This window comes from Halobacillus sp. ACCC02827, from assembly GCF_030291935.1.
Taxonomy (GTDB): domain Bacteria; phylum Bacillota; class Bacilli; order Bacillales; family Halobacillaceae; genus Halobacillus.
The window spans coordinates 2472594-2530264 of record NZ_CP128168.1 but is presented as its reverse complement, the minus strand read 5'-3'; the positions used below and the strand labels follow the sequence as shown (position 1 = coordinate 2530264).

Here is a 57671-nt window from a genome sequence, read left to right as displayed (position 1 = left end):
TATGATTTTTACCAGAACCCTGTTCGACTATCATTTGAGGATCATCCGTTCTCTGCAACTCCGAAGCATGTTTGGGTCATTTGCCGTTATAAGGACCAATGGCTTTTGACGAGACATAAGGATCGAGGGTTCGAATTTCCCGGAGGAAAAGTCGAAGAGGGCGAAACAGCAGATCAGGCAGCTGTGCGGGAAGTTCAGGAAGAGACAGGTGCGAGAATTAAAGAGTTGACGTATATCGGTCAATACCATGTGGATGGTAAAGGTGGCACGGTCATAAAGAACGTATATTATGCCGTCATATCTGAACTGGCCGATCAGGAACACTATTTTGAAACACACGGCCCTGTCTTATTCCGACATCTCCCAAAGAACATGAGAGTGAATGAGCGCTTCAGCTTTATGATGAAGGATGAAGTCCTTCCGGAATGCATGAAACGTATTCAGCGTCATATCTGAAGAATAAATATCCCCCACGTGACCACGTGGGGGATATTTTATGATGTTCAGCTATGATAGGAAGGTCCTGCTTTCCTAATTGCTTCGCTCGCATAAGTGAATTTCTCAAAGTTCTTATGGAACTTTTCGGCAAGCGCTTTAGCGCTCAGGTCGTAGGCCTCTTTATCTGTCCATGTCTTACGAGGTGACAATACCTCATCAGGGACACCAGGGCAGTGGGTGGGAACGTGTAAACCGAAGAAAGGATCTTTATACGTCTCCGCTGAGCTTAATTCTCCTTCCAACGCAGCGTGGATCATAGCTCTTGTGTAGCTTAACTTGATCCGCTGTCCTTCCCCGTAAGACCCTCCGGACCATCCTGTATTCACTAGATAGACGTCGGTCTGGAATTGATCAATTTTCTCGCCAAGCATTTCTGCATACTTAGATGGAGCCAAGGGAAGGAATGGAGAGCCGAAGCAGGCGGAGAATGTCGCCTGCGGTTCTGTAATTCCCCTTTCTGTACCTGCGAGTTTGCTGGTATATCCGCTCAGGAAGTGGTACATTGCCTGTTCCTTCGTCAACTTACTGATCGGAGGGAGAACGCCTGTAGCATCAGCGGTCAAGAAAATGATCGCATTTGGATGACCAGCTACACTGGGCTGTACAGTGTTGGATATATGTTCAAGCGGATAAGCCGCACGAGTGTTTTCTGTCAAACTTGTGTCGTCATAATCCGGTTCATGTGAGTCTGCGCTTAGTATGACATTCTCCAGAACCGATCCAAAATGAATCGCATCGTAAATTTGTGGTTCCTTTTCTTTAGAAAGGTTGATACACTTGGCGTAGCAACCGCCTTCAATATTGAAGACGCCGTAGTTCGACCACGCATGCTCGTCATCCCCGATCAAACGGCGGGAAGGATCTGCAGAAAGGGTAGTCTTGCCCGTTCCGGATAACCCGAAGAAAAGAGCGACATCGCCTTCTTTACCAACGTTCGCTGAACAGTGCATCGGCAGGATGTTTTTCTCCGGAAGAATATAGTTCATGACGGAGAAAATCGATTTTTTGATTTCCCCGGCATACTCGGTTCCGCCAATTAAGACGATACGGTGTTTGAAGGAAATCATGATGAACGCTTCTGAATTTGTCCCGTCCACTTCAGGATCAGCCTTGAAGGTCGGAGCGGATATAACCGTGAATTCCGCTTCATGATCTGCCACCTCTTCCGTATTTGGACGAATGAACATCTGTTTAGCGAAAAGATTGTGCCACGCAAACTCTGTCACGACTTGGATGGGAAGACGATACCGTGTTTCTGCGCCGGCAAACCCTTTGAAAACAAAGAGTTCTTCCCGCTTCTTTAAATACGTAAGAACTTTGTGGTAAAGCTGAACGAAAGTACTCTCGTCAATCGGCGTATTGATCGTACCCCAATCCACTTTTTGTTCGGACGTGTCGTCTTTGACGATGAATTTGTCTTTTGGTGATCTGCCGGTGTAAGTACCAGTAGTCGCTTGAATTGCACCTTTTTCTGTTAATGTGCCTTCGTTGCGAGAGAGGATCTTCTCCACCAAGTGCGGAACGGAAAGTTGGTGATGGACATTTTCTTGAGCTAGTAATAGGTTAAGTTCAGACATTTGGTTAATGGTACTCATATAAGTCGACCCGCCTTTGTCAAATAATTTAATCATCCTTAAGATGGAATTAGTATAACACATTCATTTTTATAGTCCATACTATTTGGTGAAATTGTTTCCAATATTTTGTGAACAAATATTGGCTTCTTGTTAAAATCCGGATGGTTTATTTCTATCTTATGTTTTTTCCGGTGTGAACGTTTATAAATGGAAAGAAAAGGTGGCGGGTCCTTGGTTTTGTAAGGATCCGTAAAAACCGTACCTGGTCGGGGATACGGGTGGAATCTGATTGACATGTTACATGGTTTTCGATACGATAACGAAGAACGGAAACTCTCTTATCCAGAGTTGGTGGAGGGACAGGCCCTTTGAAACCCAGCAACCGTCATGAGAATGGCATGGTGCTAACCTGAAGCAGGAAGGAACGAATTCCTTCTTGGACGATAAGAGCGAAAGGAAGCAGCCCCTTTCCTCGACATTAGGAAGGGTTTTTTCTTTTTATGGAGAAATATCCGAGCCGGAGGTCATCCGGTATAGATTCCTATATAAAGCTCTAATGGTTGTGGATGAAGCATGAACGAAGGAAACGTTTTTTCGTTTCTGCACATACTGGTAAAGAGTTCCGTCTAATACTTTGTACTTACAGAAGGAGGAGTTTTTCAGAATGCCTGCCAATCGCCGGTTATTCACATCAGAGTCAGTTACAGAAGGTCACCCCGATAAAATATGTGACCAGATTTCTGATGCCATTTTAGACGAAATTTTAAAAAATGACCCGAATGCTCGGGTTGCATGTGAGACAACAGTGACCACGGGACTTGTGCTCGTCTCAGGAGAGATCAGTACAAATACTTATGTAGACATCCCATCCATCGTTCGTCAAACAATTAAAGATATTGGATATACTCGAGCCAAATACGGCTTCGATGCGGATACGTGTGCCGTTCTGACTGCCATCGATGAGCAGTCCCCTGATATTGCAGGCGGAGTGGATGAAGCATTGGAATCCCGCGAGGGCAAGATGAGCGACGATGAGATTGAAGCGATCGGAGCTGGAGATCAGGGCTTAATGTTCGGTTTTGCTAATAATGAAACGAAAGAACTAATGCCTCTTCCTATTTCACTGGCACATAAACTGTCCAAGCGTCTTTCGGATGTCCGTAAAGACGGCACGCTGGATTACCTGCGCCCGGACGGGAAGACACAAGTGACCATCGAGTACGATGAGCTGGATAAACCTGTCCGCGTAGATACCATTGTCATTTCTACACAGCACGCGGAAGAAATTACATTGGAGCAGATTAAGAAAGATCTGCGCGACCATGTGATCGGTCCTGTTGTACCGGCGGAGCTCATTGATGAGCAGACGAAATACTTCATCAATCCGACAGGTCGTTTCGTTATCGGCGGTCCTCAAGGGGATGCCGGCTTGACGGGAAGAAAAATCATTGTGGATACGTATGGCGGATATGCCCGTCACGGCGGAGGTGCTTTCAGCGGGAAAGACGCGACGAAAGTGGACCGCTCTGCTGCTTATGCAGCCCGCTATGTTGCGAAGAACATCGTAGCTGCCGGACTTGCAGACGCTGTGGAAGTGCAGCTTGCGTATGCAATAGGTGTAGCGCAGCCGGTTTCTATTGCCATCAACTCGAATGGTACTGGCAAAGTATCGGAAGAGAAGCTGGTAGAAGCTGTGCGTGATCTGTTCGATCTGCGCCCTGCCGGTATTATCAAGATGCTGGATCTGCGTCGACCTATCTACCGTGATACGGCTGCTTATGGTCATTTCGGCCGCACGGATATTGAGTTCCCTTGGGAGCGGACGGACAAAGCAGAACAATTAAAATCTCGTTTCAATTAAGGACAAAAAAAGTACCCGCAAGGGTACTTTTTTGTTTTTAATCTTTTTCTTGCTGCTGTTTATAATAGTTTCCTTTCTCTATGTAAGTGGTTCTTATCCTTTCCAACTCTTGATAGTCATGCTCGTTCAGTTCCCGAACTACTTTCGCGGGCCGGCCGAAAGCGAGCGTCCTTGGAGGGATAACTTTTCCCGGCGGGACGAGGCTCCCAGCGCCGATGAAAGCTTCTTCTCCAATTATCGCTCCATCGAGTATGAGGGACCCCATACCGATCAGCGCGTTTTTCTTAATGTGTGCGGAATGCAGGGTCACTTGATGACCGACCGTCACGCCATCTTCAAGGATCAGTGGTTGACCCGGGCTTTGATGAAGCATACTGAGATCCTGTACATTTGTATTCCTGCCGATATGTACCGGAGCTACATCCCCGCGGATGACGGTTTTAAACCAGATGCTTGCTCCTTCATCGATAAAAACATCTCCTGTAATAACGGCATCATCAGCGATGTAAGCCGTCGGGTGTATAGACGGGCGCTTTCCTTTATATTCGCAAATCATAGTAAACCCCCTTATAATATTAGTTAAGGATAGTATAGCAGATGGAACGGGGGATAGACTGTGAATAAAAAGCAATCTCCAGCATCAGACGGCACTATCATTATCGTCCACGGAGCATTTGAACATGGTGGAAGATATGAGCGGTTGGCGGATCGGCTTCATAAAGATGGTTTCGATGTTATATACGGCGATCTGCCTGGCCAGGGAAATTCACCCGGAAGGAAAGGTCATATCCATTCCTTTGAGGAGTACATAAAGACAGTAGAGGGCTGGATCGGGGAAGCGGATCCCGATAAAAAAATATTTCTGCTCGGTCATAGTATGGGTGGTCTTGTAACGGTGCGGGTAATGGAACAGCTGCAACAGAAAATGGATGGTATCATCCTCTCGTCTCCTGCATTGGCTATTAAAGGCAGTGTAAGTGCGCCTGTGGAATGGTTGTCCTACCTATTGAATATCATAGCGCCCTCTTTACGTATGGATGCCAACCAAGACCCTTCATTGATTACAAGGGATACCGTGAAAGTCGAACAGTTTCGTAAAGATCCACTTGTCCTTAAGAAAGTCTCTGTGCGTTGGTACCGGGAGTTTCAACGTGCTTCCCGTCTGGCTTTCCGGGACGTCAACCAGTTTCCGGATGTACCTCTTCTTGTCTTGCAGGCGGGACGTGACGAACTGGTAGTGGCGGAAAAAACGGCAGAATGGTTTCATATAGTGGATGCTAAAGAAAAAACATACAAAGAATGGCCGGAATTATACCATGAACTATTCAATGAGCCGGAGTGGGAAGATGTGTACCTTTATACACTTGGGTTTTTACAACAGCAACTCAAGAAATAGACAGGGAGGGAAACATATGAAAGCAAATGTACCGAGTAACGCCCTGCATCTCATGTACCACGTGTACAAAAATATCTTTCCTTCCGTTCATAGAGAATTGAACGTTTGGATTGATCGGGCGCGTCAAATACCAGATCCGGAATTAAGGATTCAGGCACTTGCCAGCATTGAAAGCAAAACGTTCCATTGTGAAGGCGGGGCGATTTATGCGGTGCTTGCAGGGGAGAGAAGGGACGAAGCGGTTCGTTTTATCGTAGCCTATCAAACCATTAGTGATTATCTTGATAACTTATGTGACAGAAGTACATCGATGGATCCGAAAGATTTCCGCATGCTCCATCAGGCGATGGCGGATGCGCTGACGCCAGGGAATGAAAGACAAGACTACTATAAATATCGTGAGGAATCAGACGACGCCGGTTACCTCCATCTCCTTGTGAAAACTTGTCAGGACGTACTTCGGAATGCGGAAGGCTATGACATAGTCCTGGAGCATACTCGGAATCTTGGTTCCCTTTACAGCGATCTTCAAGTACATAAACATGTGGTGGAAGAGGAACGTATTCCAAGGTTACAGCAATGGTTTGAAGATCACCAGAAGGACTGGCCGCAACTGAAATGGTATGAATTTTCGGCATGTACGGGCTCTACCCTTGGTATTTTCTGCCTTGTCTCTTATACTCTTGGTGGAAGAATTGACCCTTCTTTAGCAGAGCAGGTGACAAGAAGCTATTTCCCATTCATGCAGGGGCTTCACATTCTCCTTGATTACTATATTGATCAGGAGGAGGATGAAGAGGAAGGGGATTTGAATTTTTGTTCCTATTATGAGCACGAAGAGGAGATGCGGGCGAGGTTCAAGTATTTCGTCGAGAGAACGAACGAAGAGATTCAACGGTTACCAAACGCTGCTTTCCATGAGATGGTTCATGAAGGGCTTGTTGGAATGTATTTGGCCGATCGAAAAGTCGGGCGTATTGCCAATGCGAAGAGCTTTGTTAAAGAACTCTTGAAGGCGAGTGGAAAGAAAGCGACGTTCTTTTACCTGAATACCAAAATGTATCACAAATTAAAGCCTGGACGTGAGTTGTAATCGTCCAGGCCGTTTTTTGTATTAATGCTTTTCTACAGCTAATATAAAAGGTGGTTTACGTTTCTGATTGATGAAGCCGTAATGGAGCACGTGGTATTCTTTGGAATCGAGAGCGGTGAGGTATTCTAAGAGAGCGTCTTTCTCTTCTTCTCCGCCTTCATGCCCGTGGTATACCACCAGTACTAATAATCCACCGGGTTTTAATATAGACAAGGTCTCTTGAACGGAAGCTAATGTTTCCTCCGGTTTTGTAATGACTGTTTTGTCACTTCCCGGTAAGTAGCCAAGGTTATAAATGGCTGCCTGCACACGTTTTTTGTGCTCTCTGCTGATGGAAGTTTTCACTTGGGAGTGGGATTCGTGAAGGATTGTCGCTCTGTTCTCATTTCCTGCCTCTTTGAGGCGTTCTGTCGTGTTCTCCACAGCCACTTTCTGGATATCAAACCCATATACATGCCCTGTATCTCCGACTAAGTTAGTGAGGAATAAGGTATCATGACCATTCCCGCAAGTCCCGTCTATGACCACATCCCCTTCTTCTATAAATAGCTTCATAAGCATGTGTGAATAAGGGATGATTCTTTCTAAGTTCATTGCTAGTCCTCCGTCCGTTAATAATGTCCGCTGTATATTGTAGCATGAAGCCGGCCGTGTGCAAGAGAAACCCCGCCAATACTAGCGGGGGCGTTCTGTTCTGCTTTTAGATTTCTTCTTTTGAATCGTGTCGTAGGCCTTCTTTGCATAGTGCTTTGTTTTTTCGGGATTATTCTTTGCATAGTCGACTGCTTTTTTGATGAGTTTCTTCATGTTAATCCCTCCTTTATTTTCACTTATCCTAACACCCTTATGTGATGCGGGTCCAGTCGAAAGGGGAGGCCTGCTTGACAAAGAACCTGCCATTCATTAAGATACGAATATACGTATAAAGACTGGGAAGAGGAGTAGTAGTGATTTTACCAAGTTTTAGAGAGGCGGCGGGTGCTGGAAGTCGTCCTTGGTCATCACGAACTCGCCTTGGATGTTGCAGGAGTGAACCTGAGTAGTTTCTGCCGGTGGAAGCACCGTTATCAGCGATCGAGATGAACACGTGTCTGCGTGTTAATTTGGGTGGTACCGCGGGAATCAAACCTCTCGTCCCATATTGGGATGAGAGGTTTTTTGTATTTATACAGGCCTTTAAGGCCGCTTTACTCTGACAGAGATCATGGAGGGAATGGAAAATGGCTTTTAATCATAAGACAATCGAGAAGAAATGGCAGCAATACTGGCTTGATAACAAGACGTTCAAGACAGACAGTAACTCACAGAAAGAAAAATTCTACGCTTTGGATATGTTCCCATATCCATCAGGTGCTGGCCTGCACGTTGGGCACCCGGAGGGATACACGGCAACGGATATTCTTTCCCGGATGAAGCGAATGCAGGGGTATGAAGTGCTGCATCCAATCGGCTGGGATGCTTTCGGGCTTCCGGCAGAGCAGTATGCTCTGGATACAGGGAATGATCCAGAAGAGTTTACAAAGCAGAATATCGATAACTTCCGTCGACAGATTCAGGAACTTGGCTTTTCCTATGATTGGGACCGTGAAGTAAACACGACCGATCCTGACTATTATAAATGGACACAATGGATTTTTCTGAAACTTTATGAGAAGGGCCTCGCTTATATCGACGAAGTGGCTGTCAACTGGTGTCCGGCACTTGGAACGGTCCTTGCGAATGAAGAAGTCATTGATGGAAAGAGTGAGCGGGGAGGACACCCTGTCGAGCGACGTCCGATGAAACAGTGGATGTTGAAGATTACTGCCTATGCCGATCGTCTGTTGGAAGACTTGGAAGAACTGGATTGGCCGGAAAGTATCAAAGATATGCAGAGGAACTGGATCGGAAAGTCAGAAGGAGCAGAAGTCACTTTTGAAGTGGATGGAACGGATGAGTCCTTCAACGTATTCACGACAAGACCCGATACGCTCTTCGGTGCAACGTATACAGTGCTTGCTCCAGAACACCCGTTGGTACAGAAAGTTGTGACTGTTGAGCAACAGGATGCAGTGAATCAATATGTAGAAACTTCCAAGAACAAAAGCGACCTGGAGCGTACGGATTTAGCTAAGGACAAGTCCGGCGTGTTTACCGGAGGGTATGCCGTAAATCCGATTAACGGAGAAAAGCTTCCGATATGGGTGGCGGACTACGTATTGATGAGCTATGGCAGCGGCGCTATTATGGCCGTTCCGGCACATGACGAGAGAGACTATGAATTCGCCAAGAAGTTCGACTTATCCATCATCCCTGTATTGGAAGGTGGAGACGTTGAGGAAGAAGCTTATACAGGTGATGGAGCACATATTAACTCCGGTTTCTTGGACGGACTTGATAAAGAAGCAGCAATGACCAAAGCCATCCAATGGCTGGAAGAGAACGGAAAAGGAAAGAAACAGACGACTTATCGTCTGCGTGACTGGTTGTTCAGCCGCCAGCGCTACTGGGGAGAACCGATCCCTGTCATCCACTGGGAAGACGGATCCATCACGCCTGCGAAAGAAGAAGACCTTCCTGTACGTCTTCCGAAAACAAAAGAAATCAAACCGTCTGGAACCGGAGAATCTCCTCTTGCGAATATTGAGGACTGGGTGAATGTCGTCGATCCGGAAACAGGTATGAAAGGGCGCCGTGAAACAAATACCATGCCTCAGTGGGCAGGCAGCTGCTGGTACTACCTGCGTTATATCGATCCGGACAACAGCGAGAGCTTCGCAGACTATGAAGCCCTGAAGAAATGGCTTCCGGTCGATGTGTATATCGGAGGGGCAGAACACGCGGTTCTTCACTTGTTGTACGCCCGCTTCTGGCATAAAGTCCTTTACGACGCAGGGGTGGTACCTACAAAAGAACCGTTCCAGAAACTATTCAACCAAGGAATGATCCTTGGCGAGAATAATGAGAAAATGAGTAAATCAAAAGGAAATGTCGTCAATCCGGATGATATCGTTTATTCTCACGGTGCAGACACGTTGAGACTTTATGAAATGTTCATGGGTCCACTGGAAGCTTCCATTGCGTGGTCCGCAAATGGTCTGGATGGAGCGCGTCGTTTCCTTGATCGTGTCTGGAGACTTTATGTGAAGGATGGGTCCTTATCCGATGCCATTCAAGAAGGAGCCGCGAATGATGCTCTTGAGAAATCCTATCATGAGACGGTTATGAAAGTGACGGAAAACTTTGAGGCGCTCCGCTTCAATACAGGAATATCTCAAATGATGGTCTACATTAACGACAGCTACAAAGCAGATGTGCTGCCTAAGAGTTATATGGAAGGTTTTGTGAAGCTTCTGTCTCCTGTCGCCCCACACTTGGCGGAAGAGCTGTGGGAAAAACTGGGTCACACGGAAACAATCAGCTACCAACCGTGGCCGGATTTTGATGAATCCAAGCTGGTAGAAGACGAAGTCGAGGTTGTTATTCAAGTAATGGGTAAAGTCCGTGCGAAAATGATGGTAAACCCGGAAGCTTCTAAAGAAGAGCTTGAGAAAGATGCGTTGGAGAACGAAGAAGTACAACAATGGCTGGAAGGGAAAACGGTTAGAAAAGTAATTGCTGTCCCTGGAAAGCTTGTCAATATCGTTGCGAATTAATGTGTGATTTATGGATGTCCCGGAATTTCCCGGGGCATCTTTTCTTTTGAAAACAGATATCTTGACTTTGAATTGGGATGATTTAGAATAAAGCTGCAACCTATCGATGAGGAGGAATATAAATGAAACATATTGAAGAAATTACTCCAGAAGAATTAGAAAACAAGCAAAAACGAAATGATGATTTTATCGCTATAGATGTCCGGGAAGACGAAGAAGTCGCAGAAGGAATGGTGCCTGATGCCAAGCACATCCGGTTGGGTGACATTCCGCAAGCAATTGATGGACTTTCCAAGAATCAGGAATACGTAATGATCTGCCGCTCCGGTCGTCGCAGCATGAATGCAGCAGAATTCATGCAAGAGAAAGGATTCACCAATGTTAAGAACATGAAAGGCGGCATGTTGGAATGGAGTGGAGAGCTTGTCTTTTAACAGGAAAGGGTAACCGCTAATGACAATTTTATATGGTTTTGTCCTGTTTTTACTTTTATGGTACGGATATCAGGTTTATAAGCGATCCATCGTTAAACCATACCGGGAGCACGGTGATCCGGAACTCGAATTCTGCATTATCGATATCAGGGATTATATCAGTGCATATCGATCCCCATATCCCGGAGCTGAGAACATCCCCCTCAGTTATCTTCCGCGTGTACTTAAAGATCGCTTCGACTGTCAGGATGATATTCTGGTCGTCACGGATGATAAAAGAGCGGCGAAACTTGCAGCGAAAATGATTCGTAAGAACAAAAACACGGATGTTTACTATGTGAATTCTAAGGAAAGGTCTACTTTTTAGTGGGCCTTTCTCTATTTCTGTTGAGTTGATTAATATTTTTAAAAAACTATTGACTTTGTTTTGTGAGGAGTGTAGTATTGAGTACGTTGCTCATTTAAACAGCAACAAAATTCTAGATTTAAAGAATATTTAAACATTTTCTTTCAAACCTATTGACGAAACATCGGGGGACATGCTAGAATTTGTTTACTGTCGAATACGGCAGACATCGATCTTTGAAAACTGAACGAATCAACCAGTACGTCAAACATTCTTTCTATTATATAGAGAGAATTCAAACAAGCACATTCGGTGTGCAAAATGAGCAAGTCAAACACTTTTATGGAGAGTTTGATCCTGGCTCAGGACGAACGCTGGCGGCGTGCCTAATACATGCAAGTCGAGCGCGGGAAGCGAGCTGATCCCTTCGGGGTGACGCTCGTGGAACGAGCGGCGGACGGGTGAGTAACACGTGGGCAACCTGCCTGTAAGATCGGGATAACTCCGGGAAACCGGGGCTAATACCGGGTAATACTTTCTTTCGCATGAAGGAAAGTTGAAAGATGGCTTCTCGCTATCACTTACAGATGGGCCCGCGGCGCATTAGCTAGTTGGTGAGGTAACGGCTCACCAAGGCGACGATGCGTAGCCGACCTGAGAGGGTGATCGGCCACACTGGGACTGAGACACGGCCCAGACTCCTACGGGAGGCAGCAGTAGGGAATCTTCCGCAATGGACGAAAGTCTGACGGAGCAACGCCGCGTGAACGATGAAGGTCTTCGGATCGTAAAGTTCTGTTGTTAGGGAAGAACAAGTACCGTGCGAATAGAGCGGTACCTTGACGGTACCTAACGAGGAAGCCCCGGCTAACTACGTGCCAGCAGCCGCGGTAATACGTAGGGGGCAAGCGTTGTCCGGAATTATTGGGCGTAAAGCGCGCGCAGGCGGTTCCTTAAGTCTGATGTGAAAGCCCACGGCTCAACCGTGGAGGGTCATTGGAAACTGGGGAACTTGAGGACAGAAGAGGAGAGTGGAATTCCACGTGTAGCGGTGAAATGCGTAGATATGTGGAGGAACACCAGTGGCGAAGGCGACTCTCTGGTCTGTTTCTGACGCTGAGGTGCGAAAGCGTGGGTAGCAAACAGGATTAGATACCCTGGTAGTCCACGCCGTAAACGATGAGTGCTAGGTGTTAGGGGGCTTCCACCCCTTAGTGCTGAAGTTAACGCATTAAGCACTCCGCCTGGGGAGTACGGCCGCAAGGCTGAAACTCAAAGGAATTGACGGGGGCCCGCACAAGCGGTGGAGCATGTGGTTTAATTCGAAGCAACGCGAAGAACCTTACCAGGTCTTGACATCCTTGGACCTCCCTAGAGATAGGGATTTCCCTTCGGGGACCAAGTGACAGGTGGTGCATGGTTGTCGTCAGCTCGTGTCGTGAGATGTTGGGTTAAGTCCCGCAACGAGCGCAACCCCTGATCTTAGTTGCCAGCATTCAGTTGGGCACTCTAAGGTGACTGCCGGTGACAAACCGGAGGAAGGCGGGGATGACGTCAAATCATCATGCCCCTTATGACCTGGGCTACACACGTGCTACAATGGATGGTACAAAGGGCAGCGAAGCCGCGAGGTGTAGCAAATCCCATAAAACCATTCTCAGTTCGGATTGCAGGCTGCAACTCGCCTGCATGAAGCCGGAATCGCTAGTAATCGCGGATCAGCATGCCGCGGTGAATACGTTCCCGGGCCTTGTACACACCGCCCGTCACACCACGAGAGTTGGTAACACCCGAAGTCGGTGAGGTAACCTTTTGGAGCCAGCCGCCGAAGGTGGGACCAATGATTGGGGTGAAGTCGTAACAAGGTAGCCGTATCGGAAGGTGCGGCTGGATCACCTCCTTTCTAAGGATTTAGAACGGAAGCGTACTTGGTTGGTTGTTCAGTTTTGAGAGATCGAAAGATTTCTCTGAACTACGTGAACCTTGAAAACTGGATAAGGAATCATCGTATCATCTAACGATGAAACGATTGATGACAAGACATCAAACATCGAAAGTTTTAAACAAACGTCTTTTCACGACGATAGTTAAGTGAATAAGGGCGCACGGTGGATGCCTTGGTACTAGGAGCCGATGAAGGACGGGACTAACACCGATATGCTCCGGCGAGCCGTAAGTAGGCTTTGACCCGGAGATTTCCGAATGGGGAAACCCACTGTTCGTAATGGAGCAGGATCTTATGCTGAATACATAGGTATAAGAAGGCAGACCCGGGGAACTGAAACATCTAAGTACCCGGAGGAAGAGAAAGCAAATGCGATTTCCCAAGTAGCGGCGAGCGAAACGGAATCAGCCCAAACCAAGAGGCTTGCCTCTTGGGGTTGTAGGACACTCCTTTGGAGTTACCAAGGAGGAAGGTAGATGAATCGATCTGGAACGATCAGCCAGAGCAGGTAACAGCCCTGTAGTCGAAACCTTTCTCCCTCCGGAGTGTATCCTGAGTACGGCGGAACACGTGAAATTCCGTCGGAATCCGGGAGGACCATCTCCCAAGGCTAAATACTCCCTAGTGACCGATAGTGAACCAGTACCGTGAGGGAAAGGTGAAAAGCACCCCGGAAGGGGAGTGAAAGAGATCCTGAAACCGTGTGCCTACAAGTAGTCAGAGCCCGTTAATGGGTGATGGCGTGCCTTTTGTAGAATGAACCGGCGAGTTACGACCGTATGCAAGGTTAAGCAGCAGAAGCGGAGCCGCAGCGAAAGCGAGTCTGAATAGGGCGAGTGAGTATGCGGTCGTAGACCCGAAACCGTGTGATCTACCCATGTCCAGGGTGAAGGTCAGGTAACACTGACTGGAGGCCCGAACCCACGCAAGTTGAAAATTGCGGGGATGAGGTGTGGGTAGGGGTGAAATGCCAATCGAACACGGAGATAGCTGGTTCTCTCCGAAATAGCTTTAGGGCTAGCCTCAGAATAGAAAGTCATGGAGGTAGAGCACTGATTGGACGAGGGGCCCCTATCGGGTTACCGAATTCAGTCAAACTCCGAATGCCATAGACTTTGTTCTGGGAGTCAGACTGTGGGTGATAAGGTTCATAGTCGAGAGGGAAACAGCCCAGACCGCCAGCTAAGGTCCCAAAGTGTGTGTTAAGTGGAAAAGGATGTGGAGTTGCTTAGACAACCAGGATGTTGGCTTAGAAGCAGCCATCATTTAAAGAGTGCGTAATAGCTCACTGGTCGAGTGACTCTGCGCCGAAAATGTACCGGGGCTAAACACACCACCGAAGCTGCGGATTGATCGTAGGATCAATGGTAGGAGAGCGTTCTAAGGGCCGTGAAGTCAGACCGTAAGGACTGGTGGAGCGCTTAGAAGTGAGAATGCCGGTATGAGTAGCGAAAAAAGAGTGAGAATCTCTTTCACCGAATGCCTAAGGTTTCCTGAGGAAGGCTCGTCCTCTCAGGGTTAGTCGGGACCTAAGCCGAGGCCGAAAGGCGTAGGCGATGGACAACAGGTTGATATTCCTGTACCACCTCCTTTCCGTTTGAACGACGGGGGGACGCAGGAGGATAAGGAGAGCGTGCCATTGGATGTGCACGTCCAAGCAGTGAGACGGTCGGATAGGCAAATCCGTCCGGCATAACGTCAAGCTGTGATGGGGAGGGAACTATAGTACCGAAGCTCCTGAGTTCACACTGCCAAGAAAATCCTCTAGTGAGGAAAGAGGTGCCCGTACCGCAAACCGACACAGGTAGGCGAGGAGAGGATCCTAAGGTGAGCGGGAGAACTCTCGTTAAGGAACTCGGCAAAATGACCCCGTAACTTCGGGAGAAGGGGTGCTCCTCTGCCGAGGAGCCGCAGTGAAAAGGCCCAAGCGACTGTTTACCAAAAACACAGGTCTCTGCGAAGCCGTAAGGCGAAGTATAGGGGCTGACACCTGCCCGGTGCTGGAAGGTTAAGGGGATGCGTTAGCGTAAGCGAAGCGTTGAACCGAAGCCCCAGTAAACGGCGGCCGTAACTATAACGGTCCTAAGGTAGCGAAATTCCTTGTCGGGTAAGTTCCGACCCGCACGAAAGGTGCAACGACTTGGGCACTGTCTCAACGAGAGACCCGGTGAAATTATACTATGTGTGAAGATGCACATTACCCGCGACAGGACGGAAAGACCCCGTGGAGCTTTACTGTAGCCTGATATTGAATGTTGGTACAGCTTGTACAGGATAGGTAGGAGCCTTAGAAGCCGGAGCGCTAGCTTCGGTGGAGGCGCTGGTGGGATACTACCCTGGCTGTACGGACATTCTAACCCAGGACCGTGATCCGGTCCGGAGACAGTGTCAGGTGGGCAGTTTGACTGGGGCGGTCGCCTCCCAAAGAGTAACGGAGGCGCCCAAAGGTTCCCTCAGAATGGTTGGAAATCATTCGCAGAGTGTAAAGGCACAAGGGAGCTTGACTGCGAGACCTACAAGTCGAGCAGGGACGAAAGTCGGGCTTAGTGATCCGGCGGTACCGCATGGAAGGGCCGTCGCTCAACGGATAAAAGCTACCCCGGGGATAACAGGCTTATCTCCCCCAAGAGTCCACATCGACGGGGAGGTTTGGCACCTCGATGTCGGCTCATCGCATCCTGGGGCTGTAGTCGGTCCCAAGGGTTGGGCTGTTCGCCCATTAAAGCGGTACGCGAGCTGGGTTCAGAACGTCGTGAGACAGTTCGGTCCCTATCCGTCGTGGGCGTTGGAAATTTGAAAGGAGCTGTCCTTAGTACGAGAGGACCGGGATGGACACACCGCTGGTGTACCAGTTGTTCCGCCAGGAGCATAGCTGGGTAGCTACGTGTGGTCGGGATAAGTGCTGAAAGCATCTAAGCATGAAGCCCCCCTTGAGATGAGATTTCCCTTTGCCTTCGAGCAAATAAGATCCCTCAGAGACGATGAGGTTGATAGGTCCGAGGTGGAAGCGTGGTGACACGTGGAGCTGACGGATACTAATGGATCGATGACTTATCTATCTGATCATAGATCGCGTGAAAAACGTTTCTTTCGATAAAGATGTTTCCTTATCCAGTTTTGAGGGTTTACCTCAATAGAATATTGATGTGGTGGTGAAGGCGAAGAGGTCACACCTGTTCCCATGCCGAACACAGCAGTTAAGCTCTTCAGCGCCGATGGTAGTCGGGTAGATCCCCGTGAGAGTAGGACGTCGCCACATCACTTAAAAGTTTGCAGCAGTATTTCTGTTGCAAACTTTTTTTGTTTGCTATTTTCATAATTCCTGTAATATGCTTTCATTCTACCGTCATTGATAACCTCCCATCCTGCATGGACTAGAAACGTTGGATATATGTGGTACAATAAAGGAAAAAAATAATGGAAGAACAGGGAGTGTGACCAGTGGTACAATTAGAGCGGAAAAGAAATACCTATTGGAATTGGAAGTATTTATGGGCATTGGTTCTCATCCCCATCGGTTTTTATCTTCTCTCACAACAAAAATCAATAAGTGAATCGCAGCACCTTCTATTTATTGTTATAACGATTTGGTTGTGTATTCTTGGTGTATTTGGAGTAACAACAAGGCTTGATCGATTAAAGGCTTACGGGTATCTCTATTTGGTTAGTGGTGTGCTTTTTGCATACATGGGATTAGTATTTATTTGGTGACGGTTGATGACCTCGCAGAAACGCGGTATAATTCTGGATGAGAATGTACGTTCGGAGGGGTAATTATCAATTTAGTAAGATGGAGCTATTCCGGTAGAAAGATGGTTCGCGGCTACTTTGATCGATTTCCAAACTCAACGGTATATTTCAGAAGAATACGCAGATTCTATATCGTCTATATAGTAGATTGGGATGAACGTGACCCTGTGGTTGAGAAAGAGGACAGGGATGGTATGCAGGAGCTTATCAATAAGGAATTAGGCCGTGAAAAAGAATATAATCAAAGAAATTCGCGGAAAGGCTTATAGTGCCTTTCCGCGATTTTTTATGAACCCATTGCTTCCCAGGCGGCGTGCATGCCCGCTACACGGCCTGTAACCATTGCAGACGTTATGTTGTATCCCCCTGTATAGCCGTGGATATCTAAGATTTCCCCGCAGAAATACAAACCATGCATAAGTTTGGACTGCATCGTGTTAGGGACAATTTCTTTAATGGATACTCCACCACCTGTAACAAATGCCTTCTCTAATGGCTGGGAATCATAAACATTTACTTGAAAATGCTTCAGCAACCCGACAAAGGAACGAAGCTGCTGGTTCGATATATTTGCGGCTTTTTCTTCTTGAGAGATGTCCGCCTGAGCCATAACATAATCAAGGAATCGCTCCGGTACCATCCCTTTTACAACATTTCGGAAGGTTTTCTTTGCCTGATCTTTCGTTTCCTTCTGAAGCTGTTGAATGATTTGTTCTTCTTTTTCTTCCGGGAGCGCGTCAATTTCAACCGTAACGGATTTGTTCCCTTTCATTAATTCTTTGACTACATATTGGGAGCACCTAAGAACTGCCGGCCCGGAAATGCCGAAATGGGTAAAGAGCATATCCATTTTGTGAGTAACGATGTTCTTTCCTTTGCTATTGAGAACGGAGACGGCCGGGTCTCTTAGCGATAATCCTTGAAGTGTTTTTGATTTAATAAAAGCATCCTTGGATAGTAAAGGGACTTCGGTCGGGAACAGAGTCGTAATGGTGTGGCCGGCTTTCTTCGCCCATGCGTATCCGTCCCCTGTGGAACCGGTATGCGGGACAGCTTTTCCACCTACAGCAAGGATCAGTCCCTTTGTTTCAATCTTTTCTTTGGATTTCAAAAGAACTTGATGAGATTCTTCCCCATAATGGATGGCCTCCACAGGTGTTTCTTTACGTACTTCCACGCCCAACTCGTCCAATCTGTTCAATAATGCCTGGACGACATCCTTGGCTTTATTACTTACAGGAAACATCCGTCCGTGATCTTCTTCTTTTAATGCTACTCCTAAGCCTTCAAAAAAATCGATGATATCGTGATTGTTAAAGACGGAAAAAGGACTGTATAAGAATTTTCCATTTCCCGGAATATGCTTAATCACTTCTTCTTCCGGAAGCCGGTTCGTAACATTACAGCGTCCTCCTCCGGATATAGCAAGCTTCGTGCCCAGTTTTCTTCCCTTATCGATCAAAAGTGTTTTCACACCCTGTTCAGCTGCAGCGATAGCCGCCATCAGCCCAGATGGTCCTCCGCCGATGACGGTAACTTGATAACTCATGAATGTCTTCCTTTCTTTTGTTCAATCATTCCTTGTTTGTCCATTATCTATGATAAAATAGATGAGGTCGATTCTACAATAAAATTGAAGGTGAAAAGGTAATTATGTCGAAGATTCTTAAAGGTACCATTTTGTTGACAGCAGGAACATTCTTATCGAAGTTTCTTGGTATGATCTATACCGTCCCGTTTGAAAATATGGTAGGTACGGAAGGGACCGACTTGTTTTCCATCGCTTATGTCCCTTACAGTATCCTTCTTAGTTTATCAAGTATGGGCGTTCCTGTCGCCGTTTCTAAATTTGTTTCTAAATACAATTCGTTAGGTGATTATGAAACGGGAAGAAGAATGCTGAAAGCCGGAATGACGCTTATGTCCATTACCGGTGTCCTGGCTTTCCTCATGTTGTTCTTCTCGGCTGAACAAGTCGCTGTATGGACCATCGGAGAAGAGTCAGAGAGACTTGGCCAGGCTACTATGGTCATTCAAATGGTCAGTTTTGCTCTGTTAGTCATTCCACCGATGAGTATTACCAGAGGGTTCTTCCAAGGATATGAATCCATGGCACCGACGGCCGTATCACAGGTGGTCGAGCAGATTGTACGGATTGTCTTCCTGCTCGGCTCTGTCTTTGTTATTATGCAGCTGATGCAGGGGCCGATGCCTAGAGCCGTCGGCTTCGCTACTTTCGCTGCATTCATTGGTGGTCTTGCGTCCTGCCTTGTGCTGTATCTCTACTGGAGGAAGCGTAAGCCGTATTTGGACCGCCAGCTGGAAGCGCAGGAGTACACAAGCGGCTTGTCCAATAAAGAAATGTTCAAAGAATTATTTAGTTATGCGGGACCGTTTATTCTTGTCGGTATCGCGACACCACTTTATCAGCTAGTCGACCAGTTTACGATGGAGAAGGCGATCCGGGCTTCTGGAGAAGCATACAATAATGCATTCTCTATAATAAACTTCCTTAGTCATAAGCTGATCATGATTCCGGTGACGCTTGGTCTTGGCTTGTCCCTTGCTCTCTTGCCCGCCATCACCCAGGCGTTTACTAAAAATGAAATGAACCGGTTAAATCATCAGATCAATCAGGCATTACAGATCGTCGCTTTGTTGATCATCCCTGCTGTTGTCGGGCTTTCCGTCGTAGCATTGGAAGCATACGGGACATTTTACGGCGTTGATGAGGTTACCTATCGCGGAGACTTGCTTCGCTGGTATGCTCCTGTTGGACTGTTCCTGGCACTTTACACGGTCACTTCATCCATTCTGCAGGGAATTAATAAGCAGAATTTCGCGGTCGTCAGTCTTGGAACAGGCATTATGCTGAAAATCGCCTTAAACTGGTGGCTCATCCAGCTGATGGGCGCAAAAGGTGCCATCGTAGCAACAGGCATCGGCGTTGCTGCCGCTGTAGTTCTAAACTTCTGGCGTATCTTCACGACGATAGAATTCGACTTTCGTCAGCTGTTTAAACGGACGCTGCTGGTGCTGATTTTAACAGTGCTTATGGCTTTCGTGGTGATCGCTGTGAAATGGCTGTTCAGTCTGTTTCTTGATCCTACGGAAAACAGACTGCATGCGATGATCGTCTTACTCTTCAGTATAGGCATCGGTGGTATCGCATATTTGTGGATGGCTTATAAAACAACATTGCTCGAACGAATTCTTGGGGGCAGAGTCCGCTTCCTTGATAAATTTCTAAAACGCAGGTAAGAAGGAGTTTTTACGTGAGAATTGATAAATTGCTGGCGAACATGGGATACGGAACGAGAAAAGAGGTCAAGGCGCTTTTGAAAGGATCGAATGTACGCGTGAACGGGGAGCCCGAGAAAAGCCCGAAAGCACACGTCGATCCTGATATAGACCAGGTGACGGTCATGGGAGAGCCTGTGGAATACCGGGAATTCATCTATTTGATGATGAACAAGCCGGGGGACCTTATATCGGCTACGGAAGATGCTCATGATATGACTGTGATCGATATTCTCCAGCCGGAGGATCAAGTATTCGATCCGTTTCCTGTAGGTCGCCTGGATAAAGACACGGAAGGCCTCTTGCTCATTACTAACGATGGGCATTTGAACCACCGTCTTACTTCACCGAAGAAAGACGTAGGGAAAACGTACTTCGCCGTGATAGAAGGGGAAGTGACGGATGAGGATGTCCGTAAGTTCGCCCAAGGTGTTCTACTTGATGATGGATACCATACGAAACCCGGCGAGTTGAACATTATCACAGCCGGTCCAACTTCTGAAATCGAACTGACGATTACGGAGGGGAAATTCCATCAAGTGAAAAGGATGTTCGAATCCGTTGGTAAGAAAGTGACTTATTTGAAGCGGATACGCATGGGGGAACTTGCTCTCGATGAAGAACTGGAGCTCGGTGAGTACCGGGAGCTGACAGAGGAAGAGATCCATTATCTGCAGAACATTACGAAGCAAAATTAATAAGTAATTCAAAAAAACACCCGGAAACCAGTTTCCGGGTGTCATCTATATAGTCATTTTATGTTCAGGATATTTTAACTCTCTTTTCAGTGATTGTCCACTTTCCACGGTGAGGACTAGAAACTAATCCGTTGTATTCCAAAACGCTCAGGTCTCTTTGCATCGTACGATCGGTTATACCGAACTCATCTGCTAACTCATTTGTCGTAACTGTACCTCTGTCTCTAATGTAAAGGTAGACAGCCTTGATACGGTTGAGCATGCGGGATGATGGTTGATTCAAAAAACCACTCCTTATTCGTTTTTATGGAACTTGTGGTGCTAGTGAATCTCTGAACTTGTTTACATTTTACAACAATAAATGCGAATGTTCCAGCGATAAATCGTTTCTTAACCTTTCGTTCACAAGGATTTACAGAACATTTAAGATAGGAGGAAAGCTTGATGTATCTGTTAAGAAAGTTCTTTAGGAAAATGGTTCATATTAATAATTACATATTGTTTGGTGCGAGTGCCCTGCTCATTATCTTATCTACCATTCTAATCGTTCTTGTGGAAAGTGATACCTTTCCGACATTATTTGATGGTTTCTGGTGGGTAATGACAACGGTGACGACAGTAGGTTACGGTGACTTTTATCCGGTGACTGTCGCGGGTAGACTTATCGCTATCCTATTATATGTGATCGGAATTGGACTTATCGGTATTGTTATTGGAAAAATAATCGACGGCCTTGCTGTTTTCAGAAAAAAACGTTTGGAGGGGAATATTGTGTATAAAGAAAAGGGACATTTCGTCATTATCGGTTGGTCTTCAAAAGCAAAATATGCCGTCAAAGAGATGCTGGATACGGATGAAATATGTGAGATCGTCCTCATTGATCAACTGAACGCAGCACCTGTTCTCGCGGAGAACATTCATTACATAAAAGGGGACGCTTCGGATCTTGCAACACTGCAGAAAGCTAATGTTCCTTATGCCAAAGCCGTCATTGTCTTTGCTGATGAACAGGCTGACAAGCAAACCGCAGACGGGAAGACGCTCCTGATCGCTTCTTCCATCGAATCGATATCCACCCACGTCCATACCATTGTGGAAGTGATGGATGAAAAACACATCCCTAATTTCAAACACGCGGACGTCGATGAGTTCATCGTGTCAAACGAAATGATTTCTTCTCTCGCTGTACGTTCAGCTTTTCGCAAAGGGGTGACGGGTATATATGGACAATTGCTCCGAAGGTCTGTAGGCGAAGATTTGTTTCATGTGCCTGTCCGTTCCAATTGGAAAAAGTACCGCGATGCATTTGAAGCTTTGCTTAATGAAGGGGCAACCCTGATTGCAGATAGAAACGACCTGGCAATTAACCGTAAGCTGGAGCAGGAACTGCCGGAAGATGCTGAACTCTATGTAGTCTGCGACAAAAAAACATATAATCACATCATTACAAAAGGGGAATAAGTATGGATTTCAAATTATGGAGCGAAACGTACGAGCAGGAGTTTATTGAAAAGGCCAAACAACTGTTGGCTATTCCGAGTGTCTATGAAGAGAGTGAAGAATATCCGTATGGAAAACCGATCAACGATGCACTTCAGAAAATGCTGGAAATTGCAGAGCAGGATGGTTTTGCGACAAAACAAGTAGATGGCCAGGCAGGTCATATAGAGTTCGGGCAAGGGGAAGAGTTAATAGGAATATTAGGTCATCTGGATGTCGTTCCTGCCGGAGAAGGCTGGTCCACAGAACCGTTCAACCCTGTAGTGAAAGACGGAAATCTGTACGCCAGGGGAGCCCAGGATGACAAAGGTCCCGTCATGGCCGCCTATATCGCCATGAAGATGCTTAAGGATAAAGGCTTTGAACCAAATAAGCGGATACGGCTCATTCTCGGTACGGATGAAGAAAGGGATTGGCAGGGTATTACCCACTATTTCAAGAAAGAAGAGATGCCCGGAACAGGTTTTACTCCGGATGCATCTTTTCCTGTCATTCACGCAGAGAAAGGGCTGCTTGATGCTTATTTGACAATCCCGGTGCATGAAGGAGAATCAAGTGCTGCTGTAAAAATAGTCTCCTTGACAGGAGGCGACCGATTAAATATGGTACCTGAGGACGCAGTTGTGCGCGTAAAGGCAGAGGAAGAGGTGGCCGATCGGTTCCAGCGTTATTTGGAAGATCAAACGTTGGAGGGGAAAGTAGAGCAGGGCGGGGACGAAATACATTTGACCCTCTATGGACAAGCTGCCCATGCCAGCAGACCGGAAACAGGGAATAATGCCATCATCCGTCTCCTGGCTTTTCTGCAGACGGAAGAGCTGCCGGAAATTCAACGTCAATTGATCGACTACCTGCACAGCACATTCCATGCAACAAATGGAGAAGGACTGGGAGTGTCCCAGTCGGATGAAGCTTCCGGTGCCTTGACCAGTAATCTGGGGTCTATTCAATGGGAAAGTCAAGCATGTCAAGTTGGATTCAATCTCAGGTACCCGGTGACAGGAAATTATGAGCAAATCGTCGGGAAATTGGAAGAAGCTGCTCGGAGACACGAAGGGAAATTGCGTATTTATGATCATCTTCCCGCTATTCACCTGGAGAAGGATCACCCCTTTGTTACGACACTGCTTTCCGTTTATAACCGGGTGACCGGTGAAGAAGCGTCTGTGCAATCAATTGGCGGAGCTACTTATGCACGTACGATGGAGTCAGCAGTCGCGTTTGGTGCTATGTTTCATGACAGCCCGGATACTGCCCATCAGAAAGATGAACATGTCCGAATTGCTGATATGGTAAGGGCAATGGAAATATACGCAGCAAGCCTGTATGAGCTAACGAAATAAGAGAATGGAGGAGGAGCGGTGAACCATTACTTTATCGGAATTCCCGTAAGTGAACCTATACGTCAGGAGCTTGTATCCATGCAGGAAGAGGTAAAGCAGCACATGGAGTATAAAGTCTGGACGGAGGTGGAAGATTTCCATATTACATTAAAGTTTCTTGGAGGATGCTCCGATGAAAGAATAGAATCCTTGCTTTCTGACTTGCTTCATCGACATTGGCCGGCTCCTTTTCCTCTTCAAATCGGTCCTGCAGGTTTTTTCGGTAATCCTGTAAAGCCGCGGGTATTTCATGCAGAAGTATCCTTGCCAGCCTCTTTAGAAGAGATGAAATCACTCGTGGAGGAATGTGGAAAGAGCCAGGGATTTCCCAATGAAAACCGCAAGTATTATCCGCATATCACCCTTGCTAAGAAACAGGCAGAAGGAAAATCACCGCTGCTGGAAGAGGGAGCAGAACCGGGCATTTTGCAAGAACGTTTAGAAATGATGGTGGAACGAGTAAATGTGTATAAGATCCATCCGGAACAGAAGCCGAAATACGAATGTATTGCCGCTATTCCATTACGGATAAAGGAGTAACTATGGCACAGTTGATTAAATTACAGGACTACATTTCAAGATACCAGCGAAACATCTTTCAATACCCGACGAAATATATCCAATTAAAGAAAGAGCAGTGGGAAAAAGCAAGACACGAATTTCTGCATGCAAAAGACACAGGGATAGAGGCAGCATCTCTGGAAGACACGGAACCACTGCGTTCACCTTTCTGGAGACGATGGATGAGAAAAGAAGAAGAAAAACCAGACCATAGACCGGAAGTGGAAGAAAGTCCCGTCAGTATGGCAGAAAGGAAGCAGCAGTTTTTGGATGGTTTATTCTCTCTCCAATTGACTTGGGCTTCCAAAACCCTGGTGGAGAGATCCTTTCTTGCGCCAGAGTACCGGGAGGATGAGCGGCTGAAGTTTTACTTGCAGCGGCTCCCGGATACATATCTCCTTATGTACAGACCGATTGTAACGATCAAAAAGGCTCAGATGGAAATCGAGCCTTTGTTGATCGGACCACACGGGGTCGAATTGATTTATGACCTTTCCGCCATTCCGGGTGAAACGGTTTACCCGAGTGCTGAAAAAGCTTGGTATGTCGAAGAGAATGGAAAGCAGCGCAAAATCATGAACCCGCTTTTGTCATTAAGACGGTCGGAAACCTATGTGAAAAGTGTTTGGAAGAAATATAATATCCATCTTCCTTTTCGAAAAGTGGTGCTTGCACCGCAATGGACGTTCTCCGGCGTGAAAGAACCATTCCAAACAGATTACATAGGTAGAGAACGCTACGCACAGTGGCTGGAAGACAAAAGAAATACAACGTCACCATTCAAGCACGACCAGCTAAAGGCTGCAGAAGCACTGCTGTACCATTGCCGCACATCTTCCGTGAAACGGCCGGAATGGGATGTAGACGAAGAAGAGTCTAGGGAAGAATGAGTTCTTTTGACGGAACGGGGCGCGGTTTATCAATGTAAAATCCTTGACCGTACCCGACTCCCTGGCTCTGCAGCCAGTTCCACTCCTCTACGGTTTCGATTCCTTCCGCAAGCACGTCAATTCCAAGCTTGTCCGCACGCTGCAGTACTTCAAATAAAAACTGTTGTTTGATTGGATCCCCGGCACATCCATTAATGTAGGAACGATCGATTTTCACGATGTCCGGTTGTAGTAGAGAAAGCATTTCTATTGTGCTGTATCCTGCCCCCACATCATCGAGAGCTACACGCATACCGGATGATTTGTACGTATCCAAAATACCTTTCAGGTGCCGAACATCCGTAATTTTTTCTGTTTCCACTACTTCAAAAACAAGGTCTGCCGGATCGATAGAAAATTCCTCCACTATTTGAAAAGTATGCTTTAAACAAAATTCCGGTACATAAATAGTAGATGGAAGGAAATTGATGAAGATGTGCTGCCCCCGCTGTAAATGCTCTGCCTTGGCTTGAACAGCAGCGCGCCGGGCTTTTTGATCCAGCATAGACTGAAGTCCTGAACGTGCAGCGTAATCAAAGAGTTCACCGGGATTTACTTGCCTTCCTTTCGTCCTAAGCAGAGCCTCATATCCAAAAATGCTGCTGTCCTTCATATTGAGGATCGGCTGGAGGTGTGCCTCAAAATCACCTTGATGAATCAAGCTTTCAAGCTCCGGTTGACAAAGCCTCGCAAAGAGGTGCTCGATCGTGATCGGGAATGTTTGAGCCATGGCACCAGAAGACAGATGGATCCATTCTTCCTCCTTCACCCCCTTGGACAGGAGGTCTGCAAGGATGTCTTGCAGGTTTTCTCTGTTTTGGTAGGGAATAATATGTACTCCCTCATCAGCGGGTATACCGCGACGGGACAATTCCGAATGGGCTCGAATGATTAAGGCGCCGTTGTCAGGAATGGTGACTGTTGTACCACAGTACGTGCAATCTTTAGCCATTGGAACTCCTCCTTTCTAATTAATATTATAATAGAATAGTAATCAGCTGCATAATTATACGACTTAAAAATCAGGAGAAATGTCCTATGAATATCATTATCGTGAATCCGGTTGCCGGGAAAGGGAAAGCGGCCAAGATGTATAGGAGGATCCAGAGGGACCATTCCTACAAAGCTGAAAATTGCCGTGCCTTCTTCACACAAGAGGAAGGACATGCAGAACGTATAGCGAGACAGGTAACGGAAATCTATCAAGATACGTTATCATCCATCATCGTGCTGGGTGGAGATGGTACGTTACATGAGGTCGTAAATGGAGCGCGCAGTTATCCCTCTATTCCGATCTGCTTCCTGCCTGCGGGGACAGGGAATGATTTTGCAAGAGGGCTGGGCTTAAGGGAGCGTGGTCTGCCTTTGTTCCGTAATATGATCCGTCGTCCCAGAATTCACCAGCTCCGTTTGGGGTGTTATGACCTTCATGGGAGAAAAAGAAATGGCACCCGCTTGTTTCTTAATAGTATCGGGTTCGGACTTGACGGTAGGATTGCAGGAAGGGTCACAAAATCACGCAATAAAGGAAACCGAAGATTGTTTTCCTCTCTGACCTATCCTGCAGCTTTACTTGCATCGATTAGAAATTCAGCACCGATTACGGTAGACCTGGATATCGACGGCGTCTTTTACCCGGGGCGGGAGATCATGATGCTGACGATTGCCAATCATCCATATTTTGGAGGGGGGATGAAGATAGCGCCGCACGCAGATTTAACTAAAGGAGAGTTTGAGCTGCTGATCCTCGATCCCATATCAAAAAGGAAATTGGCTGTGCTCTTTTTCAGCGTTTTTACAGGGTGGCATGCAAGAATCAAGGAGGTCCACCTGATCAAGGCTAAACGAGTAAAAATAACTTCCCGGGCTGCTGTGCCTTTTCAAGTGGATGGCCAGGCTGGTGAAACGTACACCTGTACAATTGAGAAAGCGCCATCAAAATCGATGATTGCAGGCGATTAAAAGATATTCCTTGAAACTAGACAGAATTATGGGTTAATCTATTCTAAGGTACACGCTCAAAAACGGATGAAAATTAATTTTGGATCGTTACTAAAGTACGATATAATAGATTCAGAAACAATGACGTGATTCAATCACAAGAGGATTTGAGGAATTGAAGGTGAATTGGTTGGAACATATACTTGGTAGTAATTGGACCGTAACACCAGCCGGCGGCTCAACGGGTGAAGCTTATTATGCTCAGACAGAAGGGAAGCGGTTGTTTCTGAAACGTAATTCTTCTCCTTTCCTGGCCGTGTTGTCTGCTGAAGGAATTGTGCCCAAGCTTGTTTGGACCAAACGGTTGGAGAATGGCGATGTCATAACAGCTCAAGAGTGGCTGGAAGGCAGGGAATTGAAGACGGAAGAAATGAAGCATCCTCGAGTTGCCGCATTGCTAAGCAAAATCCATCATTCTTCAGAAATGTTGGATATGTTGATGAGGCTCGGGAAGCATCCATTGACCCCTGCAGAAATTTTGAAGGATCTTAAAGAAAACCAAAAGGTGTTGGATCAGGTCGATCCGAGAATTGAAATTCATCACGCCATCAGGTTCCTAGACAAACATGTCCAAGAAGTGGAATATCATAAGCATGTGGTATGCCATTGTGATACGAATCATAACAATTGGTTGCTGTCTTCGGATGATCGTCTTTATTTAATTGATTGGGACAACGCTATGGTCGCCGACCCTGCTCTCGATCTTGGCATGCTGTTGTACAACTACATTCCGGAAGATCAGTGGGACATGTGGTTGAAGCATTATGGTACAGAACTGGATGATCATATGTACCAGCGAATGAAATGGTACTCCGTATCTCAGTCTCTGTCCTTTATTCAATGGCACCAGATGCGCGGGGAATACGATGAAGCGATGGTTCGGTTGGATAAACTGAAAAGGATTATGAAAAAACATGAAATTCTATGAATACAGCTTGTTGAGACAACGTCCTGTCTTTGCAAGCTGATTTTATTCTTTATATCCATACCAGACAAAGAAAAACCGTTGCCTCAGGCAACGGTTTTTTCAGTCGTTTGTGGTGTATATTTAAGCTTTTTCGCTTTTACTTCTGAGCTGGTAACTTCTTTTAGTTTCTCCAATGGGTAAATGAATAGTGCGTATCCTGCAAACAGTACAGAGAATGCGGCTAAAACCGCCAGTTCCATCGCTTTTACAAGCATGTGAATTGATCATCCTTCCTGCTTATTAGTGTCTCACACGATATTAAGCATAAATCAGAAAGCGTTTACAATGAAAGCATGCCAATCCTTCATAAACAGCACTATCTGTACGTGGTCCTGCATGTAGGGGAAATAGCACCCTTCTCTTGCTATTTCTTCCCTCATGTTCGTGTTTTCACGTCTTCGCTTGCAAATCATAAAAAAGTTTTAAATTTTGCACTCTTCGTGGTACCATACTAACGATAAGAAGGAGGAATACCATACATGCGTTTAAGAAATAAACCGTGGGCGGACGACTTTCTCAGAGAACATGATGAAGTTGTAGTTCAACACCCATTTGATAACAAAGGAAAATGGAAAGAGTTGTTTCAGAACCCTGAACAACCGCTCCATTTAGAAATAGGATCAGGGAAAGGCCAGTTTATTGCCGGAATGGGGAAACAGCATCCGGAAGTAAACTTCGTAGGTTTGGAGTTCGTTAAAAGTGTCATCGTAGGTGCAGTGAAGAAAGTGCTGGCTGCCGAAACGACGAATGTACGAATGGTTAATGAAAATGCAAAGGATTTGCGGGAACTTTTCGATAAAGGGGAAGTGGATCATATTTATTTGAACTTCTCTGACCCTTGGCCGAAGAATAAGCATGAAAAGCGTCGTCTGACGTTCCATACGTTTCTTGAACAATACAAAGAAGTGTTGGTTGAGGAAGGCCGTTTGACGTTGAAAACGGATAATAGAGGGCTGTTTGAATATTCCTTGATCAGCTTTTCCGAATTCGGGATGACTTTGGAAGATGTATCCGTCGATCTTCACGCCGATGAAGATCCTCTCAATGTGACAACAGAATATGAAGAGAAGTTTGCAGCCAAAGGACAGCCTATTTACAGATGCACGGCTAGATTCCTCGGTTGATACCGTTTACAATAGCTCTGGTCTATATGATAGACTAGAGCTATCTTTATAGTTGGAGGGGTGTTGGATGGAAACGATGGAAATCGGCCGTGCTAAATTGACGTGGCTCGACGGCGGCGTCACCCATATGGACGGCGGCGCAATGTTTGGTGTAGTACCGAAGCCTTTGTGGAGTCGCAAGTATCCCGTGAACGAAAACAATCAGATTGAATTGAGGACCGACCCGATTTTGTTGGAAATCGACGGTAAGCGGATGTTGATTGATTCCGGTATCGGTAAGGGAAAGCTTACGGATAAACAAAAACGAAATTATGGTGTATTTCAGGAATCAAACATCCGGAGCTCATTAGAGGAAATGGGCCTCACTTGCGGTGACATAGACGTAGTTCTGATGACACACCTGCACTTTGATCATGCCTGTGGGCTTACCTCTTGGGAGAAAGAAGAACTAGTCCCCACGTTCCCGAATGCGGTTATTTATACGAGTGAAGTGGAATGGGAGGAAATGCGGAATCCGAACATGCGCTCCAAAAATACGTATTGGGAAGCGAATTGGGAACCAGTCCAGCATTTGGTACATACATTTGAGAAGGAGCTGGAAATCGTTCCGGGTCTCCGGTTCATCCATACGAGTGGGCATAGTGACGGACACTCCATCCTCCTTTATGAAGAGGGGGAAGTATGTTTTCTGCATATGGCAGACCTTATGCCGACGCATGCACACCAAAACGTGTTGTGGGCGCTCGCCTATGACGATTACCCGGTGACCTCTGTTCATGAGAAAGAGAAGTGGATGAAGTATGGATATGGGAAACAAGCGTGGTATATCTTTTATCATGATGCCATTTATCGTGCACTGCGTTTCGACGAAGAAGGGAAAGTAACCGAGGAATTAGAGAAGAAGAGCAGGCATGAATACCAAAAGTAGAAAAAAGACCTTCCGCCTGACGGCCGAAGGTCTTCACTGGATTAAGCAGTAGTTTCTGCGACATCTACGATCGTACCGGTTTCCGTATCGATGTAGAACTCAAACTGCGATGTTTCGCCGTCTTTGTTCTTTGCGATACCTCCACGGTACACATCATAGTGGATGCCGTTTTTGTTCAGTTCTTCCGGCTGCATGTACACCCATGAACCACTGATAGGTCCCTGTTTCTTAAATGCTTCCTTGGCGATTTTCAAAGCTTTCTCTGGTGTGACACCTTGACTATTGCTTACTTGTTCTTTGATTACGTAGCCAGCCAATGCTCCTACACCGGCAGCTATTGCAACTTTTTTCCAGTTCATTTGTTAATCACCTCATAACTGATTTCTGCTACCCAGTATACTAAATATTCCCGATAAAAGTAAAACAAAACTATGCTCCTGTGGCGGATTTGTAGAAACGGTTTCAAAATTCCGGTAAAATAAGAGCAGAAGGATAAAAAGGAGAGGTACATATGAATCAAGAAACACGCACTCTTTTTAAGACATTGACAGAGCTCCCTGGTGCACCGGGGAACGAACATCTTGTACGTTCATTTATGAAGGAGGAGCTGGGTAAATATTCAGATTCTATCGTTCAGGACAACTTGGGCGGCGTTTTTGGTGTCAAAGAAGGCGAAGGCCCGACCGTAATGGTTGCAGGTCATATGGATGAAGTAGGATTCATGGTAACTCAAATCACGGGTAACGGGATGCTTCGGTTCCAGCCGCTCGGAGGTTGGTGGAACCAGGTAATGCTGGCACAGCGTGTCCAAATCATTACCGACAAGGGACCGGTAGTCGGAGTTATCGGCTCCATTCCTCCTCACAATCTCACACCGGAACAAAGGAAGCGGCCGATGGAAGTAAAAAATATGATGATCGACATCGGTGCGGATGACAGGGAAGACGCGGAGAAAATCGGCATCAAACCGGGCCAGCCGATTGTACCGATCTGTCCTTTTACTCCTATGGCTAATGAGAAGAAGATCATGGCGAAAGCATGGGATAACCGGTACGGATGTGGTTTGTCCATTGAGCTGTTAAAAGAACTGCAGGGGGAAAAGCTTCCAAACAAATTATACTCTGGCGCTACGGTCCAGGAAGAAGTCGGTCTGAGGGGAGCTCAAGTTGCTGCCAATATGATCAATCCGGATATTTTCTATGCGCTGGATGCTTCTCCTGCAAACGATATGAGTGGAGATAAGAAGGAATTCGGTCAACTTGGTAAAGGGGCGCTTCTCCGTATTTTCGACCGGACAATGATTACTCATAAAGGTATGCGAGATTTCATTTTGGATACAGCGGAAACGAACGATATTCCGTATCAATACTTTATTTCCCAAGGTGGAACGGATGCCGGCAGGGTCCACATGTCTAATAATGGAGTCCCTTCTGCTGTCGTCGGAATATGCTCCCGATACATTCATACTTCCTCGTCCATCATTCACGTGGATGATTACGCAGCAGCAAAAGAGTTGATTGTGAAGCTCGTACGCTCTACAGATCAGAATACGCTGGACCAAATAAAACAAAATGGCTGAGTTTCTTTAAAGTCACGCGTGCTGATTTCAGCCTGCGTGACTTTGTGCTAGAATAGGATAGCAAAAAAGTATGAAACGTAAAGAATAAGCTAATCAGAGAAAATGAAAGGTGTATCTAACGTGAAAATATATGTAGGATCAAAGAATCCAACGAAAGTAGAATCGGTTAAACGCATATTTCCGGAGATGGAAATCGTGGGAATCGACGTAGAGTCTAAAGTGGCTGCTCAGCCTTTTTCTGATGAAGAGACATTGGAAGGTGCCATTAATCGTGCCCGAGAATGTGCCTCCCAGAATAAAGCAGACCTCGGCATCGGCCTTGAAGGCGGCGTGATGGAAATCGAGGATGATCTCTATCTTTGTAATTGGGGAGCGCTCGTAGATGAGAAAGAGAATGTATACACCGCGAGCGGTGCCAGAATCATGCTTCCGGAAGAAATTAAAGCCGGCCTGGAAAGAGGAAAAGAACTGGGCGAACTGATGGATGTATATGCAGATAAGCACGAGGTCCGAAAAAATGAAGGGGCTGTCGGCATTTTTACAAATGGGATCATCGATCGTGCCGAAATGTTCACCCACGTAGTGAAACTTTTGAAGGGGCAGTGGGAATACGACAGACAGATGAACAAATAAAAAAAGCGCGGATGCCGAATGGCTCCGCGCTTTTTTTATTCGTACACGTAGGCGAGAACTTCTAAAGCCTCTTCCATGGTTTCGACCGTCACATCTGCTTTATTCGAGAGTTCCTTCAATGGGTGTATTAACGACTCAGGGCGAATAAGGATCAGTGGTTTCTGCAGATGGATCGCTGCACTTGCATCCATAGCCGTATTCCATTGTTTGTACGATTCACCGAATAATGCAATGACGGCGTCTGATTTGTTCAAGAGAACCTGTGTGCGGAAGTTGTTCACGCTGGAAGCTGCGTCATCCCGGTACAGTTTGTCCGGCTGCTTTCCGAGTATGGCTTCTCCGATATCATCAGAACGATCGTGGTTTTCCTGTGGTCCTACGAAGTGAATCGGCAGCCCTTTTTCCTCTGCTTTCTTTTTCAATTGAAGGCGCCAGTCGTCATGAATCTGTCCCGCTAAGTAAACGGTTAACTCCATTTTATCTCCTCCCATTTTATACCTTTCTAACCAGTATGCGAAAGAAAACGTATTCTGTCCAGTATGGCAGCTTCGTGGAATAACTCCCTGCCGTAAGCTCATACTAGGATGTGGTACAAAATACTTCATACTGGTGTATTTACACATGTAAATAAAAATTGTATGATAAAGGGCGGAATCATACGGGAGGGATGGCAGTGAAAGATTTTCTAACAAGAAAAGGAGTACATATATCGGTTCAATCATATTTGATAACCGCCCTCAGCTATATGGCGCTTGGGTTGTTTTCATCCTTGATCATCGGATTAATTATCAAGACGCTTGGTGAACAAACAAGTCTTGGTCCCCTTTCGCAGTCGTTTATAGAAATGGGTACGCTTGCGATGGATACGAAGATATGGGGAGGTGCAATCGGAGCGGCGATTGCTTATGGATTAAAAGCACCTCCTTTAGTCATTTTTGCAGCTTTGTTCAGCGGAGCGGCCGGGGCGGAGGCCGGCGGTCCGGCGGGGAGCTATATCGCTGCTCTCGCTGCCACAGAATTTGGTAAACTAGTAAGCAAAGAAACGAAAATTGATATTATTCTCACGCCGTTCATCACGATCGTTATCGGATTTATGGTCGGCTCTTGGATCGGAGCTCCGATCGGTGGTTTTATGACGGGGCTAGGAGAAGTCATCAATTGGGCAACGCAGCAGCAGCCGTTGTGGATGGGAATCGTTGTCGCTGTCTTGATGGGCCTGGCATTGACGGCTCCGATTTCCAGCCTTGCCATTGCCCTTATGCTGTCACTCGATGGCGTAGCAGCCGGAGCGGCGACCGTGGGCTGCGCTGCCCAGATGATCGGGTTCGCGACCATCAGTTATCGAGATAACGGCATAGGAGGAGCGCTTGCTCAGGGAATCGGAACGTCGATGCTTCAAGTAGCGAACATTGTAAAACATCCGCTGATCCTTCTTCCTCCAACGATCGCTGGTGCTGTGCTGGCACCTGTGGCAACCGTATGGCTTACAATGGAAAATAATGCAGCAGGGGCTGGAATGGGAACAAGCGGCTTTGTAGGTCAAATCATGACATTCGAAACGATGGGATTCTCCTGGAGTGTTTTTGGCATGATCCTCTTCCTTCACCTGATCGGTCCGGCTTTGATCAGCTATATTATTGCCATCGCCTTCCGGAGGAAAGGGTGGATCAAGCCGGGAGACATGACGATTGATTATGAGTGAACGTGTGCTAAAATAGCATCGGAGGTGTTCCACAATGATTACATTAGAATCTGATCAACAATTGAAAGATTTGATAGAAGAGAAACCGGTTATCCTGCTGTTTTCTGCAGACTGGTGTCCGGACTGTCGGGTAATTGAACCGTTTCTTCCGGAATTGGAAGAAAAATATGCTGATTGGACCTTCGTTTACGTAGACCGTGATCAATTCATCCACGTCTGCGCCGAAAACGATGTCTTCGGAATTCCGAGTTTCCTTGCTTTCCGTGATGGGGAAGAAGTAGGAAGGTTCGTCAGCAAAGATCGTAAATCTCAAGAAGAGATTGAGGACTTTCTCATACAAGTAAGCAGATAATTCATAGGACAAACAAACGGACGTGTTTTACAGAAACACGTCCGTTTTTACTTGTTGAGGGGCACGGTGAAAAATAGACAGCATAAGGCGAAACGTTTTGTGATGGATCACTTTACCGTTTCCTTTTTATTAATGCTTTTTTGTGTGTATAATAAGAGGCAGTGAAATTCGAAGAAACGTCGATTTCTTCCAGTGTAGAAGGAGGAAATATTATGAAGATGACAAGTATTAAATTGAAGAAAAAATTGGAAGAACGCTTAAATCATGCAGAATGGAAGACGGTCTTTAACAGGGATAAAGATACGTTTCGTGTAGAATGGGCAGAAACCGGTAAGGGCATTACCATCACTCTCCCGAACGTCATTGCTAAATTCCAGCAGCGCGGAGAGGAAGCTCTTGACGAGTTGGAAGATAATGTTCAGGAAGCCCTCCGGGTCATGAATGAAGAACATACGCTCTCCGGGAAAGAGAAGCAGATCTATCCAGTCATCCGAGCGGCTTCCTTCCCTACAGAGGACAAGGGAAAGCAGCTTGTATATGCGGAACACACAGCGGAGACAAGAATCTATTATGCACTGGATTTGGGTAAGTCCTATAAACTGATTGATGAAGACATGCTGCAAGAAGAAGGATGGTCTCTCGATCGGATCAAGGAAGTGGCGGGATTTAATGTTCGCTCCCTGCCGGTGGAGATGAAGAAGGATACCGTCTATGGCAATGATTTTTACTTCCATTCCGCACGTGACGGCTACGATGCCAGCCGAATTCTCAATGAAGCACTACTCGAAAAACTGAAAGCCGAATGTAAGGGAGAGCTTGCTATCAGCATCCCGCATCAGGACGTCATTATTTTTGCGGATGTCCAAAACCCCGAGGGTTATGATATATTAGCTCAGATGGCTATGAAATTCTTTGCGGAAGGAACGGTTCCTGTCACTTCCCTGTCCTTCTTATATGAGGATAAAGAACTGGAGCCGATTTTCATCCTGGCGCAGAAGAAACCGAAACGAGACCGAAAGGAAGATTAATATGCACGTATTTTACAATCGTCAAGGAATCGGAGATGTTCTGATCATCCCTGTTAAAGAGGGAGATCGCGAAGAAATCAAACAGGAAGCATTTGGAGATGTGGTGAAGATCACGGACAAAAGGGACGGATCGCTTTTAGGCTACAATATATTCAACGCTTCGGAATACTTCAACCTTGAAGGTCAGGGAAAGATCAGACTTACCGAAGAGATGCTTGCCCCGATTAAAGATCTTTTCACGAAAAACCAATTGAACGACGTCCTCAATTTCGATCTATCCCCGAAATTCGTTGTCGGATTTGTGAAAGAGAAGGCACCCCATGAGAATGCGGACAAGTTAAGCGTCTGCCAAGTGGATGTAGGAGAAGAGACGCTTCAAATTGTCTGTGGTGCCCCAAACGTAGCAGAGGGTCAAAAAGTGGTCGTTGCTAAAGTAGGAGCGACGATGCCAAGCGGAATGAAGATTAAAGACGCTAAGTTGAGAGGAGTTCCTTCTTCCGGTATGATTTGTTCCGCCAAAGAGCTGGATCTGCCGGACGCTCCGAAAGAAAAAGGCATTCTAGTGCTGGAGGACCATTACGAAGTCGGTCAGACTTTTGAAGTTTAATGGAAGCACATGTCGAATTTAAGCAAAGTAGCCTAGCTGCTTTGCTTTTTTTGATTCAAAAGTCATTTTTAAAGGGAATGTAAAGCAATACATGCTGTAAACCTGTTAAAATAGGGATAATCATGCTTTTGAAAAGAGAGGGAACGTAATGTGGAAAGACATTAAAAGCAAAATGAAAAAATGGTTTGAAAATGATGAGGCAGAAGAGAAGAAGCCGTTACATAATAAAGACGAACGATTTACGAATGAACGCCAGGAAGTCAATGCAAGGACGAAGATGACGTATCGTTATCCAAAACAGGGGGAGTTTCGTTTTCCTGTCATTCCGGATCGTCCAAAACATCCCTCCGCATCGGTGGAGGAGGAAGAAAAACCATTAGAGAACCGTCCTGTCAGAAGGCAGCGTCCTTTTGGGGAACAGAAGAAACAGGAAGAACCTGTGCGAAGAAAGCAGCGAAAACAGGAGGAAGAACAGGAACTGCCGGAAACAACATCGGTACCGTTTACTCCTACAGATGTGCCGTCGCCGATCTATGGGTACCAGGCCAGACAAATGACGAAGGGCTTGGAAACACTGGAGTATGCAGTAGAAGAAGAGCAGCAGAAAGGGTTCTATACTAACTCCTATGACGAGAAGCAATGGCAGGAGTTAAGAAAACGTATGAGGATTCGGATGGATGAACCGGAGCCTCAGAGACCGGTGACAGAATCAGAAAACCAGCTCCCTACCGTGGAAGAGCTTGCGGATGAAGAGATAAAAGAAAAAAGTAACGTAGAAGAAGCAGCCTCCTTGGAACTCGAGACTCCTCAAGAAGAAGCGGCACGTGGGGACGATATGGAATCGTTTCAGAAAGCAGTACAGGGGTTCGATGAGGCTTCCGATGAGCCGTCACAAGTAGAGACTCCAGCACGCTCAGAAGAGGTAGACTCGAAGGAAAACGATCCGTTGGAAGCGCACGAATCCGAACCACTTATAGACAGGGAACCGGAGGAACCTTTCACGGGTCTGCTGATGTTGGATGAAGAGGAAGTGCCTGAGACGGAAGAAGGTGCAGATGAAGATGTGGAACAGCCGTTGGAGGACCCCGCCCCTTCTTATCAGGACTCCGTGTCAGAAGCAGACCTACCTGTCAGTCATGATGAAGAAGAGGTTTATGAGGGCGATTCATCACGGATACGGGAAGAGGAAATGATTACAGAAGAAGAGCTTGTAGATCGAGTGGAAACAGAGGATAACTCAATAGCAGAAACGCCTGAGTCCACCATTCCTTCCATGACGGAAGAGGATGAAAACTTTTCTGAGGACAAGCCTGAAGATCATGAAGCCGTGGAAGTGTCCGATGAAAAGCCTGTCGAGGAGAAGCCGAAGCGGCGTGTGCCATTCAACGTATTAATGACTCCTAGAGACAAAAGGACCCGGGATCATCAGCCGGTACCGCCTCAGAACAAGAAAGTAGAATTGAAGGAAGAGGAACGGAAAGTGGAATCGAATCGAGAAATGAAACAAGATTCTCTTCCACAGGAAACGGATGATAAACCCGGACATGTAAGAGAAGAATACGTTACTCCTCTTCATCTGCTGGAGGATCCGGTCCGTCCTACTTCAGATGATGACAGCTGGATTAAAGAACAGATGGAGCTTTTGGAAACGACGCTGCGTCATTTCCATGTACGCGCAAACGTCGTCAATGCAATGAAAGGCCCGACGGTTACCAGATTTGAAGTGCAGCCGGAGCCGGGTGTGAAAGTAAGCAAAATAACCAACCTCGCTGATGACATTAAATTAAGCATGGCAGCGAAAGATATTCGTATCGAAGCCCCTATTCCGGGGAAACAGGCGGTTGGAATCGAAGTACCTAATAAACGCTCTCAGATGGTGGGACTCCAGGAAATTTTTGAATCAGAAGCTTTCCAGGAAGATCCATCACCGCTTGCGGTTGGTCTCGGTCTCGATATCGGCGGTGATTCCATCGTGACCAATTTGAAGAAAATGCCACACGGACTCATTGCGGGAGCGACTGGTTCAGGAAAGAGTGTATGTATCAACACGATTTTGATCAGTTTATTATATAAAGCCCACCATGAGGATGTTAAGTTCATGCTGATTGATCCAAAGATGGTGGAGCTCGCACCATACAATGATCTTCCGCACCTTGTCTCCCCTGTGATCACGGATGTGAAGGCAGCAACAACTGCTTTGAAATGGGCAGTGAAAGAGATGGAAGAGCGATATGAGAAATTCGTGAAGGAAGGCGTTCGGGATGTGGAACGCTATAATGATAAAATCATGAAGCAAGGGCGTAAATCAGAGAAGATGCCGTATCTGGTCATTGTCATCGATGAGCTTGCCGACCTCATGATGATGTCCCCGCAGGATGTCGAGGATGCGATCTGCAGAATCGCCCAAAAGGCAAGGGCATGTGGAATTCATCTGCTTCTTGCCACGCAGCGTCCTTCTGTGGATGTTATTACAGGATTAATCAAAGCAAATATACCGACAAGAATTGCTTTCAGTGTTTCATCTCAAGTCGATTCCAGAACAATCATCGACTCTTCCGGAGCGGAAAAACTGCTGGGTAAGGGAGATATGCTGTTCGTTGAAAACGGTTCGGGCCAGCCATTGCGAATACAGGGGGCTTTCGTTTCCGATGACGAAATTGAACGCGTGACTGCCTACGTCAAAAAGGTGGCTCCACCGCAGTATTTGTTCCATCAGGATGAACTGATCCAGCAGGTGGCATCGGAAGAGGACACGGATGAGCTGTTTGATGAAGCTGTTTCCTTTGTTGTCGAACAGAACGGTGCGAGCGCTTCACTCATCCAGCGACGATTTAAAGTCGGGTATAACCGTGCTGCCAGACTGATTGATCAAATGGAAACATACGGGATTATTTCTGAACAAAAAGGAAGCAAGCCGAGAGACATTTTATTGACGAGGCAGCAGATCGACGAAATGATGGAGTGATACCAGCTTGGAAGGAAAGGCTTGTGTATTACTTCTCAATTATATATGATGGTCTAAGAATGTATTTTTCAAGATACAAACGACCTAATGTTTAAGGAGTAAAGTCATGAAAGAAATTTCACGCAAGTTGAATGGCGAGATCAGCCGACTGACGAACAAGACATTCAAGTTTGATGAACGAGCCGGAGAGGGATGGTTTTCAGCCGTCTATTTCCTGAAGACCAGGGATATTGTAGAAAATCATCTTCCGGAAAACCAGGTGACGATGCAGTTTTTCCAGAAAGACCATGCCGTCTTATGCGGGACGGATGAAGTGATTGCTCTTATCCATACGTTTGCCGATCATCCAGAGGAACTGGAGATCCACTCTTTGAAGGACGGGGATAAGATCGTACCTTATGAAACGGTGTTGACGGTTACAGGTCCTTATCAATATTTCGGCTTTCTGGAAGGGATGATTGATGGGATTCTTGCCAGGCGTACATCTGTTGCGACGAACGTGTACAATGTCGTAAAAGCAGCCCGTACATCAGGGAAGCAGAAGCCGATCATCTTCATGGGAGACAGGGATGATCATTTCACCCAGCAATCTGGTGACGGTTATTCTGCTTTTATCGGCGGATCGACAGCTCAAGCAACCCATGCCATGAACGAATGGTGGGGGAAAGAGGGCATGGGGACGATGCCTCATGCATTGATTCAGATGTTTCAGGGGGATGTCGTTGCGGCTACGAAAGCTTACCACGAACAGTTTCCTGACGATCAGCTGATGGCGCTTGTCGATTATAATAATGACGTCATTTCAGACTCCTTGAAAGTAGCGCGGGAATTCGGAGAAGAATTGAAAGGGGTGCGCCTCGATACATCCAGGAATCTTGTGGATAAATACTTCTTGAGAAACCAGCACCTTATGGGTACCTTTGATCCCAGGGGAGTGAATCCCGAATTGATTTTTGCACTAAGACGAGCTCTTGACCAGGAGGGATATCGTCATGTGAAAATCGTCGTAAGCGGCGGGTTTACGAAGGAGCGGATCAAAGCATTCGAAGAGCAGGAAGTTCCAGTCGATATGTACGGTGTAGGCGGGAGCCTTCTTAAAATCAATATTGGTTTCACTGGTGATAATGTCATCATAAACGGCAAACCTGAGGCGAAAGAAGGACGCAGATATAAGCCGAATTCCAGGTTGGAACGCGTGGAATTTATTGGGGATGACCAGTGAGGATATGGGTGGGCACGAACGTTCAACGTTTGTGCCTTTTGATTTTGTCTTCCCCACTTTTTCTTCGCTTCGGAACGTGGTAAGATAAGAAAGCGCAAAGATTAACAGATGTAACTGGAAGCGAAATCGCAGATTTTTACAAGTTACATATACTATACTTAAAGTGACCCACTTTATTTTGGAGGTTCTTGTTTATGACAACTTACCATTTCATTGGTATCAAAGGAACAGGAATGAGTTCGCTTGCACAGATTCTTCATGATTCTGGTGAGAAGGTTCAAGGATCAGACGTTGAGAAACGATTCTTTACACAAGACGCATTAGAAGCAAAGAATATAGAAATCATGCCTTTTACAAGAAACAACATCAAGGAAGGCCTCACGATCATTGCAGGGAATGCATTCGGCGAAGATCATGAAGAAATACAGGAGGCAAAGGCCCAGGGGCTGCCGTTCTATCGGTATCACGATTTCCTTGGGGAATGGATCGGGAAATATACGAGCATCGCTGTTACAGGCGCGCATGGTAAGACGTCCACAACCGGTCTGCTTGCTCACGTACTTACAGAAAATTATCCCACTTCCTACTTGATCGGTGACGGGACTGGAAGAGGGCACGAGGAAAGTAAATATTTCGCATTTGAAGCCTGTGAGTACCGCAGACACTTCTTATCCTATGAGCCTGATTATGCCATCATGACAAACATCGACTTTGATCATCCTGATTATTTCACCAGCATTGAAGACGTGTTTCAAGCGTTCCAGCAAATGGCTAAACAAGTCAAGAAAGGAATCATTGCCTGTGGAGATGATGAACACCTTCAGCATATCCAGGCAAACGTTCCTGTCCTCTATTATGGACTTGCTGATACGAATGATTTTCAAGCTCAGAATATTCAGGAAAGTGCAGAAGGCACGACCTTTGATGTGTTTGTCAGAAACAACTACTACGACACATTCACCATTCCACAGTTTGGAAATCATACCGTATTAAACGCACTTAGTGTCATTGCACTCTGTCATTATGAAGATATGCAGCCCGAACAGATCAAGAAGCTGGCGACATTCAGCGGAGTGAAGCGCCGCTTCCAAGAGAAGCAGTGGAATAGGCAGGTTCTCGTCGATGATTATGCGCATCATCCGATTGAAATCAATGCTACGATCGAATCGGCCAGAAAGAAATACGGAGAACGCCCGGTCGTCGCGATTTTTCAGCCGCATACGTTCACACGTACAAAGACGTTCTTGAACGAATTCGCGGACAGCCTGAAGGAAGCAGACCATGTATTTCTTTGTGATATTTTTGGATCTGCCAGAGAGAATGAGGGCAAATTGTCCATCACTGATTTGCAGGAATTGATTCCAGGAGCAAAAACGCTGCAGCTTGATGAAACACAGCAGCTTAAAGAATATGAAGACGGGGTTCTTCTATTCATGGGTGCTGGGGATATTCAGAAGTTCCAGGAAGCTTACGAGCAGGAAACGAAGTGATAAAAACGTGCGGCGTTCCATGAAAGCCGCACGTTTTTTACATAAAATATAAATAAAAAAGGAATTTTCGGTTATGATATCGAATATGTCCAATTAACGTAACCTTCACGTTTACCTGTATACGCTTTAGGGTATATACGGGACTGTGTCGATTACATAAGAAGGAGTGTGCAGGGGGAATGATTATTATTCTTTACATTGCTGCGTTGATTGCAGCAGTTGCATTTGCCGTTCTTGTCATATTCTTAGCGAGAACGCTGACAGCTGTTCGCAGGACGATGAACAACGTGGCTGACACCCTTGAAGGGGTAGAGAAGCAGATGGAAGGCATCACCATGGAGACGACTGCCTTATTGAATAAAACAAATAAGTTGGCGGAAGACGTCGGTGAGAAATCCCAGAAGCTGAATACGCTTGTTGACGGTGTTAAAGGTATCGGCGACACGGTGCAGGAATTCAACCATTCGATCCGTTCCTTCTCCAAAGGTTTGAACAAATCTGCAAATGAGAATACGGATTCGGCGGCTCAAGCCATGAAGTGGGGGCATGTAGCCATCAATTTGTGGAAGAAAGCCAAGAAAGAGGATCTTAAATCTTAAAGGAGGAATTGATGATGAATCAAAACAAATCACAAAGCAACGGAAGCGGCAAAGACTTCGTACTGGGCTCACTGATCGGGGGGCTTGTCGGTGCGGCTGTCGCCTTACTTCTTGCTCCGAAATCCGGACGTGAATTGCGCGAGGACATCAATCATAGCTCTAGCGAGTGGAGAGAACGTGCCGGCGAATGGAAAGACGTCGCCTATGAGAAAAGTGGAGAGTGGAAAGACCGCGCTGTCCAGACATCCTCTACACTTTCCAAGTCTGTGTCGGAAAGATCACAGGAACTTGGTGGTAAAGTGAAGGATAAAGTGAAGGGTCTGCGTACCAGTGAAGAAGATGAAGCGGAAAGAGCAGCTCAGGAAGTGGCGGAAGCTATTGAAGAAGCTGCAAAAGAACTGGAGAAACAGCAGGATTCTGCTACATCTACCAACCTATAATAAGGAGACGATGGGTGCGGGGAACCGCTCCCATCGTTTTTATTTCAGGAGGTCGTAAACACATGGAAGAGAACATCATTGAGACAATGGACGAGTTTGAGAAGATTCGAAAAGAAGCGGGTTCCTTCTTTTTGTTGAAGCATAGTTTTACCTGTCCGATCAGTGCAAATGCGAAGGGACAATATGACAGGTTCGCAGAAAGATCCGAGTACCCATGTTATACCTTATACGTGCAGACGGCGCGGCCGTTATCCAACTATGTAGCGGAGCAGTTCTCCATCCGCCACCAGTCTCCCCAAGCTATCTTTTTTAAAGAAGGAGAAGCCGTTTGGGATGCCAGCCATGGGTCGATCACCGAGGAACGCCTGTCCCACGCATAAAAGTATTCAAGAACGTGCCATAATTCACCGGCGCGTTCTTTTTATGGGTATTTTCGGACGGTCCTCTCCAGGTAAAATCCAACTTTTTCTACAAATATCAAGTGAAAGCCCTTAATGGGGGTGACAATAGTGAAAAAGTCAGCTATAATTGCCCTTAATTATTATATTAAATTACAAATTATTTTAAAATTCATGCTAGGGGGAGAAAGAAATGAGTAATCAAAATCTTGATCAGCTGCGTAGTCAATTAGACGACGTTAATTTGCAGCTTCTGAATTTAATCAATAAACGCGGTGATCTGGTAAAGGAAATTGGCCAGATTAAAGAACAGCAGGGCATGAACCGCTTTGATCCAGTGAGGGAAAGAGCGATGCTCGACCAACTCTCCCAACATAATGACGGACCGTTCGAAGATTCCACGGTCGTTCATCTATTCAAAGAAATCTTTAAAGCGGCACTGGAGCTTCAGGAAGACGATCACCGTAAAGCGCTGCTTGTATCCCGTAAGAAAAAGCCGGAAGATACAATTGTAACGATCAATGGAGAAAAAATCGGTGATGGCAACCCGCATTTCATTATGGGGCCATGTGCTGTTGAAAGTTACGAGCAAGTATCGGAAGTAGCGAAGGCTGTTAAAGACCAAGGATTGAAACTTCTTCGCGGCGGAGCATTCAAACCGAGGACGTCGCCATACGATTTCCAGGGTCTTGGTATAGAAGGTCTGAAGATTCTTAAGCAGGCCGCTTCCGAGCAGGGCTTGGCTGTCGTCAGTGAAATCGTCAATCCGGGAGACTTGGAAGAGGCGCTTGACTACCTTGATGTGATTCAAATCGGTGCACGAAACATGCAGAACTTCGAATTATTGAAAGCGGCGGGTTCTGTCAATAAACCGGTTCTTCTAAAACGCGGTCTTTCCGCTACCATTTCTGAATTCATCAACGCAGCCGAATACATTATCTCAAGAGGGAACGAAAACATCATCCTATGTGAGCGCGGAATCCGAACGTATGAGAAAGCGACGAGAAACACGCTTGATATCTCGGCCGTTCCAATTCTGAAGCAGGAGACACACCTTCCTGTCATGGTCGATGTTACGCACTCCACAGGCAGAAGAGACTTGCTTCTTCCGACAGCGAAAGCGGCCTTGGCGATCGGGGCAGACGGAGTGATGGCCGAAGTTCACCCGGACCCGGCTGTTGCACTTTCCGATTCAGCCCAGCAGATGGATATTCCTACTTTCCGTACCTTCATGGAAGAGTTAACCAAATAAGCTTTTCTGAGAAGTTAGGCTGATCGTTCAGCCTGGCTTCTTTTTTTTGAGATAAATAAAAAAGAACTTTTGCAGCAAATGTGCAATTCGTTATAATGTTAAGGGTACAATATTTGTAGAAAGTACACGAATATTGCGCAGGTAAGCGATTTATCGTATGATTGTTCTATTGAATAAATGGATCGAAGGGATTTCATAAGGAGGAAGCAAGATGAATGTAACGATATATGACGTAGCGAGAGAAGCCAATGTTTCCATGGCGACCGTATCACGGGTGGTCAATGGAAATCCGAATGTTAAGCCGGCAACAAGAAAGAAAGTACATGAAGCGATCGAACGTCTGGGCTATCGTCCGAACGCAGTAGCCCGTGGACTAGCAAGTAAGAAAACGACGACGGTCGGAGTTATCATTCCTGATATTTCCAGTATTTTCTTTGCCGAGCTTGCGCGTGGAATCGAAGATATTGCCACTATGTACAACTATAATATTATTTTGAGTAATTCCGATCAAAACAAGGATAAGGAACTTAACCTCATCAACGCTATGCTCGGAAAGCAAGTGGACGGCCTGATTTTCATGGGCGGTAATATTACAGAAGATCATATCCGTGAATTCAAGACGTCTTCTGTACCGATTACGTTGGCTGCGACGGTCGATGAATCGATGGAAACTCCAGCTGTCAACATCAATTATGAAGAAGCTGCCTATGATGCAACCAAATTACTGTTAAGCCACGATCACGATCGTGTCGCATTTATCTCTGGGCCGGAAGAGACGATCATTAATACGCAGAAACTGGAAGGGTACAAGCGCGCCATGAAGGAAAGCGGAGCTGACAAAGCGGAAGATCTTATTATCACGGGGGATTACTCCTATGATTCCGGACTGGAAGCAGTCGATCAAATGATGGAAATGGACAATCATCCGACAGCGGTTTTTGTCTCCTCTGATGAAATGGCTCTTGGAGTGATTCACGGTGCTCAGGACAAAGGACTTCGTGTACCGGAAGATATGGAGATCTTTGGCTTTGATAACACGCGCCTTGCTACAATGGTCCGTCCGACGCTCTCCACCGTTGTTCAGCCGATGTATGATATCGGTGCCGTTGCTATGCGCCTGTTGACGAAACTAATGAATAAAGAAGAAGTGGAAGAGCAGAACGTCATTTTGCCACACCGAATTATTGAAAGAAACTCAACTCAGTCGAAATAGTACCGATATTAAAAGTATTACGGTACTTTTTCCGAACTGAGGAGAGATTGGCATGACAAAAAAAGATTTAATGACTCCGATCGGAATTACTATTGGATTCATCATGGTAATGTTCGGTATTATGTCCAGTGCAGGATTCAGCGGGGTCACATCATTTATACAAGCTTCTTCCATCATCATCGTTATCGGCGGTTTGGTCGCTGCGTTAATGGTCAACTTCAACGTAGGTGAGGTGAAACTCACCTTCCGTGTGATGAAAGAGGCATTTAAACAGCATGATAGGAACCTGAGGGAACTGATCAGCTTATTTGTTCGATTATCAGAAAGGGCGCGACGAGAAGGACTGCTTGCGTTGGAAGCAGAGCTCGACGAAGTGGATGATCCTTTCATTAAGAAAGGCATTCTTCTTGCTGTGGACGGAATCGAGCCTGAGGTCATCACAGATATCATGAAGGCCGAAATCAATGCAGTGGAGGAGCGCCATTATCGAGGTCGGGCAATCATTGAGAAGGCGGGGGAGTATGCTCCTGCCTGGGGAATGATCGGGACTCTGATCGGTCTTGTACTCATGCTGCAGAGCCTGTCCAATCCTGCAACACTCGGGCCTCAGATGGCCGTTGCCTTATTGACCACTTTTTATGGAACACTGTTGTCGAATCTTGTGTTTATCCCAATGGCTGGAAAGCTTGAGAATCGTACGGATCAGGAGATCTTCATGAAACAGGTGGTTATTGAAGGCGTCATTGGAGTACAGTCCGGGCAAAATCCGAAAGTACTGGAAGAAAAGCTGAGCGCTTTTCTTTCTGACGAGGACAAGCGTTATGTAGAAGAAGAGAAGCAGGCGGAATCTATGGGAGAAGCTGCTAATGAAGCGTAACAGGAAGAAGAAGCAGGGGGGAGCCCCCCAGTGGATGACTACATATGCAGACATGATTACATTAATCCTTGTCTTCTTCGTCCTGCTTTTTTCCATGTCGCAGATCAACCTCGTCAAATTCGAAGCGCTTGCGGAATCATTCCGTAATCGGATGATCTTCGACTTCTATCCGTCGGCAGTGGAGAATGACTACCCGACGGAACAGGCGAAAGCGCAGGAAAATGGAGAAAAGAACAATGAGTACGAACTGCCTGATGATGATAAAGAACAGGACAAGGAAGAGAAGAAGGATGCCGAAACGGAAGACCTGGAAGAATTGAAAGCAGAAGTGGATGAGTATATAGAAGAGAATGAACTAGGTGATATCATATCCGCTACTCAGACAGAGCGGGGGGTGGTACTCGTTTTGGAAGAACAACTGCTGTTCGAGACGAGTAGTGCCGAGGTGCTGGATGGCGCCAAGCCGTTTCTTTCGAAGGTTGGCACGCTGCTTGACAACATTCCGAACTTTGTCAAAGTCGAGGGGCATACGGATAACAGACAAATTTCTTCCTTCCGTTACCCTTCCAATTGGGAACTCTCCGGAGCGAGAGCCAGCAGTGTGATACGGTACCTGCTGGATCAAACCGAGACGCTGGATCCGAAGAGGTTCACTGCGGTCGCCTATGGAGAAACGAGGCCGATTGCTCCGAATGATTCAGAGGCGAACTGGAGTAAGAACCGCCGTGTCGAAATTGTCATACTGGATCCTGAATATGAAGGCAGTAATTGACTTCCCGGGCCGCTACTTTTGTAGTGGCTTTTTGTTTTTATAATGGCATCCGACTGACCATCCGCCCCTTGCATCTGAAGAAGTCATCTTCAGCAAGCGGAACGGTTTTGCATCCCTTATGTAAGATAGAGCTTATACCTATGTATCCATGGGTTTTTATCCGCATTAATTTTCTTTCGGGCTCAAGTTTCCCGACAGCCAGAAGAAAGGCCCCTATTAATAATTAGGGGCCTTTCTTGTTCTTTCTAGGATGGATTGTATTTTTTCTGGTTATGAATGAGCTGTAACATTTTTTCAAGCAGCTTGGCATTTTTTTCGGTGATTTCCTGTTTGCGCGGAATCGGCTTGTATCCGCCGGCAGGATCGTGCCAAGTGTAAGGCAGGGAAACGGGAGCTTTCTTCTGCCATTGGGTGACCCACGCTTCCGGGATGTCCCCATGAAATGGTTGTCCTTCCTGCATGATCCGCCATAACTGGGACCATGCTCGTGGAACAACACGCCAAATATCGTAGCCTCCTCCGCCAAGGGCAATCCACTTTCCGTCGCAAAATTCATGTGCGAGCTCATGGGCCAGCTTTGGAATGGTTTCATAGGTTTTCATCGTTGAACATAAATGCGTAAGAGGGTCGAGGAAATGGGCGTCTGCCCCATTCTGCGTAACAATGACGTCTGGTCGGAAGTAATCAACAATTTCTCTGAAAGCGGATTCATAATTAGTTAAGAATGATTCGTCTTCTGTGAAAGCATCGATGGGTAGGTTAAAGGAGTAACCGTATCCTTCCTTCAGTCCGCGTTCGTTCACATTCCCTGTGCCTGGAAACAGGTACCGCCCCGTTTCATGGATCGAGAACGTACACACATTTGGATCGTCGTAAAAAGCCCACTGCACCCCATCTCCGTGGTGGGCGTCGGTATCGACATACAGCACTTTGCAATCGTATTTTTGACGCAGGTACTTAATGCCGACAGCTCCGTCATTATAAATGCAAAAGCCGGAAGCTTTCCGCTCAAAGCCGTGATGGAGACCGCCTCCAAGGTTCAAAGCGTGCTGGACCCGTCCTTCCATAACAGCGTCGATGGCGGACAAAGTACTTCCAACCAACAGGCGGGAGGCGTCGTGCATTCCCTGGAAAATAGGTGTGTCCTCTGTGCCTATGCCGTATTCCAAACCCTCTTCATCTCCGAGTCTTCCTTCACCGGCTTTCTTGACAGCCTGTATATAGGATTTACTGTGCGCGAGCGCCAACTCTTCTTCTGTAGCCATCCGCGGTTGGATAATATCCGTTGATTTCAATGCATCCATGTTCTCCAACAGATCCTTGGTCATAACCACCCGTAATTGATTGAAGGGATGGTCCTCACGGAAATGGTAGGTAGTGAAATCGTCCGAATACACAAAACCCGCATGGCAGGTCATACAGACATCCCCGGTAATTTAGGCCACAGGACATCGTAGCCTTCTTTCGTCAAATCTTCGATGGTTGGAAGGGGATTCATCGTCTGGATGCGGACGACAATTACTTTATAAGAAGAGTCGGGCTTATACGGATAAATCAGGACGGAACTGATGTTCACTTTTCGCTTTCCGAATACCGCCATCACCTGCGGCAGGATCCCAGGCTTGTTGATGACTTTAATCTCTATTTGGGAGCTTTGCACATTCGTACCGGTCAGTTGAATCATTGTATACAGCATGTCTTTTTCTGTGACAATGCCTACGAGCTTATCATCTCTCGTTACAGGAACACAAGCGATCTCCTGCTCATAAAAGATGGAGGCCGTCTCTTCGACGAAATCAAGGGGGTGAACCGTCGTTACCGGTGATGTCATGATTGTATGGATCGGCTTCTTCCATTCCTGGGGATTGCTGTCTTCGTCGAAAATGGAAGGACTGGCATCGCGGACATCGCGATCTGACACAATGCCGATGACCTTATTCTCTTCGTCCACAATTGGAAGATGGCGGATATGATGCTGATGGAGCAGTTTCATCGCCTTTTCAATCGTTTCGGAAGGGGGGAGCGTAATAACCTCTTTTTTCATAATTTCTTCTACTAACATACAGCTACCTCCTCATCTGGCGGTATTGATGTCTTGCTAAGAAACGGAGACGATCGAAGGCTTCTATAGAAGCTTCGGGAACGTTCCTTCCTACCTTTACCATTAAACAATTGGCCGGGTGGGAAATGATCTCGGGATCGTCGGTCGGGGCGGGGGTCAAACCTCCTGCGGCCATCATCTTTTCCATCACTTTTCGGTAGTCCCAAATATTGAGGCCGGTTCCTTTTAAGTCCCAGTGCCAGTAATATTCGGTACTGATGATGATGTAGTTCTCCATATAAGAATCCATCATGGAAACTTTAAGCAGTCTGGAGCCAACCCTGTAACCTCGAAAGGAGGGGATGACTTCGATCGCACCCAGTTCTATCAGGTCCTCCATGCCACCTTCCGACCAGCGTTCCAGAGGATCGGGGTGAAGGTATGTAACATACCCGACGATGATGTCGTTGTGTCTGGCAATGATGATTCGGCCTTCGTCAAAATCTGCGATTTCTTTGACTGCTTCAAACTGCTTCTGAGCGGGGCGGAAAGCGGTCAGCTGTTCGTGGAAGGTATAGGACGACAAGTCCAGAGAAGAAAGGGGGCCTTCCACGATCACGGGACCTTCCTCCGTATCGATCGTTTCACGATAATAGGTTTTTTCATGGTTCATTCCGTCACCACCTGAAAAATTAATAGAATCTTGTTGTCTTCATTATACATGAAAAGTATAACTTTTAAATTGGAAACCAAAAAGGGAGCTCTCCTCCTATGGAGAGAGCTCCCTTTTCGTTCCATATCCTTATTCTTCCGGTGTCTCTTCCTCCTGATTCTCTTCTGGAGGAGCATCTTCTGTTTCTTCTTGTATTTCTTCGTCCGCAGCAGCTTCTTCCGTGTTCTCCGTATCTGCTTCTGCCGGTGATTCTTCGGATGAATCATTCTCTTCCTGCTCAGCAGGTTCTTCGTTCTGCGGTTCACTCTCTTCGGTTTCCTGCTTCGGCTCCGGCTCTGGTTCCGCGCCGGGGTTTCCAACGGTTACCGGAGAAGATAGGGAGGACTCTTGTCCGAAATAATCCACTGCCTTCACGGCGTAGACGCCGTCTCCGGAAAATTTATAGGAGGTGGAAGCTGTGCTTCCGATGAGAGAAAAGGATCCGCCGGGGGAGGCAGCCGTGTAAACACGGTACCCCACGACATCGCTGCTTCCGGAAGCCTGCCAGTTCAGGGTTGATCCACTTACGGAAACGGACCCGGGCGCACTTGGCGCCTTCCCGTCGTTATCAATCGAGGATTTCGTCGAACCGATGGCATCGGAAGACGGAAGCCCGACTTTGTTCCATTTGGCGTTATTCGGAATCAATGCCCGTAATACGGCAGGGCTTGTGTATCCATTCTCCTTCAAAAATTCCGGGCTGAGTGTGACTCCGCCGCCGTCAAGAATGAACTCTTTTGGAGTATTCGGTCCAGCTTGAACCAAATTGCCTTTCACGCGGACGAAATTGCCGCTCACGAGGCTGTCGTCTGTTTTCGTCGGTGCGTAGTCTGCATCATAAAGATCAGAGGCAGCGAGTCCGACGGAAGAACAAAGATCAGAGGTGAGAAGCCCAGATGTTGCGCAATAGGATCTCGTTACAAGTCCGCCCGGGCTTTGGAAGTTATCTTTCGGAATCATCAGCTCCGGATCGACTTCCGAAGCGGCGTTGACGACGTCGGCCCATAATCCTTGCGTCCGCTGGTTGTAATTCATCCCCTGCATGTTGCCTTCAGCAAATCCTGTCCACATGCCCACGGTTACGTTCGGATTGGTCGCGACAAACCACGAGTCTTTTGTCGCCTGGGAAGTACCCGTTTTACCGGCCCAGTCAACGCCACGGTTCTGTATCAATCCTTTGACGCGTGATCCGGTACCGTAGTCGAGGACATCGCGCATGACGTCGATCGTCAGGTAAGCGGCCTGCGGGCTGAAGACGTCGGTTTCCTGCTTCTTATGCTGATAAATGACGTCGCCGTCTTTTTTCTCTATTTTTTCGATCATATAGGCATCTACGAATTTACCCATGTTCCCGAACGTGGCATAGGCGTTGACGTTGTCTTCGACGGTGATTCCATGTGTAAGTCCACCAAGGGCCATGGACTCGTTTCTGTAGTCTCCTTCAGCCAAGTGCTCTTTCATACCCATTTTATCTAAGTAATTCTTCACCGGGTTTATATTTCTTATTTCGTTGTATTGCTTGACAGCTGGTACGTTATAAGACTGGGCAAGTGCATACCTTGCTGAAACAAAGCCTTTATGCCCACGGGAGAAGTTCCGTACCTCTTTACCCGGCTGATCTCTATAGGTGTATGGTACATCGGCAATGACGGAGCCGGGCTGGGCGGCTCCCGTGTCGAAACTTGGACCATAAACAAGAAGAGGTTTCATCGTACTACCGTTCGATCTCCGTGCCTGGGTGGCGTGGTTATAAGGGTTCTCATCGAAATCATAGCCGCCGATGAAGCCGTAAATCTTCCCGGTTGAATTTTCGATGATGATGCTTCCGAGCTGTAAAGGGCTGTCTATCTTGTACGGCTCTCCTTTTTCGTTATAGACCGTCTTTTTTCCCCATGGCCAATTGGATTTTGTGTATGCATCCCGTACTTTTTGCATAGATTCATAGACTTCTTTGTCAATCGTCGTATGAATCTTATACCCGCCCGAGCTCAGCTCGCGTTCCGCAAGCTCTTCATATTCCTGGGCAAGTGCTTCGTCTTCCTTCAAATCTTTCTCTGTATGGCCGTTCTGTTTCAACAGATAATCTTTAATTTTCTCTTTTGCCCGTTTCTGAATTTCCTGGTTGATGGCAGGATAGGCGCTGTTGGCTGTCGTCTTAGGTTCGGTCAACGTCTCCCCACTTATTTCGAAAGCCATCGCCTTGTCGTATTCCTCTTTGGTGATATATCCACCGTCAAGCATCCGCTCGAGCACTTCATGCATCCGGTTGATGCCGGGTTGAAGCAGCTCTTCTTCTTTAATCGATCCATCATTATAAAACGGTGTATACGCGAAAGGGGATTGCGGCATCCCGGCAATATAAGCGGACTGGGCGAGCGACAGTTCATCCGCGTTAATGCCGAATATACCTTGAGCAGCTGTCTGGATGCCCGCGATGTTCTGCCCGTTTGCATTTCTTCCGAACGGGACAATGTTCAGATAGGCCTCCAGGATGTCGTCCTTATTCATAAATTTCTCCAGGCGCAGAGCGAGTACCATTTCCTTTGCTTTCCGCTCGAAGGAAACTTCGTTCGTCAGGATCTGGTTTTTCACAAGCTGCTGGGTCAATGTACTTCCTCCGGTTTTGACAGAGGAATTAGTCACTTCCTGGACGATCGCGCGCATGACAGATTTTGGGACAACTCCTTTATGTAGGTTGAAGTTTTCGTCCTCTGTTGCAATGATCGCGTTCTTCAAATGATCGCTGACTTGATCGAGGGAGACTTCTTCTCTATACAAATCGGAGCTGACATCACCGATTTCCGACTCATCGTTGAAAAACATCGTCGAGGTTTCGGCATAGTTATAAATCGTATCCGTCATGTCGGCCTTGCTTCTCAACGGCTCGTCTTTGACGAGAGAAGCGAAATATCCGGCACCGACGCCTCCTGCGAAGAATAAGCCGACGACACCGATGATGATGAAGAACAGGATGACGTTCCAAACGACATCATAAGTGATCCTGGTCTTCTTCTGGATGGCTCCTTCTTCCCACAGGGTACGGAAACTCTTTCTATTTCGACCTTTCTTTGGGTTATCAGACATAATAATACCTCCTAAAAAATCCACCCATATTATAACACACCCCGTCATCTTAGGACATCATTCGCTCGAAGGTGCAGTTGCATTTTTCATGACGATATGATAAAAATAGAGAACATAGTTGAATAGAAGCGCGTGGAACGATTGAAGTAAACAGCAAGTCCCTGCTGCAGAGAGCTGACGGTCGGTGGAAGTCAGTGCATACTTGTTTGTTGAATTACGATCCGGAGCATCTCCTGGTGTGAATCAGGAGACGGTGAACAGCCGTTATGGATACAAGTGGCACAGCTGTTGTTGTGCAACAAGGGTGGTACCGCGATAAGACCTCGTCCCTTTTTTGGGGAGAGGTCTTTTTTGTGTTTTCCGACGTAAGCGCCCCACGCAGCCACAGTAGGAGAATGGAGGAGACACTATGGATTTGTTACAGGATTTACAAAACCGTGGACTGATCAATCAGATTACGGATGAAGAAGGTTTGAAAAAGCATTTGGAAGAGAAACAGGTGACGTTGTACACCGGGTTTGACCCGACAGCTGATTCTCTTCATATCGGTCACCTGCTTCCGATCTTGACGCTGAAGCGATTCCAGCAGGCGGGACACCGCCCAATCGCTCTTGTCGGTGGGGGGACAGGTATGATCGGAGACCCGAGCGGCCGTTCGACCGAGCGTCAATTGAACAGTGAGGAAGTCGTTCTCGGTTACAGCGAATCTATTAAAAATCAGCTTGCGAAGATTCTTAACTTTGATGAAGGGGAGAACGCAGCTGTTGCTCGCAACAATCATGAATGGCTTGCTCAAATTTCCATTATTGATTTCCTTCGTGACACAGGGAAGCATTTCGGAATCAACTACATGCTTGCCAAAGATTCCGTAGAGTCCAGAATCGAAAACGGCATCAGTTTCACGGAGTTCACCTACATGATACTGCAATCTCTTGACTTTAAAGTGCTTCATGAGAAAGAGAATGTCACATTACAGGTCGGAGGCAGCGATCAGTGGGGCAACATTACTGCAGGATTGGAACTGCTCCGTCGTACGGCTGCCGGAGAGAAGGAGATAGAAGCTTACGGATTGACGATTCCGCTGATGACAAAGGCGGACGGGACGAAGTTCGGGAAGACGGCTGGTGGAGCTGTTTGGCTGGATCCGAAGAAAACGAGCCCTTACGAGTTTTACCAGTTCTGGATCAACAGTGATGATCGCGATGTAATCCGTTTCTTGAAATCTTTCACTTTCCTGTCTATGGATGAAATTGCAGAACTGGAGAAAGAAGTGCAGGAGCACCCGGAGAAGCGCACGGCACAGCGGCGCCTAGCAGAAGAAGTGACGAAGCTCGTCCATGACGAAGAGGCATTGAAGCAGGCGGAGCGTATTACCGAAGCTTTGTTCAGCGGAGATATCAAAGCGTTGACTGGTACAGAAATCGAGCAGGGATTCAAGGATGTACCTGCCTACACTTCTGAGGTTAAAGATCCGCAGCTTCTTGATTTGCTTGTGGATGCGGGCATCGCTTCTTCCAAGCGTCAGGCACGTGAAGATATCGGTAACGGTGCGATTTATATCAATGGAGAGCGTAACCAGGATTTGAAGCATGCGATCGGGGAAGCGGATCGTATCGAAGACAAATTTACGATTATCCGCCGCGGGAAGAAGAAATATTTCTTAATCCGTTTCGAAGGATAAATGATGAAACTCCCGGCCGTCAGGTCGGGAGTTTTTTTCATTAAAAGGCGGGGAGTTTAGGGTATAAAAAAGAGCAGCGCCGGAAATCCGGTGCTGCTCTTTTTGGTATCCGTTAATCTATTAACGGGAGTAGAATTCAACGATAAGTGCTTCGTTGATTTCAGAAGGAAGCTCAGAACGCTCAGGGAAGCGAGTGTAAGTTCCTTCACGCTTGTCCGCGTCGAAAGTAAGATATTCTGGTACGAAGTTGTTCACTTCGATAGCCTCTTCGACAACGTTAAGCTTTTGAGATTTTTCGCGAAGTGTGATCACTTGACCAGGAGCTACGCGGTAAGATGGGATATCAACGCGACCACCATCAACAACAACGTGACCGTGAGTTACAAGCTGACGCGCTTGGTTGCGTGTACGAGCAAGACCGAGACGGTACACAAGGTTATCTAAACGGGATTCAAGAAGGATCATGAAGTTTTCACCGTGGATCCCTTTCATGTTACCAGCCTCTTCGAACATGCGGCGGAATTGACGCTCAGTCAAGCCGTACATGAAACGAAGCTTCTGCTTCTCTTGAAGTTGAAGACCGTATTCAGATATTTTTCTACGTTGGTTTGGGCCGTGTTGTCCAGGAGCGTAAGGGCGCTTTTCTAGCTCCTTACCAGTTCCGCTTAAAGAAATGCCATAGCGACGTGATTTTTTCCAGGTTGGACCTGTATATCGTGCCATAGGAATTTCCTCCTTTTTTATTTTATTTTGCATAAAATAAAAACAGTGTGTCCCTCGTTCCACTGCTCATTATGTTTTCATGCACCTTCGCCCCAGCAGCAGAGAGTTACGCGATGCACCTCGTAGTAGAGGAACAAAATGATAACAATGACGGTTCACATAGGCTGCCATTTATTTTACACAACGACCATTATAATTTTATTTCGACAGGAAGTCAAGAGGATATCGCTGAATTTCGGACCGTATGAGGAGAGATTTATGCGAGGATAGGAAAACATTTGAAATTTGCGCACTCAAACTATTTATTGTGATAAAAGTAGTGGTAAAATATAACTAATACATTCGGAGGAAGTAAGGTGAACTTAAATGATAATTGATTCACAGTTGGATGATCAATTGATTCCGTTGCAGAGCCGGTTGTTTCAAATGGCCGTTGCTGGTAAAACCAAAACCTTTGAGCGGTTTGTCCAGGCAATGGCTGGAGAGATGAAACGATTTTTGCGTGCGGATTATGGAGCAATTTATTATTGGGATGACTGGAAAGGCCGTTATCGCCTTCATGTAGAACCGAATGCAGAGCCGCTTGCGATACGAACGGATTTTTCCAAGGAAGAGGTGGAAGATGAGGACGGGCAAATGAAATCCAGGGAATTTCTTGCGGAATGGGTTGTATCCGAACCGGAGTTTTCCTTCTCCATCATTCCTTTGCAAACAGAAGATCACCTCCATGGTTTTATCGTAATCGGAGTGCGGGGGGCTGGAATGCCGGAACGGAAACGGGAAGAGCGGTTGTCCGGAGAGGTACTGAAATGCCTGAAGCAGGTCGAGGATTACTATGAGGTTTATGAAGAACGTTGTAAATACGAACTGCTGTATAAAGTAACCTCCCATTTTCATTCTTCCATTGATACGGACGGAGTTCTCAGTGAGATTGTCGCTACCCTGCGTAAAGTATATCCGGAATTCTCTTATAACCTGCTGCTTTCCCAGGATTATACGACCAAGTCCGACCTTCCCGTACAGGAACTGCGTTACGATAAGGAAGCCGGTTCAGAGGCAAGCACGCAGGCGTATCTGACTGGCGAACTTCAAATAGAAGACCGGCTGCAGGAGGGACGTTCTTTTCTTTATGCTCCCCTGAAGGGCAAGCAGGGGGTGTATGGAGTGCTGCAGGTAGCAGCTCCTGACTATCTGTATTTTCCAAAGAAAGACATTGAATTCTTTTTATTGATTGCAAATACGGCAGGGAACGCTCTGGAGAATGCGAAGCTTTATCAACAGTCCCGTAAGCTGAATAATGACTTGAAATTAATCAACGCCACCTCCAAAAAATTGAATTCCAATATCCGATTGAATGAGAAAATCTCTTATATATCAGAAGAAATTGAATCCTCTTTCCAGGCGGATGAAGTGGGATTTGCTACTTTCCTTGAAGGGGGAGGCTATCAGGTGCTTGAGGGCAGTTCCAGCTATTTTACCATGAATGACCCGCAGGATTTCCTTGAGGAAGTCGAACGTGTCATAGTGGAAGAGAGTGGTCCTTTATTCATCAGTGATGTAACAACGATGAACACCCCCATTTCCTCAGATTTCCGATCAGTAATGGCTGTTCCGATGACAGACCATGATCACATCAGCGGGCTCGCCGTCGTCATGCACAGGGAACCATGTATATTTTCTTTCGAGTCGTTCAAACTGTTGAAATCGCTTGTCCATCATTCCACACTAGCTTTTGCGAATTCTATTCTTCGGGAAGAACTGGAGCAGACGGTCGTTACGGATTATTTAACGAAATTAAGTTCAAGAATCCACTTGGACCAAAAAGTAGCAGCACATATAGAGAAGGATGACAGCGGACACTTCCTTTTATTTGACATTGACGATTTTAAAGCGGTTAACGATACCTACGGCCATCAGATCGGGGATGAGGTGATCTGTCAAGTGGCGAGGATCATTAAGCGCTGCACAGCTGACGTCGGTGTGGCTGCCAGATGGGGCGGAGAAGAGTTGGCTTTGTATGTTCCGGATTTGACTGCTCAGGAAGCCTATGATTATGCAGAAACGATCAGAGTGGAAGTGGAAGAGCATACGCGTCCATCCGTGACGGTTTCGTGCGGAATTGCTTCGTGGAAGAAAAGCGGTCAAGCTCCTGGGCAGAAGCAGTTAGTCCAAGTAGCCGATGCTGCTTTGTATAAGGGGAAGGAAATGGGGAAAAACGTGATCATTCATCAGCATATCCAACCATAATACAAAGAAAAGCCGCCTGTTACGGCGGCTTTTCTTCTTATTCATTAAAGGAACTGTTGAAGTGTTTCAACAAAGTTTGTTAACTTCTCTTCGTCCACTTCATCAAATCTGTCTTCAGACGGGCTGTCT

Annotated in this window: 53 protein-coding genes, 3 rRNA genes, 1 riboswitch and 2 other annotated features (2 of these 59 cut by a window edge); of the genes, 40 read left to right on the top strand and 16 right to left on the bottom strand. The window is 46.5% G+C overall.

The window, feature by feature from the left end:
- Positions 1–456, top strand: partial view of an RNA deprotection pyrophosphohydrolase gene (ytkD, locus tag QRD89_RS13405; protein ID WP_008637598.1) — the 3' portion only. It extends 12 nt beyond the left edge of the window; only the last 456 of its 468 coding nucleotides appear in the window; its start codon lies off the left edge, out of view; it ends in the stop codon at positions 454–456.
- A gap of 47 nt (positions 457–503) precedes the next feature.
- Here the strand turns inward: ytkD and pckA are convergent, their stop codons facing one another.
- The gene (gene pckA, locus QRD89_RS13400) at positions 504–2093 is read right to left on the bottom strand and encodes a phosphoenolpyruvate carboxykinase (ATP) (protein WP_008637599.1); all 1590 of its coding nucleotides are present in this window, start codon (positions 2091–2093) and stop codon (positions 504–506) included.
- A gap of 317 nt (positions 2094–2410) precedes the next feature.
- Positions 2411–2525, top strand: a riboswitch (SAM riboswitch).
- A 214-nt stretch (positions 2526–2739) separates the two neighbouring features.
- On the opposite strand from pckA, the gene metK reads away from it, so the two are divergent.
- Positions 2740–3936, top strand: coding sequence for a methionine adenosyltransferase (metK, locus tag QRD89_RS13395; protein WP_008637600.1), 1197 nt, complete (start codon positions 2740–2742; stop codon positions 3934–3936).
- Positions 3937–3973: 37 nt separating this feature from the next.
- On the opposite strand, the gene QRD89_RS13390 is transcribed toward metK, so the two are convergent.
- Positions 3974–4492 (bottom strand): gamma carbonic anhydrase, encoded by a 519-nt coding sequence (locus tag QRD89_RS13390; protein ID WP_008637601.1) that lies wholly within the window; start codon positions 4490–4492, stop codon positions 3974–3976.
- A 60-nt stretch (positions 4493–4552) separates the two neighbouring features.
- Here QRD89_RS13390 and QRD89_RS13385 point away from each other — a divergent pair, with 60 nt between their 5' ends.
- The gene (locus QRD89_RS13385; RefSeq protein WP_026578292.1) at positions 4553–5332 is read left to right on the top strand and encodes an alpha/beta hydrolase; all 780 of its coding nucleotides are present in this window, start codon (positions 4553–4555) and stop codon (positions 5330–5332) included.
- A 16-nt stretch (positions 5333–5348) separates the two neighbouring features.
- A complete protein-coding gene (tbcS, locus tag QRD89_RS13380) occupies positions 5349–6425 on the top strand; it encodes a tetraprenyl-beta-curcumene synthase (RefSeq protein ID WP_026578293.1) in 1077 nt (358 codons plus the stop codon).
- A gap of 21 nt (positions 6426–6446) precedes the next feature.
- Here the strand turns inward: tbcS and mnmM are convergent, their stop codons facing one another.
- Together mnmM and QRD89_RS13370 are read right to left on the bottom strand one after the other, a co-directional pair.
- Positions 6447–7019, bottom strand: coding sequence for a tRNA 5-(aminomethyl)-2-thiouridylate-methyltransferase MnmM (gene mnmM / locus QRD89_RS13375; RefSeq protein WP_286095437.1), 573 nt, complete (start codon positions 7017–7019; stop codon positions 6447–6449).
- Positions 7020–7100: 81 nt separating this feature from the next.
- Positions 7101–7232 (bottom strand): hypothetical protein, encoded by a 132-nt coding sequence (locus QRD89_RS13370; protein ID WP_255358524.1) that lies wholly within the window; start codon positions 7230–7232, stop codon positions 7101–7103.
- Positions 7233–7347: 115 nt separating this feature from the next.
- Positions 7348–7567, top strand: a binding site (T-box leader).
- A gap of 78 nt (positions 7568–7645) precedes the next feature.
- Here QRD89_RS13370 and leuS point away from each other — a divergent pair.
- The 8 genes from leuS to QRD89_RS19280 all read left to right on the top strand — a co-directional run bounded on the left by leuS (position 7646) and on the right by QRD89_RS19280 (position 16804).
- Positions 7646–10060 carry a leucine--tRNA ligase gene (gene leuS, locus QRD89_RS13365; RefSeq protein ID WP_286095436.1) on the top strand — a complete coding sequence of 805 codons (2415 nt, stop codon included), beginning with the start codon at positions 7646–7648 and terminating at the stop codon, positions 10058–10060.
- A gap of 122 nt (positions 10061–10182) precedes the next feature.
- Positions 10183–10494 carry a rhodanese-like domain-containing protein gene (locus tag QRD89_RS13360; RefSeq protein ID WP_026578295.1) on the top strand — a complete coding sequence of 104 codons (312 nt, stop codon included), beginning with the start codon at positions 10183–10185 and terminating at the stop codon, positions 10492–10494.
- Positions 10495–10513: 19 nt separating this feature from the next.
- On the top strand, positions 10514–10861 hold the full coding sequence (locus QRD89_RS13355) for a rhodanese-like domain-containing protein (RefSeq protein ID WP_026578296.1): 348 nt from the start codon (positions 10514–10516) through the stop codon (positions 10859–10861).
- 318 nt (positions 10862–11179) lie between these two features.
- Positions 11180–12743, top strand: a 16S ribosomal RNA gene (locus QRD89_RS13350).
- A 182-nt stretch (positions 12744–12925) separates the two neighbouring features.
- Positions 12926–15844 (top strand): 23S ribosomal RNA (locus QRD89_RS13345).
- An 86-nt stretch (positions 15845–15930) separates the two neighbouring features.
- Positions 15931–16044 (top strand): 5S ribosomal RNA (gene rrf / locus QRD89_RS13340).
- Together the 16S, 23S and 5S rRNA genes form the textbook arrangement of a ribosomal RNA operon.
- Before the next feature lie 182 nt (positions 16045–16226).
- Entirely contained in the window at positions 16227–16496 is a 270-nt protein-coding gene (locus tag QRD89_RS13335; protein WP_008635505.1) for a hypothetical protein, read from the top strand.
- 62 nt (positions 16497–16558) lie between these two features.
- Positions 16559–16804: a protein YuzH gene (locus QRD89_RS19280; protein ID WP_502875720.1), complete on the top strand. Its 246-nt coding sequence runs from the start codon at positions 16559–16561 to the stop codon at positions 16802–16804.
- A gap of 17 nt (positions 16805–16821) precedes the next feature.
- On the opposite strand, the gene QRD89_RS13330 is transcribed toward QRD89_RS19280, so the two are convergent.
- Entirely contained in the window at positions 16822–18084 is a 1263-nt protein-coding gene (locus QRD89_RS13330; protein ID WP_008635503.1) for a BaiN/RdsA family NAD(P)/FAD-dependent oxidoreductase, read from the bottom strand.
- Positions 18085–18188: 104 nt separating this feature from the next.
- Here QRD89_RS13330 and QRD89_RS13325 point away from each other — a divergent pair, with 104 nt between their 5' ends.
- Both QRD89_RS13325 and QRD89_RS13320 read left to right on the top strand, forming a co-directional pair.
- Positions 18189–19796, top strand: coding sequence for a putative polysaccharide biosynthesis protein (locus QRD89_RS13325; protein ID WP_008635502.1), 1608 nt, complete (start codon positions 18189–18191; stop codon positions 19794–19796).
- 14 nt (positions 19797–19810) lie between these two features.
- Complete coding sequence (locus QRD89_RS13320; RefSeq protein ID WP_008635495.1) at positions 19811–20533, top strand: pseudouridine synthase; 723 nt, start codon at positions 19811–19813, stop codon at positions 20531–20533.
- Positions 20534–20597: 64 nt separating this feature from the next.
- Here QRD89_RS13320 and QRD89_RS13315 read toward each other — a convergent pair whose 3' ends face one another.
- Positions 20598–20816, bottom strand: a complete 219-nt coding sequence (locus QRD89_RS13315) for a DeoR family transcriptional regulator (protein WP_008635493.1) — start codon at positions 20814–20816, stop codon at positions 20598–20600.
- A 161-nt stretch (positions 20817–20977) separates the two neighbouring features.
- Here QRD89_RS13315 and QRD89_RS13310 point away from each other — a divergent pair, with 161 nt between their 5' ends.
- From QRD89_RS13310 to QRD89_RS13295, 4 genes are read left to right on the top strand one after another with little or no spacing between them, the layout of a single operon-like run.
- A complete protein-coding gene (locus tag QRD89_RS13310) occupies positions 20978–21994 on the top strand; it encodes an ion channel (protein ID WP_008635491.1) in 1017 nt (338 codons plus the stop codon).
- Between the two features lie 2 nt (positions 21995–21996).
- Positions 21997–23376 (top strand): dipeptidase PepV, encoded by a 1380-nt coding sequence (gene pepV / locus QRD89_RS13305; protein ID WP_008635489.1) that lies wholly within the window; start codon positions 21997–21999, stop codon positions 23374–23376.
- A gap of 18 nt (positions 23377–23394) precedes the next feature.
- Positions 23395–23955 carry an RNA 2',3'-cyclic phosphodiesterase gene (gene thpR / locus QRD89_RS13300; protein WP_286095435.1) on the top strand — a complete coding sequence of 187 codons (561 nt, stop codon included), beginning with the start codon at positions 23395–23397 and terminating at the stop codon, positions 23953–23955.
- Between the two features lie 2 nt (positions 23956–23957).
- Positions 23958–24866, top strand: coding sequence for a nuclease-related domain-containing protein (locus QRD89_RS13295; RefSeq protein WP_286095434.1), 909 nt, complete (start codon positions 23958–23960; stop codon positions 24864–24866).
- On the opposite strand, the gene QRD89_RS13290 is transcribed toward QRD89_RS13295, so the two are convergent.
- Positions 24853–25857 carry an EAL domain-containing protein gene (locus tag QRD89_RS13290; protein ID WP_286095433.1) on the bottom strand — a complete coding sequence of 335 codons (1005 nt, stop codon included), beginning with the start codon at positions 25855–25857 and terminating at the stop codon, positions 24853–24855. The genes QRD89_RS13295 and QRD89_RS13290 overlap by 14 nt on opposite strands.
- 86 nt (positions 25858–25943) lie before the next feature.
- Here QRD89_RS13290 and QRD89_RS13285 point away from each other — a divergent pair, with 86 nt between their 5' ends.
- Together QRD89_RS13285 and QRD89_RS13280 are read left to right on the top strand one after the other, a co-directional pair.
- The gene (locus tag QRD89_RS13285; RefSeq protein ID WP_026577079.1) at positions 25944–26867 is read left to right on the top strand and encodes a diacylglycerol/lipid kinase family protein; all 924 of its coding nucleotides are present in this window, start codon (positions 25944–25946) and stop codon (positions 26865–26867) included.
- Positions 26868–27021: 154 nt separating this feature from the next.
- On the top strand, positions 27022–27834 hold the full coding sequence (locus tag QRD89_RS13280) for a phosphotransferase family protein (RefSeq protein ID WP_008635479.1): 813 nt from the start codon (positions 27022–27024) through the stop codon (positions 27832–27834).
- Positions 27835–27917: 83 nt separating this feature from the next.
- Here QRD89_RS13280 and QRD89_RS13275 read toward each other — a convergent pair whose 3' ends face one another.
- On the bottom strand, positions 27918–28088 hold the full coding sequence (locus QRD89_RS13275) for a hypothetical protein (RefSeq protein ID WP_008635471.1): 171 nt from the start codon (positions 28086–28088) through the stop codon (positions 27918–27920).
- 264 nt (positions 28089–28352) lie between these two features.
- Here QRD89_RS13275 and trmB point away from each other — a divergent pair, with 264 nt between their 5' ends.
- Positions 28353–28997: a tRNA (guanosine(46)-N7)-methyltransferase TrmB gene (trmB, locus tag QRD89_RS13270; RefSeq protein ID WP_008635467.1), complete on the top strand. Its 645-nt coding sequence runs from the start codon at positions 28353–28355 to the stop codon at positions 28995–28997.
- A gap of 67 nt (positions 28998–29064) precedes the next feature.
- A complete protein-coding gene (locus QRD89_RS13265; protein ID WP_286095432.1) occupies positions 29065–29925 on the top strand; it encodes a YtnP family quorum-quenching lactonase in 861 nt (286 codons plus the stop codon).
- A gap of 41 nt (positions 29926–29966) precedes the next feature.
- On the opposite strand, the gene QRD89_RS13260 is transcribed toward QRD89_RS13265, so the two are convergent.
- Positions 29967–30284, bottom strand: a complete 318-nt coding sequence (locus tag QRD89_RS13260) for a PepSY domain-containing protein (RefSeq protein ID WP_008635462.1) — start codon at positions 30282–30284, stop codon at positions 29967–29969.
- 152 nt (positions 30285–30436) lie between these two features.
- Between QRD89_RS13260 and QRD89_RS13255 the strand changes: the two genes are divergently transcribed.
- Positions 30437–31504, top strand: a complete 1068-nt coding sequence (locus tag QRD89_RS13255; protein WP_062514051.1) for a M42 family metallopeptidase — start codon at positions 30437–30439, stop codon at positions 31502–31504.
- A 120-nt stretch (positions 31505–31624) separates the two neighbouring features.
- Positions 31625–32137: a DUF84 family protein gene (locus tag QRD89_RS13250; protein ID WP_008635459.1), complete on the top strand. Its 513-nt coding sequence runs from the start codon at positions 31625–31627 to the stop codon at positions 32135–32137.
- Between the two features lie 35 nt (positions 32138–32172).
- Here the strand turns inward: QRD89_RS13250 and QRD89_RS13245 are convergent, their stop codons facing one another.
- Positions 32173–32613: a YtoQ family protein gene (locus QRD89_RS13245; protein ID WP_026577085.1), complete on the bottom strand. Its 441-nt coding sequence runs from the start codon at positions 32611–32613 to the stop codon at positions 32173–32175.
- Positions 32614–32810: 197 nt separating this feature from the next.
- Here QRD89_RS13245 and QRD89_RS13240 point away from each other — a divergent pair, with 197 nt between their 5' ends.
- The 14 genes from QRD89_RS13240 (at position 32811) to motS (ending at position 47054) form a co-directional block, all read left to right on the top strand.
- On the top strand, positions 32811–33839 hold the full coding sequence (locus QRD89_RS13240) for a PTS sugar transporter subunit IIC (RefSeq protein ID WP_026577086.1): 1029 nt from the start codon (positions 32811–32813) through the stop codon (positions 33837–33839).
- A gap of 34 nt (positions 33840–33873) precedes the next feature.
- Positions 33874–34191 (top strand): thioredoxin family protein, encoded by a 318-nt coding sequence (locus QRD89_RS13235; RefSeq protein ID WP_008635452.1) that lies wholly within the window; start codon positions 33874–33876, stop codon positions 34189–34191.
- 212 nt (positions 34192–34403) lie between these two features.
- A complete protein-coding gene (locus QRD89_RS13230) occupies positions 34404–35219 on the top strand; it encodes a DUF1444 domain-containing protein (protein ID WP_286095431.1) in 816 nt (271 codons plus the stop codon).
- 1 nt (position 35220) lies between these two features.
- Positions 35221–35826: a YtpR family tRNA-binding protein gene (ytpR, locus tag QRD89_RS13225; protein ID WP_008635448.1), complete on the top strand. Its 606-nt coding sequence runs from the start codon at positions 35221–35223 to the stop codon at positions 35824–35826.
- Positions 35827–35974: 148 nt separating this feature from the next.
- Positions 35975–38791: a DNA translocase FtsK gene (locus tag QRD89_RS13220; RefSeq protein WP_286095430.1), complete on the top strand. Its 2817-nt coding sequence runs from the start codon at positions 35975–35977 to the stop codon at positions 38789–38791.
- Between the two features lie 106 nt (positions 38792–38897).
- The gene (locus QRD89_RS13215; protein ID WP_008635446.1) at positions 38898–40013 is read left to right on the top strand and encodes a nicotinate phosphoribosyltransferase; all 1116 of its coding nucleotides are present in this window, start codon (positions 38898–38900) and stop codon (positions 40011–40013) included.
- A 194-nt stretch (positions 40014–40207) separates the two neighbouring features.
- Positions 40208–41503 carry a UDP-N-acetylmuramate--L-alanine ligase gene (murC, locus tag QRD89_RS13210; RefSeq protein WP_286095428.1) on the top strand — a complete coding sequence of 432 codons (1296 nt, stop codon included), beginning with the start codon at positions 40208–40210 and terminating at the stop codon, positions 41501–41503.
- A 179-nt stretch (positions 41504–41682) separates the two neighbouring features.
- On the top strand, positions 41683–42102 hold the full coding sequence (locus QRD89_RS13205) for a DUF948 domain-containing protein (protein WP_008635444.1): 420 nt from the start codon (positions 41683–41685) through the stop codon (positions 42100–42102).
- Between the two features lie 11 nt (positions 42103–42113).
- Positions 42114–42542, top strand: coding sequence for a YtxH domain-containing protein (locus tag QRD89_RS13200; protein ID WP_064503479.1), 429 nt, complete (start codon positions 42114–42116; stop codon positions 42540–42542).
- 62 nt (positions 42543–42604) lie between these two features.
- On the top strand, positions 42605–42922 hold the full coding sequence (gene ytxJ, locus QRD89_RS13195) for a bacillithiol system redox-active protein YtxJ (RefSeq protein ID WP_286095427.1): 318 nt from the start codon (positions 42605–42607) through the stop codon (positions 42920–42922).
- Positions 42923–43133: 211 nt separating this feature from the next.
- On the top strand, positions 43134–44192 hold the full coding sequence (locus QRD89_RS13190) for a bifunctional 3-deoxy-7-phosphoheptulonate synthase/chorismate mutase (protein ID WP_026577088.1): 1059 nt from the start codon (positions 43134–43136) through the stop codon (positions 44190–44192).
- Between the two features lie 211 nt (positions 44193–44403).
- Complete coding sequence (gene ccpA / locus QRD89_RS13185; protein WP_008635440.1) at positions 44404–45405, top strand: catabolite control protein A; 1002 nt, start codon at positions 44404–44406, stop codon at positions 45403–45405.
- Between the two features lie 52 nt (positions 45406–45457).
- A complete protein-coding gene (gene motP, locus QRD89_RS13180; RefSeq protein WP_286095426.1) occupies positions 45458–46282 on the top strand; it encodes a flagellar motor protein MotP in 825 nt (274 codons plus the stop codon).
- Positions 46272–47054, top strand: coding sequence for a flagellar motor protein MotS (motS, locus tag QRD89_RS13175; protein WP_286095425.1), 783 nt, complete (start codon positions 46272–46274; stop codon positions 47052–47054). Before motP ends, motS begins: the two co-directional genes overlap by 11 nt.
- A gap of 245 nt (positions 47055–47299) precedes the next feature.
- On the opposite strand, the gene QRD89_RS13170 is transcribed toward motS, so the two are convergent.
- From QRD89_RS13170 to QRD89_RS13155, 4 genes are all read right to left on the bottom strand, one after another.
- Complete coding sequence (locus QRD89_RS13170; protein WP_286095424.1) at positions 47300–48472, bottom strand: acetoin utilization protein AcuC; 1173 nt, start codon at positions 48470–48472, stop codon at positions 47300–47302.
- The gene (locus QRD89_RS13165; protein WP_008635431.1) at positions 48469–49116 is read right to left on the bottom strand and encodes an acetoin utilization AcuB family protein; all 648 of its coding nucleotides are present in this window, start codon (positions 49114–49116) and stop codon (positions 48469–48471) included. Before QRD89_RS13165 ends, QRD89_RS13170 begins: the two co-directional genes overlap by 4 nt.
- Positions 49117–49120: 4 nt before the next feature.
- Complete coding sequence (locus QRD89_RS13160) at positions 49121–49768, bottom strand: GNAT family N-acetyltransferase (RefSeq protein ID WP_008635429.1); 648 nt, start codon at positions 49766–49768, stop codon at positions 49121–49123.
- Between the two features lie 129 nt (positions 49769–49897).
- A complete protein-coding gene (locus QRD89_RS13155) occupies positions 49898–52891 on the bottom strand; it encodes a transglycosylase domain-containing protein (RefSeq protein ID WP_286095423.1) in 2994 nt (997 codons plus the stop codon).
- A gap of 124 nt (positions 52892–53015) precedes the next feature.
- Positions 53016–53225 (top strand) — a binding site (T-box leader).
- 75 nt (positions 53226–53300) lie between these two features.
- On the opposite strand from QRD89_RS13155, the gene tyrS reads away from it, so the two are divergent.
- Positions 53301–54572: a tyrosine--tRNA ligase gene (gene tyrS / locus QRD89_RS13150; protein ID WP_008635421.1), complete on the top strand. Its 1272-nt coding sequence runs from the start codon at positions 53301–53303 to the stop codon at positions 54570–54572.
- Between the two features lie 120 nt (positions 54573–54692).
- Here tyrS and rpsD read toward each other — a convergent pair whose 3' ends face one another.
- Positions 54693–55295 (bottom strand): 30S ribosomal protein S4, encoded by a 603-nt coding sequence (gene rpsD / locus QRD89_RS13145; protein WP_008635420.1) that lies wholly within the window; start codon positions 55293–55295, stop codon positions 54693–54695.
- A 366-nt stretch (positions 55296–55661) separates the two neighbouring features.
- On the opposite strand from rpsD, the gene QRD89_RS13140 reads away from it, so the two are divergent.
- Entirely contained in the window at positions 55662–57542 is a 1881-nt protein-coding gene (locus tag QRD89_RS13140; protein WP_286095422.1) for a sensor domain-containing diguanylate cyclase, read from the top strand.
- A gap of 44 nt (positions 57543–57586) precedes the next feature.
- Here the strand turns inward: QRD89_RS13140 and msrC are convergent, their stop codons facing one another.
- Positions 57587–57671: the final stretch of a free L-methionine (R)-S-oxide reductase MsrC gene (gene msrC / locus QRD89_RS13135; RefSeq protein ID WP_008635418.1), read on the bottom strand. 395 nt of this gene lie beyond the right edge of the window; only the last 85 of its 480 coding nucleotides appear in the window; the start codon falls outside the window, past its right edge; it ends in the stop codon at positions 57587–57589.

Coding starts and splice junctions, on each gene's coding strand:
- pckA (WP_008637599.1), bottom strand. CDS start 2,093: ATGAGTACCATTAACCAAATGTCTGAACTTAACCTATTACTAGCTCAA.
- metK (WP_008637600.1), top strand. CDS start 2,740: ATGCCTGCCAATCGCCGGTTATTCACATCAGAGTCAGTTACAGAAGGT.
- QRD89_RS13390 (WP_008637601.1), bottom strand. CDS start 4,492: ATGATTTGCGAATATAAAGGAAAGCGCCCGTCTATACACCCGACGGCT.
- tbcS (WP_026578293.1), top strand. CDS start 5,349: ATGAAAGCAAATGTACCGAGTAACGCCCTGCATCTCATGTACCACGTG.
- mnmM (WP_286095437.1), bottom strand. CDS start 7,019: ATGAACTTAGAAAGAATCATCCCTTATTCACACATGCTTATGAAGCTA.
- QRD89_RS13370 (WP_255358524.1), bottom strand. CDS start 7,232: ATGAAGAAACTCATCAAAAAAGCAGTCGACTATGCAAAGAATAATCCC.
- leuS (WP_286095436.1), top strand. CDS start 7,646: ATGGCTTTTAATCATAAGACAATCGAGAAGAAATGGCAGCAATACTGG.
- QRD89_RS13360 (WP_026578295.1), top strand. CDS start 10,183: ATGAAACATATTGAAGAAATTACTCCAGAAGAATTAGAAAACAAGCAA.
- QRD89_RS13355 (WP_026578296.1), top strand. CDS start 10,514: ATGACAATTTTATATGGTTTTGTCCTGTTTTTACTTTTATGGTACGGA.
- QRD89_RS13330 (WP_008635503.1), bottom strand. CDS start 18,084: ATGAGTTATCAAGTTACCGTCATCGGCGGAGGACCATCTGGGCTGATG.
- QRD89_RS13325 (WP_008635502.1), top strand. CDS start 18,189: ATGTCGAAGATTCTTAAAGGTACCATTTTGTTGACAGCAGGAACATTC.
- QRD89_RS13310 (WP_008635491.1), top strand. CDS start 20,978: ATGTATCTGTTAAGAAAGTTCTTTAGGAAAATGGTTCATATTAATAAT.
- pepV (WP_008635489.1), top strand. CDS start 21,997: ATGGATTTCAAATTATGGAGCGAAACGTACGAGCAGGAGTTTATTGAA.
- QRD89_RS13295 (WP_286095434.1), top strand. CDS start 23,958: ATGGCACAGTTGATTAAATTACAGGACTACATTTCAAGATACCAGCGA.
- QRD89_RS13290 (WP_286095433.1), bottom strand. CDS start 25,857: ATGGCTAAAGATTGCACGTACTGTGGTACAACAGTCACCATTCCTGAC.
- QRD89_RS13285 (WP_026577079.1), top strand. CDS start 25,944: ATGAATATCATTATCGTGAATCCGGTTGCCGGGAAAGGGAAAGCGGCC.
- QRD89_RS13275 (WP_008635471.1), bottom strand. CDS start 28,088: ATGCTTGTAAAAGCGATGGAACTGGCGGTTTTAGCCGCATTCTCTGTA.
- trmB (WP_008635467.1), top strand. CDS start 28,353: ATGCGTTTAAGAAATAAACCGTGGGCGGACGACTTTCTCAGAGAACAT.
- QRD89_RS13265 (WP_286095432.1), top strand. CDS start 29,065: ATGGAAACGATGGAAATCGGCCGTGCTAAATTGACGTGGCTCGACGGC.
- QRD89_RS13260 (WP_008635462.1), bottom strand. CDS start 30,284: ATGAACTGGAAAAAAGTTGCAATAGCTGCCGGTGTAGGAGCATTGGCT.
- QRD89_RS13255 (WP_062514051.1), top strand. CDS start 30,437: ATGAATCAAGAAACACGCACTCTTTTTAAGACATTGACAGAGCTCCCT.
- QRD89_RS13245 (WP_026577085.1), bottom strand. CDS start 32,613: ATGGAGTTAACCGTTTACTTAGCGGGACAGATTCATGACGACTGGCGC.
- QRD89_RS13235 (WP_008635452.1), top strand. CDS start 33,874: ATGATTACATTAGAATCTGATCAACAATTGAAAGATTTGATAGAAGAG.
- QRD89_RS13230 (WP_286095431.1), top strand. CDS start 34,404: ATGAAGATGACAAGTATTAAATTGAAGAAAAAATTGGAAGAACGCTTA.
- ytpR (WP_008635448.1), top strand. CDS start 35,221: ATGCACGTATTTTACAATCGTCAAGGAATCGGAGATGTTCTGATCATC.
- QRD89_RS13220 (WP_286095430.1), top strand. CDS start 35,975: ATGTGGAAAGACATTAAAAGCAAAATGAAAAAATGGTTTGAAAATGAT.
- QRD89_RS13215 (WP_008635446.1), top strand. CDS start 38,898: ATGAAAGAAATTTCACGCAAGTTGAATGGCGAGATCAGCCGACTGACG.
- murC (WP_286095428.1), top strand. CDS start 40,208: ATGACAACTTACCATTTCATTGGTATCAAAGGAACAGGAATGAGTTCG.
- QRD89_RS13205 (WP_008635444.1), top strand. CDS start 41,683: ATGATTATTATTCTTTACATTGCTGCGTTGATTGCAGCAGTTGCATTT.
- QRD89_RS13200 (WP_064503479.1), top strand. CDS start 42,114: ATGATGAATCAAAACAAATCACAAAGCAACGGAAGCGGCAAAGACTTC.
- ytxJ (WP_286095427.1), top strand. CDS start 42,605: ATGGAAGAGAACATCATTGAGACAATGGACGAGTTTGAGAAGATTCGA.
- QRD89_RS13190 (WP_026577088.1), top strand. CDS start 43,134: ATGAGTAATCAAAATCTTGATCAGCTGCGTAGTCAATTAGACGACGTT.
- ccpA (WP_008635440.1), top strand. CDS start 44,404: ATGAATGTAACGATATATGACGTAGCGAGAGAAGCCAATGTTTCCATG.
- motP (WP_286095426.1), top strand. CDS start 45,458: ATGACAAAAAAAGATTTAATGACTCCGATCGGAATTACTATTGGATTC.
- motS (WP_286095425.1), top strand. CDS start 46,272: ATGAAGCGTAACAGGAAGAAGAAGCAGGGGGGAGCCCCCCAGTGGATG.
- QRD89_RS13170 (WP_286095424.1), bottom strand. CDS start 48,472: ATGACCTGCCATGCGGGTTTTGTGTATTCGGACGATTTCACTACCTAC.
- QRD89_RS13165 (WP_008635431.1), bottom strand. CDS start 49,116: ATGTTAGTAGAAGAAATTATGAAAAAAGAGGTTATTACGCTCCCCCCT.
- QRD89_RS13160 (WP_008635429.1), bottom strand. CDS start 49,768: ATGAACCATGAAAAAACCTATTATCGTGAAACGATCGATACGGAGGAA.
- QRD89_RS13155 (WP_286095423.1), bottom strand. CDS start 52,891: ATGTCTGATAACCCAAAGAAAGGTCGAAATAGAAAGAGTTTCCGTACC.
- tyrS (WP_008635421.1), top strand. CDS start 53,301: ATGGATTTGTTACAGGATTTACAAAACCGTGGACTGATCAATCAGATT.
- rpsD (WP_008635420.1), bottom strand. CDS start 55,295: ATGGCACGATATACAGGTCCAACCTGGAAAAAATCACGTCGCTATGGC.
- QRD89_RS13140 (WP_286095422.1), top strand. CDS start 55,662: ATGATAATTGATTCACAGTTGGATGATCAATTGATTCCGTTGCAGAGC.